The sequence below is a fragment of the Rhizobium sp. NZLR1 genome, from assembly GCF_017357385.1.
Classification (GTDB): domain Bacteria; phylum Pseudomonadota; class Alphaproteobacteria; order Rhizobiales; family Rhizobiaceae; genus Rhizobium.
The window spans coordinates 3677501-3734773 of record NZ_CP071632.1 but is presented as its reverse complement, the minus strand read 5'-3'; the positions used below and the strand labels follow the sequence as shown (position 1 = coordinate 3734773).

The 57273-nt window shown below is 61.0% G+C and carries 53 protein-coding genes, 1 tRNA gene, 5 pseudogenes and 1 riboswitch (2 of these 60 only partly in view); of the genes and pseudogenes, 27 read left to right on the top strand and 32 right to left on the bottom strand.

Annotated elements, in window-relative coordinates:
* From ftsH to serA, 5 genes are all read left to right on the top strand, one after another.
* Window positions 1-125, top strand: partial view of an ATP-dependent zinc metalloprotease FtsH gene (gene ftsH, locus J3O30_RS18445; RefSeq protein ID WP_207581661.1) — the final stretch only. 1804 nt of this gene lie to the left of the window's left edge; 125 of the gene's 1929 nt are visible here — the last part of the coding sequence; its start codon lies beyond the left edge, outside the window; its stop codon occupies window positions 123-125.
* Window positions 126-368: 243 nt separating this feature from the next.
* Entirely contained in the window at window positions 369-1721 is a 1353-nt protein-coding gene (gene glmM, locus J3O30_RS18440) for a phosphoglucosamine mutase (protein WP_003582103.1), read from the top strand.
* Window positions 1722-2004: 283 nt separating this feature from the next.
* Window positions 2005-2841, top strand: a complete 837-nt coding sequence (locus J3O30_RS18435) for an outer membrane protein (RefSeq protein WP_207581660.1) — start codon at window positions 2005-2007, stop codon at window positions 2839-2841.
* 183 nt (window positions 2842-3024) lie between these two features.
* Window positions 3025-4203: a phosphoserine transaminase gene (locus J3O30_RS18430; RefSeq protein ID WP_207581659.1), complete on the top strand. Its 1179-nt coding sequence runs from the start codon at window positions 3025-3027 to the stop codon at window positions 4201-4203.
* Window positions 4204-4286: 83 nt separating this feature from the next.
* Window positions 4287-5882 (top strand): phosphoglycerate dehydrogenase, encoded by a 1596-nt coding sequence (serA, locus tag J3O30_RS18425; RefSeq protein ID WP_207581658.1) that lies wholly within the window; start codon window positions 4287-4289, stop codon window positions 5880-5882.
* 79 nt (window positions 5883-5961) lie between these two features.
* On the opposite strand, the gene J3O30_RS18420 is transcribed toward serA, so the two are convergent.
* Entirely contained in the window at window positions 5962-6225 is a 264-nt protein-coding gene (locus J3O30_RS18420) for a hypothetical protein (RefSeq protein ID WP_207581657.1), read from the bottom strand.
* Window positions 6226-6456: 231 nt separating this feature from the next.
* Here J3O30_RS18420 and J3O30_RS18415 point away from each other — a divergent pair, with 231 nt between their 5' ends.
* From J3O30_RS18415 to J3O30_RS18395, 5 genes are all read left to right on the top strand, one after another.
* Window positions 6457-8541, top strand: a complete 2085-nt coding sequence (locus J3O30_RS18415) for a bifunctional diguanylate cyclase/phosphodiesterase (protein WP_207581656.1) — start codon at window positions 6457-6459, stop codon at window positions 8539-8541.
* 132 nt (window positions 8542-8673) lie between these two features.
* Entirely contained in the window at window positions 8674-9024 is a 351-nt protein-coding gene (locus tag J3O30_RS18410) for a metalloregulator ArsR/SmtB family transcription factor (protein ID WP_207584371.1), read from the top strand.
* On the top strand, window positions 9024-9515 hold the full coding sequence (locus J3O30_RS18405; RefSeq protein WP_207581655.1) for an SRPBCC family protein: 492 nt from the start codon (window positions 9024-9026) through the stop codon (window positions 9513-9515). Before J3O30_RS18410 ends, J3O30_RS18405 begins: the two co-directional genes overlap by 1 nt.
* Window positions 9516-9932: 417 nt before the next feature.
* The gene (mnmA, locus tag J3O30_RS18400; RefSeq protein WP_207581654.1) at window positions 9933-11132 is read left to right on the top strand and encodes a tRNA 2-thiouridine(34) synthase MnmA; all 1200 of its coding nucleotides are present in this window, start codon (window positions 9933-9935) and stop codon (window positions 11130-11132) included.
* A 135-nt stretch (window positions 11133-11267) separates the two neighbouring features.
* Window positions 11268-11344 (top strand) — tRNA-Met (locus J3O30_RS18395).
* Here J3O30_RS18395 and J3O30_RS33765 read toward each other — a convergent pair.
* Both J3O30_RS33765 and J3O30_RS33760 read right to left on the bottom strand, forming a co-directional pair.
* A complete protein-coding gene (locus tag J3O30_RS33765) occupies window positions 11301-11963 on the bottom strand; it encodes a hypothetical protein (RefSeq protein ID WP_348651597.1) in 663 nt (220 codons plus the stop codon). The two genes, J3O30_RS18395 and J3O30_RS33765, sit on opposite strands and share 44 nt — an antisense overlap.
* 147 nt (window positions 11964-12110) lie before the next feature.
* A pseudogene (locus J3O30_RS33760) lies at window positions 12111-12341 on the bottom strand (recombinase family protein); the annotation flags it as partial.
* Here J3O30_RS33760 and J3O30_RS33755 point away from each other — a divergent pair.
* Window positions 12228-12596, top strand: a complete 369-nt coding sequence (locus J3O30_RS33755; RefSeq protein ID WP_311043812.1) for a DUF1515 domain-containing protein — start codon at window positions 12228-12230, stop codon at window positions 12594-12596. The pseudogene J3O30_RS33760 and the gene J3O30_RS33755 sit on opposite strands and share 114 nt — an antisense overlap.
* A gap of 82 nt (window positions 12597-12678) precedes the next feature.
* On the opposite strand, the gene J3O30_RS18385 is transcribed toward J3O30_RS33755, so the two are convergent.
* Window positions 12679-13005 (bottom strand): hypothetical protein, encoded by a 327-nt coding sequence (locus tag J3O30_RS18385; protein WP_207581653.1) that lies wholly within the window; start codon window positions 13003-13005, stop codon window positions 12679-12681.
* Between the two features lie 107 nt (window positions 13006-13112).
* On the opposite strand from J3O30_RS18385, the pseudogene J3O30_RS33230 reads away from it, so the two are divergent.
* Window positions 13113-13211: pseudogene (locus tag J3O30_RS33230) on the top strand (DUF1515 domain-containing protein); the annotation flags it as partial.
* Between the two features lie 291 nt (window positions 13212-13502).
* Window positions 13503-14195 carry a phosphoribosyltransferase gene (locus J3O30_RS18380; RefSeq protein WP_207581652.1) on the top strand — a complete coding sequence of 231 codons (693 nt, stop codon included), beginning with the start codon at window positions 13503-13505 and terminating at the stop codon, window positions 14193-14195.
* Between the two features lie 406 nt (window positions 14196-14601).
* Here J3O30_RS18380 and J3O30_RS18375 read toward each other — a convergent pair whose 3' ends face one another.
* The 4 genes and pseudogenes from J3O30_RS18375 to J3O30_RS18360 form a co-directional block, all read right to left on the bottom strand.
* Window positions 14602-15423, bottom strand: a complete 822-nt coding sequence (locus J3O30_RS18375; RefSeq protein WP_207581651.1) for a hypothetical protein — start codon at window positions 15421-15423, stop codon at window positions 14602-14604.
* 149 nt (window positions 15424-15572) lie between these two features.
* Window positions 15573-15686: pseudogene (locus J3O30_RS18370) on the bottom strand (CopG family transcriptional regulator); the annotation flags it as partial.
* A gap of 3 nt (window positions 15687-15689) precedes the next feature.
* Window positions 15690-15995, bottom strand: coding sequence for a hypothetical protein (locus J3O30_RS18365; protein ID WP_207581650.1), 306 nt, complete (start codon window positions 15993-15995; stop codon window positions 15690-15692).
* Between the two features lie 3 nt (window positions 15996-15998).
* On the bottom strand, window positions 15999-16295 hold the full coding sequence (locus J3O30_RS18360; RefSeq protein WP_207581649.1) for a hypothetical protein: 297 nt from the start codon (window positions 16293-16295) through the stop codon (window positions 15999-16001).
* Window positions 16296-16486: 191 nt separating this feature from the next.
* Here J3O30_RS18360 and J3O30_RS18355 point away from each other — a divergent pair, with 191 nt between their 5' ends.
* A complete protein-coding gene (locus tag J3O30_RS18355; protein ID WP_207581648.1) occupies window positions 16487-17344 on the top strand; it encodes a hypothetical protein in 858 nt (285 codons plus the stop codon).
* Here J3O30_RS18355 and J3O30_RS18350 read toward each other — a convergent pair.
* The 3 genes from J3O30_RS18350 to pobA all read right to left on the bottom strand — a co-directional run bounded on the left by J3O30_RS18350 (window position 17341) and on the right by pobA (window position 20173).
* Window positions 17341-17526, bottom strand: a complete 186-nt coding sequence (locus J3O30_RS18350) for a hypothetical protein (protein WP_207581647.1) — start codon at window positions 17524-17526, stop codon at window positions 17341-17343. The genes J3O30_RS18355 and J3O30_RS18350 overlap by 4 nt on opposite strands.
* Window positions 17527-17620: 94 nt before the next feature.
* On the bottom strand, window positions 17621-18454 hold the full coding sequence (locus tag J3O30_RS18345) for a VCBS domain-containing protein (RefSeq protein WP_207581646.1): 834 nt from the start codon (window positions 18452-18454) through the stop codon (window positions 17621-17623).
* A 546-nt stretch (window positions 18455-19000) separates the two neighbouring features.
* Window positions 19001-20173 (bottom strand): 4-hydroxybenzoate 3-monooxygenase, encoded by a 1173-nt coding sequence (gene pobA, locus J3O30_RS18340; RefSeq protein ID WP_207581645.1) that lies wholly within the window; start codon window positions 20171-20173, stop codon window positions 19001-19003.
* Between the two features lie 116 nt (window positions 20174-20289).
* On the opposite strand from pobA, the gene J3O30_RS18335 reads away from it, so the two are divergent.
* Window positions 20290-21180, top strand: a complete 891-nt coding sequence (locus J3O30_RS18335; RefSeq protein WP_207581644.1) for a helix-turn-helix domain-containing protein — start codon at window positions 20290-20292, stop codon at window positions 21178-21180.
* 34 nt (window positions 21181-21214) lie between these two features.
* Here the strand turns inward: J3O30_RS18335 and J3O30_RS33225 are convergent.
* Window positions 21215-21532, bottom strand: a pseudogene (locus J3O30_RS33225) (acetate/propionate family kinase); the annotation flags it as partial.
* Between the two features lie 138 nt (window positions 21533-21670).
* On the opposite strand from J3O30_RS33225, the gene J3O30_RS18325 reads away from it, so the two are divergent.
* Window positions 21671-23272, top strand: a complete 1602-nt coding sequence (locus tag J3O30_RS18325; protein WP_207581642.1) for an inorganic phosphate transporter — start codon at window positions 21671-21673, stop codon at window positions 23270-23272.
* A gap of 67 nt (window positions 23273-23339) precedes the next feature.
* Here J3O30_RS18325 and J3O30_RS18320 read toward each other — a convergent pair whose 3' ends face one another.
* Complete coding sequence (locus J3O30_RS18320) at window positions 23340-24911, bottom strand: bifunctional diguanylate cyclase/phosphodiesterase (protein ID WP_207581641.1); 1572 nt, start codon at window positions 24909-24911, stop codon at window positions 23340-23342.
* Between the two features lie 452 nt (window positions 24912-25363).
* Window positions 25364-25918, bottom strand: coding sequence for a histidine phosphatase family protein (locus tag J3O30_RS18315; RefSeq protein ID WP_207581640.1), 555 nt, complete (start codon window positions 25916-25918; stop codon window positions 25364-25366).
* A gap of 77 nt (window positions 25919-25995) precedes the next feature.
* Window positions 25996-26138: riboswitch (adenosylcobalamin (AdoCbl) riboswitch) on the top strand.
* 13 nt (window positions 26139-26151) lie between these two features.
* Between J3O30_RS18315 and J3O30_RS18310 the strand changes: the two genes are divergently transcribed.
* Genes J3O30_RS18310 through J3O30_RS18300 form a run of 3 tightly spaced genes read left to right on the top strand, consistent with a single transcriptional unit; the run spans window position 26152 to window position 27805 of the window.
* On the top strand, window positions 26152-26361 hold the full coding sequence (locus J3O30_RS18310; protein WP_065692515.1) for a CbtB domain-containing protein: 210 nt from the start codon (window positions 26152-26154) through the stop codon (window positions 26359-26361).
* Between the two features lie 13 nt (window positions 26362-26374).
* Window positions 26375-27121, top strand: coding sequence for a CbtA family protein (locus J3O30_RS18305; RefSeq protein WP_207581639.1), 747 nt, complete (start codon window positions 26375-26377; stop codon window positions 27119-27121).
* A 51-nt stretch (window positions 27122-27172) separates the two neighbouring features.
* Window positions 27173-27805, top strand: a complete 633-nt coding sequence (locus J3O30_RS18300) for a hypothetical protein (RefSeq protein ID WP_207581638.1) — start codon at window positions 27173-27175, stop codon at window positions 27803-27805.
* Here the strand turns inward: J3O30_RS18300 and J3O30_RS18295 are convergent.
* Window positions 27790-28452, bottom strand: coding sequence for a sulfite oxidase-like oxidoreductase (locus J3O30_RS18295; protein WP_207581637.1), 663 nt, complete (start codon window positions 28450-28452; stop codon window positions 27790-27792). The two genes, J3O30_RS18300 and J3O30_RS18295, sit on opposite strands and share 16 nt — an antisense overlap.
* 191 nt (window positions 28453-28643) lie before the next feature.
* Between J3O30_RS18295 and J3O30_RS18290 the strand changes: the two genes are divergently transcribed.
* From J3O30_RS18290 to J3O30_RS18255, 8 genes are all read left to right on the top strand, one after another.
* A complete protein-coding gene (locus tag J3O30_RS18290; protein WP_259673865.1) occupies window positions 28644-30437 on the top strand; it encodes a sensor histidine kinase in 1794 nt (597 codons plus the stop codon).
* Window positions 30434-31792 (top strand): sigma-54 dependent transcriptional regulator, encoded by a 1359-nt coding sequence (locus tag J3O30_RS18285; RefSeq protein ID WP_207581636.1) that lies wholly within the window; start codon window positions 30434-30436, stop codon window positions 31790-31792. Before J3O30_RS18290 ends, J3O30_RS18285 begins: the two co-directional genes overlap by 4 nt.
* Before the next feature lie 156 nt (window positions 31793-31948).
* Window positions 31949-32272, top strand: a complete 324-nt coding sequence (locus J3O30_RS18280; protein WP_207584368.1) for a metalloregulator ArsR/SmtB family transcription factor — start codon at window positions 31949-31951, stop codon at window positions 32270-32272.
* A gap of 167 nt (window positions 32273-32439) precedes the next feature.
* A complete protein-coding gene (locus tag J3O30_RS18275; protein WP_207581635.1) occupies window positions 32440-32889 on the top strand; it encodes an SRPBCC family protein in 450 nt (149 codons plus the stop codon).
* Between the two features lie 211 nt (window positions 32890-33100).
* Complete coding sequence (locus J3O30_RS18270; protein WP_207581634.1) at window positions 33101-34084, top strand: tripartite tricarboxylate transporter substrate-binding protein; 984 nt, start codon at window positions 33101-33103, stop codon at window positions 34082-34084.
* A 212-nt stretch (window positions 34085-34296) separates the two neighbouring features.
* Window positions 34297-34758, top strand: coding sequence for a tripartite tricarboxylate transporter TctB family protein (locus J3O30_RS18265; protein ID WP_207581633.1), 462 nt, complete (start codon window positions 34297-34299; stop codon window positions 34756-34758).
* Window positions 34759-34767: 9 nt separating this feature from the next.
* On the top strand, window positions 34768-36273 hold the full coding sequence (locus J3O30_RS18260) for a tripartite tricarboxylate transporter permease (RefSeq protein WP_207581632.1): 1506 nt from the start codon (window positions 34768-34770) through the stop codon (window positions 36271-36273).
* A gap of 92 nt (window positions 36274-36365) precedes the next feature.
* The gene (locus J3O30_RS18255) at window positions 36366-37535 is read left to right on the top strand and encodes a M20 aminoacylase family protein (RefSeq protein WP_207581631.1); all 1170 of its coding nucleotides are present in this window, start codon (window positions 36366-36368) and stop codon (window positions 37533-37535) included.
* 149 nt (window positions 37536-37684) lie between these two features.
* Here the strand turns inward: J3O30_RS18255 and J3O30_RS18250 are convergent, their stop codons facing one another.
* The 17 genes and pseudogenes from J3O30_RS18250 to J3O30_RS18170 form a co-directional block, all read right to left on the bottom strand.
* A complete protein-coding gene (locus J3O30_RS18250; RefSeq protein WP_207581630.1) occupies window positions 37685-39472 on the bottom strand; it encodes an adenine deaminase in 1788 nt (595 codons plus the stop codon).
* The gene (locus J3O30_RS18245) at window positions 39469-40389 is read right to left on the bottom strand and encodes a nucleoside hydrolase (RefSeq protein ID WP_207581629.1); all 921 of its coding nucleotides are present in this window, start codon (window positions 40387-40389) and stop codon (window positions 39469-39471) included. Before J3O30_RS18245 ends, J3O30_RS18250 begins: the two co-directional genes overlap by 4 nt.
* Before the next feature lie 4 nt (window positions 40390-40393).
* Window positions 40394-41419, bottom strand: a complete 1026-nt coding sequence (locus J3O30_RS18240) for an ABC transporter ATP-binding protein (RefSeq protein ID WP_207581628.1) — start codon at window positions 41417-41419, stop codon at window positions 40394-40396.
* Window positions 41412-42191 carry an ABC transporter permease gene (locus J3O30_RS18235; RefSeq protein WP_207581627.1) on the bottom strand — a complete coding sequence of 260 codons (780 nt, stop codon included), beginning with the start codon at window positions 42189-42191 and terminating at the stop codon, window positions 41412-41414. Before J3O30_RS18235 ends, J3O30_RS18240 begins: the two co-directional genes overlap by 8 nt.
* Window positions 42188-43015 carry an ABC transporter permease gene (locus tag J3O30_RS18230; protein WP_207581626.1) on the bottom strand — a complete coding sequence of 276 codons (828 nt, stop codon included), beginning with the start codon at window positions 43013-43015 and terminating at the stop codon, window positions 42188-42190. The genes J3O30_RS18235 and J3O30_RS18230 overlap by 4 nt, the downstream gene beginning before the upstream one ends.
* Before the next feature lie 67 nt (window positions 43016-43082).
* Window positions 43083-44105: an ABC transporter substrate-binding protein gene (locus J3O30_RS18225; RefSeq protein ID WP_207581625.1), complete on the bottom strand. Its 1023-nt coding sequence runs from the start codon at window positions 44103-44105 to the stop codon at window positions 43083-43085.
* Window position 44106: 1 nt separating this feature from the next.
* On the bottom strand, window positions 44107-45150 hold the full coding sequence (locus J3O30_RS18220) for a LacI family DNA-binding transcriptional regulator (RefSeq protein ID WP_207581624.1): 1044 nt from the start codon (window positions 45148-45150) through the stop codon (window positions 44107-44109).
* 173 nt (window positions 45151-45323) lie between these two features.
* Window positions 45324-46763 (bottom strand): efflux transporter outer membrane subunit, encoded by a 1440-nt coding sequence (locus J3O30_RS18215; protein ID WP_207581623.1) that lies wholly within the window; start codon window positions 46761-46763, stop codon window positions 45324-45326.
* 151 nt (window positions 46764-46914) lie between these two features.
* The gene (locus tag J3O30_RS18210; RefSeq protein WP_207581622.1) at window positions 46915-50025 is read right to left on the bottom strand and encodes an efflux RND transporter permease subunit; all 3111 of its coding nucleotides are present in this window, start codon (window positions 50023-50025) and stop codon (window positions 46915-46917) included.
* A 47-nt stretch (window positions 50026-50072) separates the two neighbouring features.
* A complete protein-coding gene (locus J3O30_RS18205) occupies window positions 50073-51284 on the bottom strand; it encodes an efflux RND transporter periplasmic adaptor subunit (RefSeq protein ID WP_207581621.1) in 1212 nt (403 codons plus the stop codon).
* A gap of 155 nt (window positions 51285-51439) precedes the next feature.
* Entirely contained in the window at window positions 51440-52042 is a 603-nt protein-coding gene (locus J3O30_RS18200; protein ID WP_207581620.1) for a TetR family transcriptional regulator, read from the bottom strand.
* A 106-nt stretch (window positions 52043-52148) separates the two neighbouring features.
* The gene (locus tag J3O30_RS18195; protein WP_207584367.1) at window positions 52149-53093 is read right to left on the bottom strand and encodes a phosphoribosylaminoimidazolesuccinocarboxamide synthase; all 945 of its coding nucleotides are present in this window, start codon (window positions 53091-53093) and stop codon (window positions 52149-52151) included.
* 82 nt (window positions 53094-53175) lie between these two features.
* A pseudogene (locus J3O30_RS18190) lies at window positions 53176-54917 on the bottom strand (SLC13 family permease).
* A 102-nt stretch (window positions 54918-55019) separates the two neighbouring features.
* Window positions 55020-55706: a phosphoribosyltransferase gene (locus J3O30_RS18185; RefSeq protein ID WP_207584366.1), complete on the bottom strand. Its 687-nt coding sequence runs from the start codon at window positions 55704-55706 to the stop codon at window positions 55020-55022.
* A 14-nt stretch (window positions 55707-55720) separates the two neighbouring features.
* Window positions 55721-56527, bottom strand: a complete 807-nt coding sequence (locus J3O30_RS18180) for a pseudouridine synthase (protein WP_207581619.1) — start codon at window positions 56525-56527, stop codon at window positions 55721-55723.
* 152 nt (window positions 56528-56679) lie between these two features.
* On the bottom strand, window positions 56680-56886 hold the full coding sequence (locus J3O30_RS18175; protein ID WP_007631295.1) for a hypothetical protein: 207 nt from the start codon (window positions 56884-56886) through the stop codon (window positions 56680-56682).
* 139 nt (window positions 56887-57025) lie between these two features.
* Window positions 57026-57273: the 3' portion of a hypothetical protein gene (locus J3O30_RS18170; protein WP_164007994.1), read on the bottom strand. 91 nt of this gene lie beyond the right edge of the window; only the last 248 of its 339 coding nucleotides appear in the window; the start codon falls outside the window, past its right edge; the stop codon is at window positions 57026-57028.

Below are 57273 nucleotides of genomic sequence, written 5' to 3'. Positions count from 1 at the left end.
AGAAGCCGTCTCGCGATCTTGGCGATGATTCACCGCCAAGCCGCTCGGCTGTTCCGAAGGCCGGCGCACGGCCTGCCACCAAGGGTGATGAGCCCGAAGGCGGCCTTGAACCGCAGCCGCATTGAGCGGCTAGCACCATCTTGAACAAGGCCGGATTTCCCAAACGGGAGACCCGGCCTTTTCCATTGGTAACGGGATATAATCATTTTTCTTGCTAATTTACGTGCTGATAGCCTCATTTTGTGGCATTCCGCTGAATTGAGGCAAGCGTGAATCACGCTCCTGAATGAACGACATTCCATGGAAGCCGGATTCGCTTGGAACGGTGCGCTGCCTTGACTGGCGCGCGGAAAAACGCAGGAGTGCAGATGAAAAGACGCTATTTCGGTACGGACGGCATTCGTGGCCAATCCAACGTCTTCCCGATGACGCCAGATCTCGCTATGCGGGTCGGCATTGCCGCCGGCACGATCTTCCGCCGCGGCAACCATCGCCACCGTGTCGTCATCGGCAAGGATACGCGTCTTTCCGGTTATATGCTTGAGAACGCCATGGTCGCGGGCTTCACGGCTGCCGGTCTCGATGCCTTTATTCTCGGCCCGATTCCGACACCGGCCGTCGCCATGCTGACGCGCTCGCTGCGCTGCGATATCGGCGTGATGATCTCGGCCTCGCACAATCCTTACGAGGATAACGGCATCAAGCTCTTCGGTCCGGATGGTTACAAGCTTTCCGACGACCTCGAAGCCGAGATCGAGGACCTGCTGGAAAAGGACCTGAACGCCCAGCTCGCCAAATCCGACGATATCGGCCGCGCCAAGCGCGTCGACGGCGTGCATGACCGCTATATCGAACATGCCAAGCGCACGCTGCCACGCGACGTGACGCTGCAGGGCCTGAGGATCGCGATCGACTGTGCCAATGGTGCTGCCTACAAGGTGGCGCCCGCCGTGCTCTGGGAGCTCGGTGCCGAGGTCGTCACCATCGGCAACGAGCCGAACGGCACCAACATCAATCTCAATTGTGGCTCCACCAGCCCGGTCGCTCTGCAGAAGAAGGTCGACGAGGTGCGCGCCGATATCGGCATCGCGCTCGACGGCGATGCGGACCGCGTCATCATCGTCGACGAAAACGGTTCGATCGTCGACGGCGACCAACTGATGGCCGTCATCGCCGAGAGCTGGGCCGAGAGCCAGCAACTGCGCGGCAACGGCATCGTCGCCACGGTGATGTCCAATCTCGGCCTCGAGCGCTTCCTCGACGAGCGCGGTATGGCGCTTGCCCGCACGCGGGTCGGCGATCGTTACGTCGTCGAGCATATGCGCCAGCACAATTACAATGTCGGCGGCGAGCAGTCGGGCCACATCGTGCTTTCGGACTACGGTACGACGGGTGATGGTCTGGTCGCAGCGCTGCAGATCCTGGCCGCGGTCAAGCGCACCGGCCGGACCGTCAGCGAGGTCTGCCGCCGCTTCGAGCCGGTGCCGCAGCTCCTGCGCAATGTCCGCATCAGCGGCGGCAAGCCGCTGGAGGATATCCAGGTGCAGAAGGCGATCGCCGATGCCGAAGCCGAACTCGCCAAAAACGGCCGCCTCGTCATTCGCCCCTCGGGCACCGAGCCACTGATCCGCGTCATGGCCGAGGGCGACGACCGCGCTCAGATCGAGCGCATCGTCAACGAGCTGATCGGCACGATCTCGAACGTTCGAACCGCCGCCTGATTCTTTGTGGACATATCGGGCTCGACGGCAAGCTTGGCGACATGGTTGGGCCGATGCTCGGAGAATGGGCGACGAGTGCGCAACCCAGCCAAATCGTCTCGTCAGATCACTTCAGAGACTTTTACTGCGGCAATCCATGTTTCCTCTACCGGAAGCTTCAAGATCTCCGGTAAATAATCGTGGTTAAGTAGCTTTTAACGTTTCCCATTCATTATCCATCCGAAGCGTATCGGTTTGGCAGCGACTTGAGCCTGCCGACTCAACGAATTTTGGAGTGGGATCCATGAAAAGAAGCTTGTCCGGCATCTTCGCCGCATTATTGATCGCGACAAACGCCTATTCCGCCGACCTCGCCCCTGCCGAGCCTATCCCGGAACAGCCGCCCGAAGTGACGGTCAGCGAAGCGACCGGCTGGTATCTGCGCGGCGATGTCGGTTATGCCTTCACCGATCTGCGCGGCGCACGCTATTTCCAGGGCAGCAATGCCAGCGAGGTCGATTTCGACCGTGCCGACCTGGACGATGCATGGACGGTCGGCGGCGGTGTCGGTTATCAGATCAACAGCTATCTGCGCACCGATCTGACGTTCGACTATCTGACGCAGGCTGATTTCAAGGGCTCGACGGTCGGGCAGTGCGGCTTCCCCTTGGTGGATTGCACTTCCAGCGACCGCTCTTCGCTGACTGCCTACACGCTGCTCGCCAACGCTTACGTCGATCTTGGCACCTATGGTTACGTCACGCCTTATGTCGGTGCCGGTATCGGCGGTTCCTATGTGAAGTGGAAGAACCTGCGTAACGTCGCCTGCGCCGATGACGGCAGCTTCTGCGACGACCAGGTCACCCATGGCGGCAAGGGCAACTGGCGCTTCACCTACGCTCTCATGGCCGGCGCCTCGATCGACGTCACCTGCAACGTCAAGGCCGATGTCGGCTACCGCTACCTGCATATCGACGGCGGCAACATGTTCGGTTATGCCGAAAACGGCGGCCCCGGCCGCGACAAGGGTCTCAGCGTCCACGAAGCCCGCGTCGGCGCCCGCTATCTGTTCGGCGGCTGCGCCCAGGCGAGCTATGAACCTCCGCCGGAAATCCCGCTGCAGCCGGCGGTCTACAAGTAAGCGCAATTCGCCTAGATCAGAGAGCCGCCCATCCGGGCGGCTTTTTGCTGCGTCAAGCGTGTCTGCGTCAAAATATCCTCTCTCTGCGACACTTCTATCTTGACTATGACGCCTGCTACCCATAGACACGGCGGCGGGACACCCTTCCCCAACGAAGGGCTTTCTATCTGAGAGGATAGCATCATGGCGAAGACCGCAAAGCCGGACATCCGTCCGCACAATACTCATTTTTCGTCTGGCCCTTGCTCGAAGCGCCCCGGTTGGTCGCTCGACGCCCTTTCCGACGCGGCTCTTGGCCGTTCGCATCGCGCGAAGGTCGGCAAGGCCAAGCTCAAGCAGGCCATCGACCTTACCCGTGAAATTCTCGACGTGCCGGCGGATTACCGCATCGGCATCGTTCCGGCGTCCGATACGGGTGCCGTCGAAATGGCGCTCTGGTCGCTGCTCGGCGAACGCGGCGTCGACATGCTCACCTGGGAAAGCTTCGGCGCCGGCTGGGTCACCGATGTCGTCAAGCAGCTGAAGCTCAAGGACGTGCGCAAGCTCGAGGCTGGTTACGGCGAGCTTCCCGATCTCTCCGCCGTCGATTTCGATCGCGATGTGGTCTTCACCTGGAACGGCACTACTTCGGGCGTGCGCGTGCCTAACGCCGATTTCATCTCTGCCGACCGCAAGGGCCTGACGATCTGCGACGCCACTTCGGCCGCTTTCGCGCAGGAACTCGATTTCGCCAAGCTCGATGTCGTCACCTTCTCCTGGCAGAAGGTTCTGGGCGGCGAGGGCGCCCACGGCGTCATCATCCTTTCGCCGCGCGCCGTCGAGCGTCTGGTCGCCTATACGCCGGCATGGCCGCTGCCGAAGATCTTCCGCATGACCTCTGGCGGCAAGCTGACCGAAGGCATCTTCCGGGGCGAAACGATCAACACGCCGTCGATGCTCTGCGTCGAGGACTATATCGACGCGCTTGTCTGGGCCAAGGGCCTTGGCGGCCTCAAGGCACTGATTGCGCGCGCCGATGCCAATGCCAAGGTCATTCATGACTTCGTCGCGGCAAACGACTGGATTGCCAATCTCGCCGTCAAGGCGGAAACGGCCTCCAACACCTCGGTCTGCCTGAAGATCGTCGACAAGGATATCGCAGCGCTCGACGACGACGGTCAGGCGAATTTCGCCAAGGGGCTGGTCGGCCTGCTCGAAAAGGAAGGCGTCGCCTATGACGTCGGCCATTACCGCGACGCGCCGTCCGGCCTGCGTATCTGGGCCGGCGCTACGATCGAGGCATCCGACATGCAGAAGCTGATGCCCTGGCTTTCCTGGGCCTTCGAAACGCAGAAGGCGCAGCTCGGCCAGGCTGCCGCCTGACGTGATCGCATCCGGCTCCGCCCCAGGGCGGAGCCCAGCATTCTAATTTCATCCATCGCTGAACACTTTTGAAGGAGGCCACAATGGCACCTCGCGTTCTCGTATCCGACGAATTGTCGGAAACCGCCGTCCAGATCTTCCGCGACCGCGGCGTCGAAGTCGATTTCGAACCGCAGCTCGGCAAGGATAAGGACCGTCTGCTCGAAGTCATCGGCAAGTATGATGGTCTGGCCATCCGCTCCGCCACCAAGGTGACGGAAAAGATCATCCAGGGGGCGACGAACCTCAAGGTCGTCGGCCGCGCTGGCATCGGCGTCGACAATGTCGATATCCCGGCTGCCTCGCGCCGCGGCATCATCGTCATGAACACGCCCTTCGGCAACTCGATTACGACAGCCGAACACGCGATTGCGCTGATGTTTGCCGTCGCTCGCCAGCTTCCGGCAGCCGATACCTCGACGCAGGCCGGCAAATGGGAAAAGTCGAAGTTCATGGGCGTCGAGATCACCGGCAAGACGCTCGGCGTCATCGGTGCCGGCAATATCGGCTCGATCGTCTGCGCCCGTGCCATCGGCCTGAAGATGCATGTCGTCGCCTATGACCCGTTCCTCTCCAAGGAGCGCGCCGAGGAGATGGGCGTCACCAAGGTCGAGCTGGAGGAGCTTTTCGCCCGCGCCGACTTCATCACGCTGCATGTGCCGATGACCGACAAGACGCGCGGCATCCTCAACAAGGAAGCGCTGGCAAAGACTAAGCCGGGGGTGCGTATCATCAACTGCGCCCGTGGCGGCCTGGTCGATGAAGCAGCGCTTGCCGAAGCCATCAAGTCCGGCCATGTCGCCGGTGCCGCCTTCGACGTGTTCGAGGTCGAGCCCGCCAAGGAAAGCCCGCTCTTCGGCCTGCCGAACGTCGTCTGCACGCCACATCTCGGCGCCTCGACGACCGAGGCTCAGGAAAACGTCGCCCTGCAGGTGGCCGAACAGATGGCGGATTACCTCGTCAAGGGTGCGGTCTCCAACGCCATCAACATGCCGTCGATCACCGCTGAGGAAGCGCCGATCCTGAAGCCCTTCATCCGCCTTGCCGACGTTCTCGGCGCCTTCGTCGGGCAAGTCACCGAAGAGCCGATCAAGGAAATCGAGATCCTCTACGACGGCATCACCGCCAACATGAACACACGGGCGCTGACGAGTGCGGTGCTTGCCGGTCTCATCCGCCCACAGGTCGCCGACGTCAACATGGTTTCGGCGCCAATCATGGTCAAGGAAAAAGGCGTCGTGCTTTCCGAGGTCAAGCGCGACAAGACCGGTGTCTTCGATGGCTATATCAAGCTGACGGTGACGACCGAAAGCATGACGCGTTCGGTCGCCGGCACCGTGTTTTCGGATGGCAAGCCGCGGTTCATCCAGATCAAGGGCATCAACCTCGATGCCGATGTCGGCTCGCACATGATCTATATCACCAATACCGACGTCCCCGGCATGATCGGCTTCATCGGCACGACGCTTGGCGGTGCCGGCGTCAACATCGCAAACTTCCAGCTCGGGCGTGACAAGCAGGGCGGTGACGCCATCGCGCTGCTCTATGTCGATGGCAAGGTTGAAGACGCCGTGCTTGCGCAGTTGACGGCCAACCGGGCGATCCGCCAGGCAAAGCTGCTCACCTTCAACATCGACTGAGTTCGCCCTCCCAAGGCAAGACACGGAAAACCCGGCGCATAAATCGCGCCGGGTTTTCCTTATCAGGAACGGATGAGGCTTAGTGGTACCGGCGACGGCGGACGATCCTGCCGAGACGGGCGGCATCGTCTTCAGCCTTGGTGCGATGAAGGAAAGCGAGCCGGCTGCCGTCAAAACCCTGGAAGAATTCGTCCCAGGAAATTTCTTCCTGCGATTCCGAGGAAAAATCGACGCGGACGGTTTCGCTGTCCGGTGCGTTCTTGATACGGGCGGGATGGCCGCCGCGTTCTTCGATCCAATGTCTGATCCTGCTGTAATCCGTCGTTGCGCCCAACCTGCCCATGAAATCCTCCTCAGCAACGCAATTGCAACTTAGATCATCTGCAACGCACGATCGGCGGAATTGTTCCGGTTCATTCAAGTAAGTTTATCGAAGGCGGAAACCGCGATGGTAAACCCTCGGCTTTGCACATGCTGCAGGCGGAAGCCCAAAGTTTAAGTCTAGTATGATTCTGATTTTATTTAACTTTTCCTGGTATGCGCTTGGCATCGGCATCAACCGCGTGCGAATTCCATGGCCCCCTTGCAGAAGACCGAGCAGATCGAAGTACTGAACGACGACTTCCGGTCATTGTTTGCAACGCATCCGTCGCCGATGTGGGTCTACGATCCGATATCGCTGCATTTTCTCAGCGTCAACGAGGCGGCGGCAGCACTCTACGGCTACGGCGCAGACGAGTACCGGCACATGACGGTGCTCGATATCCGCCCCCAGCATGAGCGGGAGCGGATGATCGACGCCGTCAATGGCCGTACCGACATGGAAAAGGCAGAGCGTTGGGCTCACCTCAAGGCGAGCGGCGAGACCTTTGACGTGCTGACCTATGGCCGCGAAGTGCGTTTCGAGGGCCGAGCCGCGATCCTGGCGATCGTGCAGGACCGCACCGAGGTCAACGCAGCCAGACGTCAGATCAGCGATACGCGCTCGCTTCTCGACAGCATCGTCGACAACTTGCCGGTCGGCGTTTTTGTCAAGGACATGGAAGCGGACGGGCTTTACCTTCTTTTCAACGAGGCCTGCGGTGAAATTGTCGGCATGAGGGCGCAGGAGGTGGTCGGCCGAACCGACCGGGCGCTGTTTCCCGCCGGTCAGACAGATGCCTTTCGCGAGCAGGATCGCCGGGCCTTCGACGCCGATACGACGATCAGCTTCGAGGAGACTATGCTGCGCGCCGATGGCGTGCCACGCATCCTGCGCACCGTCAAACGCGCCTTGCCGACGCCGGAGGGCCGTGCACCGCGCTACCTGCTCGGCATCTCGCAGGACGTGACGGAGGAGCGCGCCGTCGAGGCAAAGCTTGCCCATCTTGCCATGCATGATTCCCTGACCGGCCTGCCGAACCGGGCAGCCTTTTCCAATCATATCAGCCAGCGCGCGGTCGAAGCGACCGCCGACAGCCCGATCGCGCTGCTCTATATCGACGTCGATCATTTCAAGCTTATCAACGACAGCAAGGGACATGCCGCCGGCGACGCGCTGCTTTGCCAAGTGTCGGAGCGGCTGCTGCGGCTGGCTGAGGAGGGCGATCTTGTCGCCCGTCTCGGCGGCGATGAATTCGCCATCGTGCTGGAGCTCGGCGAACCGGAGCGGGCCGGGCGTTTCGCGCAAGGGCTGTTGCAGACGCTTGCCGGCGCCTTCGATCTCGATGGCGTCCGGGAGCATGTCACCTGTAGCGTCGGTATCGCCCTGGCGCCCGCTCATGCCCGCGATGCAGACGTGCTGATGCGACACGCGGATCTGGCGCTCTATGCCGCCAAGGAGAACGGGCGTTCGACCTATCGTTTCTACGAGACGGAGATGCGGCTTGCCGCCGAGCGCCGGCATATGATGACCGCCGAGCTGTGGGAGGCGCTGGAGAAGCGCCAGTTCGAGCTGTACTACCAGCCGATCGTACAGCTCGACAATGACGACATCGCCGGCTTCGAGGCACTGATCCGCTGGCGCCACCCCAAGCGTGGGTTGGTTGCGCCGATGGAATTCATTCCGATCGCCGAGGAGACCGGCCTCATCGTGCCGATCGGCGACTGGGTGATCCGGGAAGCCTGCCACGCGGCAGCCGGCTGGCCGACCCATTTGAGGATCGCCGTCAATCTCTCCGTCAGCCAGTTTCGACATGCAAGCCTGCTTTCGACAGTGGTCGCGGCGCTCAACGAAACGGGCCTCAATGCCGACCGGCTTGAAATCGAAATCACCGAGTCCGTGTTCCTGGCTGATGCCGATCAAAGCCTGCCGCTGCTGCGCGCACTGAAAGAGCTTGGCGTACGCATCGCCATCGACGATTTCGGCACCGGTTATTCGTCGCTGAGCTATCTCAGGTCGTTTCCGTTCGACAAGATCAAGCTCGACCGCAGCTTCGTTTCGGGCATTGAGACGGATGCCGGTAATCTCGCCATCGTCCGCGCCGTCGTCGGTATCGGTTCCGGCTTCAACGCGACGACGCTGGCCGAAGGGATCGAGACGGAAGAGCAGTTGCAGAAACTGCGCGCCGAAGGTTTCAGTGAGGTGCAGGGTTATCTGTTGGGCCGGCCGATGCCGCAGCACGACGCCGAGGTGCTGATCCACGGCCGCGCGCTGAGGGCCGCTTCGTCACGTTCATGATTTCCAAGCAGGCTTCGATGACGCCGCGACATTTGCAAATCTCGCCGCGCTCGATAGGGCGTGGTTCAGCGTCTGCGTGAATAGTTAAGTGATGACTTGACAATTGAACGTCACGACGCAATACTCAAGCCCATGCTTAACTATTCGACCATTGACGATATTCTGAAAGCCCTCGTCGAGCCGACGCGGCGGCAGATCGTCGAGCGGCTGAGCCGTGGCCCGGCCAGTGTCAGCGAGCTGGCGCAACCCTTCGACATGTCGCTTGCGGCGATCGTCCAGCATTTACAGGTGCTGGAGGAAAGCGGCCTCATCCGCAGCGAGAAGATCGGACGGGTTCGCACCTGCCGCATCGAGCCATCCGGCCTCGATCGGATCGCCGGCTGGGTGGCCGAGCGCAGAAGCCTGATGGAGCGGCGGTTCGATCGCCTGGGCGACATGCTTTCACAGCCGGCCGTAAATAACCAACGAGAGGGAAAAGAGTGATGACCGAGCAGTCCACGCAATCGACGGCCGCCGAACCAGCCGTTTCCCACGCCACCTTCGCCGTGGAGCGTGCCTATCCCGTGCCACCTGAGCGCGTCTTCTTCGCATTTGCTGATCTTGACAGCAAGCGGCGCTGGTTCGCCGAAGGCGAAGGGTGGGAGGTGCTGGAATTCACCTCGGATTTCAGTGTCGGCGGCGCCGAGTTTTCGCGCTTCCGCTTCGGTGATGGACCGGAGATCACCAACGACACGCAATACCAGAATATCGTGCCGGACGAGCGCATCGTCATCTCCTACCGGATGGCAGTGGGCGGAGTGCCGATCTCGGTCTCGCTGGCGACCATCGAATTCAGTCCCTCCGGCAGGGGCACAGTCATGACCTATACGGAGCAAGGCGTCTATTTCGACGATGCCTCGGCGGGCGCCAACCGCGAAATCGGCTGCCGCGAGCTGATGGAGGCCCTAGCAAGGGAACTTGATGTGGCCGCCTGAGAAGCAGGCATGCGGCCGGATGCCATCAAGCATTCGTCATTTTGAGAAAGGCGGGCGAAGCCGCATAATTGTCGTGGGCTGGATAGGAGGATGTGTATGAAACACTTTTCATTCTCGACGATCGGACTGGCGTTCGTAACCGCCATCATCGCCAATCCGAGCATCGCATTCGCCTGCAACAAGCTGATCGGCACCTGAGCCGCACCCCCGCTCCAAGGCGCGGCTTCGGCTGCGCCTTCTCTTCAGGCGGGAATGCGAAATATCGGTACCCGAAGGCTGCCCCTTGCGTCCACGGACAATCCTTTCTATATCGGTCCTTCATCGAGAGACGGCGGCCGATCCCGCCGAATATCGGCAAATCCGCCGCAATTGCAGCGCAAGGGCGGATCGTGACCCAAGCAGAATTTGGCACCACCGTTGAACACACTGGATTTTGACAAGCAGCCGGAAGATACCCGTGTCGTCGTCGCCATGTCGGGCGGCGTCGATTCATCGGTCGTCGCCGGCCTTCTCAAACGCCAGGGTTACGACGTGCTCGGCATTACGCTGCAGCTTTATGATCATGGCGCCGCCGTTCACCGCGCCGGTTCCTGCTGCGCCGGCCAGGATATCGACGATGCGCGTCGCGTCTGCGAAACGCTCGGCATTCCGCATTACGTGCTCGATTACGAAAAGCGCTTTCGCGAGACGGTGATCAATCCCTTCGCCGAAAGCTATGTGGCGGGCGAAACGCCGATTCCTTGCGTTTCCTGCAACCAGACCGTCAAGTTTGCCGATCTTCTAGCAACCGCCAAGGAGCTTGGCGCCGATGCGCTAGCGACCGGCCACTATATCCGCTCGGGCCTGAACCCTTCGCCCGAAAATCCCGGCCGCCGCGCGCTTTTCCGCCCGGCCGACGCCGATCGTGACCAGAGCTATTTCCTGTTCGCCACGACCCAGGAACAGATCGACTACCTCCGCTTTCCCTTGGGCGGCCTGCCGAAGGCCGAGACCCGCAGGCTCGCCGAAGATATGGGCCTCGTCGTCGCCAAGAAGGCCGACAGCCAGGACATCTGCTTCGTGCCGCGGGGCAAATATTCCGACATCATCACCAAGCTGAAGCCGAACGCGGCGCTCGCCGGCGAGATCGTCCATCTCGACGGCCGCGTGCTCGGAAGCCATGAGGGCATCCTGCACTTCACGATCGGCCAACGCCGCGGCATCGGCATCGCCACCGGCGAGCCGCTCTACGTGGTCTTTCTCGACGCCCGTTCGCGCCGCGTCATCGTCGGGCCGAAAGAGGCGCTGGAAACGCACCGCGTCTACCTGCGCGACGTCAATTGGCTGGGCGACGAGACGCTTGCGCAAGCCGCCTCCGGTAAAGGCTTCGCCTGTTACGCCAAGGTTCGCTCGACACGGGCGCCGGCACCCGCCGTGCTGCATATCAATGCGAACGGCACTTATGTCGACCTCACAGTCGGTGAGGCGGGTATCGCCCCCGGCCAGGCCTGCGCGCTTTATTCCGCACCCGGCGACAACGCCCGCGTTTTCGGCGGGGGTTTCATCGAGCGCTCCGAACGCGAACCTTCGGCGGAAGCTTCGCTGAAGGCCCTCTTGACCAGCCCCGTCGCCGCCTGAAATCGATAGGGAACAACAGGTGGTAAACCCACCGTTTTTCTCGATCATGCGCTTGACACAAAGCCGAAGCGCACCTTATAAGCCGCTCATCCCACGAGCCCGCTGCGCTTCGCGAGCAGGTGTCGTTTGGCCAGTGGCGGAGTAGCTCAGTAGGTCAGAGCAGAGGAATCATAATCCTTGTGTCGGGGGTTCAAATCCCTCCTCCGCTACCACTACAACAGCCGACAGATCCGGTCCGGCGATCCCAGACAGCCATCCCTTGATTTCATACTGATAAGGGTCACCGGGAGCCCGCGGGTAAACGATCACGCCCGAAACTACCTCACGGAATGCCTTCGCCATCTCGACTGTCGGCTCAGCGCCACGATCTTTCAGGATCTCAGCCAGGCTTTCCACATCCTCTCTGAATTTCGTAACTGCTCTCGGCTTGATCTCGATGACGTTTGACACCGGCGCCTGGGCGGCAAGGTCTGCCTTCAGCTTCTCTCGCTCCGCTTTCAGCGGTGGCAGCACGGCCGCAACATCGTCGTCATCGATCGTTCCCCTCGATACCTGATCGATGATGCGCGCGATCCGCTCCAGCACTTGTGCCAGCGCGCGTTCCCTATCCCCGCGGCTGTTGCGACGCTCAGCGGCGATCCGCTTGCTCTCGGCTTTATATTCTTCGACATAGGCGTCTATGATTGACGTGTCGGCGAACATTTCGCGCAGGCGGTCGATTACGTCACGCTCAATCTTCTCGACATAGTAGCGAGCATTGTTCGAGCAGCTGCCGGATTCTTTGTGAGTGCTGCAGATCACGCGCGGGCCGTTCCGATCGGCGCCGTAGATTACAAGGCTGCCACCACACTCGCTGCATTTCAGAAGCCCAGATAGGAGGCGCTTGTTTTTCGGAACGTGTCTGGCGTGCGCGCCGCCGCGCTCAGCCTTCAGATTCGCAGCTGCCTGAAATAGCCCTTCATCGACAATGCGAAGATGGGGTGCGTCGATCGTCTCGACCTTGTCATCGTCGTTGATGCGCGAAACCCGCTTCCCCGTGGAAGGATCTTTGACCATGTGGACGCGGTTCCAGACGATCTTGCCGGCATAGAGCGGATTTTTCAGTATGCCGTTGCCGCGCTGCCCGTTGCCGTTGATGGTCGAAGCGTTCCATTGCTTGCCGCGAGGCGCGGGAACACCGCCATTGTTCAGCGCTGCCGCTATCGATCGCGGCGCCACCCCGGCGACATACATGTCGAAGATCCGGCGCACGACGGCAGCCTCCTCCTCGACGATCTCCAGTTCGCCTTTCCGACCAGCGATCGGTCGGTCCAGCCGGCGATCGAGGAATGGAAGCGCATGAAAGTTCTCGGGGTCGGGATTTCAGGGCTGATCGCGTTCGCCGGCCTCACGGTCGGCGGCATCATGGCCTATGTGAGTGATGGTGCCGTGGCTTGGTTCCGACACTGGCTCAAGATCAATTAGGCAGATGCGAGGATGCTCAGAATGCCCGCGGTCAAGCCCAGGCGGCTTTCGTGCCGCCTGGTGAGGAAAACCAAAACAGGCGCTATTCCACCGTAAACGTTCCGGCCCCCTTGGAGTATTTCTTACCTCCAAGCGACTTGATCGTTGCACATTTTTCCTTATCGAACTTCTCGCACATCTTGTTGCCTTTGATGCTCCATGTGCCATTGTAGGTGGCCTTGTCCCCGTCGACAGTCGCTTCAATCGTTCCGTCTGGTTTGTAAGTTGTGACGCCCGATTGCGTCTTTGACTTCCAGTGAATGGGGTGGCCCACCAACTCGCTATTCAACTGCTCCGCCGTCATGGATGCGGCATATGCACCAGACGCGAAGGCTAGCATAATGAGGCCAGAAACCGTGATCGCTTTCATCGTTCACTCCCTTCTTCGAAAGCGAAGATTGTAATCGCTTTAGAACACGGCGAATATCTACCCATAAGGGTGACCGGCCACACCAGGCATCGTCATCGGCATTTCAGGGCCCTATCGCCTTCGCCGGCCTGACGATCGGAGGGATGGTTGCCCACGCCAGCGACGGGGCTGTTGCGGCCTTGAGGCACTGGCTGAAGATCAATTGATCGGTGAGCAGACGCACCAGGCGAAGCTGGACGACACTATTACTGCGTGGCAGGGGCCTGCCGGCTCCCCCGCGCCGTTTTTTTGTTGCCTGACGCCATATCTAGTTTTGACTTCACGCGCATGCAAACCCCTTACTAAACCAGTGCTTGAGTGTTTCAATCGGCGGGTGGTATACGGATTCAGTTTGGTCGCGGCGATTCGGTTCCATGGATAGAGTACCCTGGGAGGGTGACTTCCCTGATGTGTTTGTAAACTGTAGGTGGAAAGCGCCAGACCCCAAAAAGGTCTGCTTGAGCAGCCATGGTCTCTACAGCGCCGCCAAAGGCCAGCGGGATATGGACGCTGCGTTGAAGGTTGTAGATGACCTGGTGGTTGAAGACACCATCAAAAAACTCCGGGCACTGGAGATGAAAACCGGCATTAAGCCAAAGCTTATCGCGCCGGCGGCTCAAATTGGCGAATCCAACAATGCCCTAGCGGTGGGCTACGCAAACTGGTTGGCTCACGAACTTGACTGGGAGGTGGATGAATCTATCTTCCAAATGAAAGACTTCTCAAAAGACAAACTAGATCGCTGGGTCAGAATAGCGCACCGCAGCACCTTTTATGGGGAAATTGACAAGAAGACCCCATATGTCATAGTGGATGACGTGATCACTCAGGGGGGAACAATGGCCGACCTCCGGTCGTTCATCCTCGGTAAAGGTGGCCGTGTTATTGGAATGAGCGCGATTGCCTCGAGGGAGGGAAATGATGTTCAGATCCGACTTGACGCTGACACACAAACAAAGCTGGAGAAAATGTATGGCGGCGACCTTGCAAAGTTTTGCGGCGAGCATCTCGGCTTTCATTACCGGGGGTTCACGTGTCCCGAAGCAGCCGGAGTCCTCAGTTGTGCGAGTTATGTCCACCTCGGAGAGAAAATCATGCGAGGCCGTAACACGGGCAATGCATCGCGAGGCAAGAAACAAGCTGCGCGATAAGCCCAAGAAGTTCGGCTAAGCATTTTCTTCCCTACCGACCCACACCAGCCGCTCTCCTTAATCGGAAGGCGGCTTTTTGTTATTTCTAGAGAAAGAGCCCCGCCGAACGGGGCAGGTTCTGGAAAGGACGGACCGCACAGGAAGGAAGGGAAGCGGACACCCCCAGTATGGGGCGCCTGTGCGATCCTCGTGGCCGAACCTCAGATCATCGGAAAAGTTCCCAACGTTGAAAAGGAGCCCCGGTTAAGCGGGGCTAGTTATGGGGTGTTACAGGGAGTGGACCGCGCAGAATTTTTCCTGGTCGCATATATGCGAAGACGCAGATTTTTGAAGCAGCTCTTTGAGCTTGTAGTCCTCGGTGTCAGCTGGGTCATGTGGAGGAACGTCCGAGCCTGCGTTGGCAGCGTCAAAAGTCGCTCTCGCTGTCCGTCGCAGGTGCAGGAAAGACTGCGTCATCACTAAGTGCCATGAATTCATCGAACGCCGCCAACTGTTCGGCGCTGGGGATAGGCCCTTGTGGTATCGCGCGGATTTCATCTGCGATATCCCGTCGGCTGATATCACCCAAGATGACGCGACCTGTGGTCATCTGAAAATCGAGTGCTCCACAGTACATGTTGATGCGACCATATCCAGGCGCGTAAGCGATTGCCTTAGGCTTTCCGCTGACCTCGTGTTTTGCAAGGGAAACGCGGATGAACTCCATCCGTTTAAAAGGGATATGCGCTCGTTTGAGATCGTCCTCAATCACTTGAATCAGGCTTGGGTTTGCAATAATTTCTCTCAACTCCCTCGCGCGCGCCTCGCGACCCATGTGCATAAAACCCTGGCCCACTTCCAGCGCCTTGGCCTTCATCTCAAGGCCTCCATTGCGAGCAAGTTTAACTGTGTCTTTTGCTCGCGACCGCCATGTCCTCATCAACTCATACGCGGCAAAAATCCACATTTGCGATTGAGCAGAAACGAACATGGCCAAATCCATTGGCGTCCGATCTCTGGCCCTATACGTCTGAAGCAATTCGGTCTCTTGAGTCATTATGAATTGGTCGACGATCGCTAGGTTTGTGATCTGCATAGTGAGAAACATGTCACCGCCGAGCAGGTGCAGCCCTTTCAAGGCTTGCGTGATCTCGTGCATACCGATCTCGTCTGGATTCCTGTACGGAATATGTCCGTAGAAATCCTCGTCATCGTGATCGTCCATTCCCTCGCTGTCGTCATTTGTCATTGATGCTCACCAGGTCATAGATCGTTGCTGCGTCTTCAAAGATTCAGAGACGCCCATCCCACTCAAGATATTCTTTTTGCCTGCCCAAGCTCGCCGAGCAGTTGCTGGACTTCCCTATAGTGCATGGAGTTTGTCGAGGCATAACGCTCTCAGGCACTCCCATCCACCTCACCATCTTCATCGAGATCATGCACCGGTAGATAGGTGTTCTTCTCCATCCACTCCCAGACGATGTACCTGATCATAACGTTGCGCGTCTTGCCGGGTCACCGCCAAGCCTGCCAGGCTGGCGCGAAGCAAAAAGCTGGTGATGCGACTAAATTCAACGAGGCGCAGCCCGTGAGTCTCTTATATCCCATCGATGCCATACAAGTGTCGTGATAGGCGCCTGTAGATTCATCGGCGATGTGATGATCCATGCGGCGCAACACACATTCGTAAGATGCGCGCTCGGTATTGGAAGCAGACCACCCAGATAAAACTATCACGATCACGCTGAGGGCTATTAAGCCAACAAGGATTGCGCCAAGCGCCTTCAGCAAAAGGCCAAATGTCTTAGAAAGCTTTTCCACGGGTTAATTCGGCTTCTGATCGACCGGCTTCAACGCCGAGGCGATTAGCTCTCCAAGGACTCCGTGCAGGATTTGAGCGAACCCCAGATCCATGCGGAGACGAGTTGAAACATCAATGACCGGTTCGTTCGCGGCATCGAGGTGCAGCGCCCCAAGGGACATGCAGACTGTGCTATTGCTCAGGCGGTTTTCGGTGAAGAAGTCAACGTACACTGTGCGCGCATCGGCATCCCGTACTTCAGCGTCATGCTCGCCTACCCGTACCGTATTCCCAGACCTGACAACAACGTCATTGCTCACGCCAGTATCCTCCAAAAAGAAAGCACGTTCTGCGAGCAACGGCGAATAGTCAAGCCCAACGAGTTATCCACAATGTGCTCCGAAACGGTGCTGAGTCCTGTGGACGTTAGAGCCGCGTAAACGGTGCTTGGCGAGGATCGTTCTTTTCTCTGCCTCACTCTCCCAAGGTAGGGCAACAGAAGCGAGGAACCATGATGCAGGAAAACGTTCGACCAATCGCCCCCGTGGGGATATCCGGGCTAGAGCCACAGGCGCCGCCGACCGGGATGCCCATTTTCGAACTGGTCAAGCCCACGGACTTATTCGTGGATCCCGCCTATCAGCGGAACATCAGTGAAAAAGGAAGCCGGCAGATCAGGCGCATTATCGAGGGATTTGATTGGGTCAAGTTCAAGCCGCCCATTTGCGCTTACGCGGACTGCGACGGGCAGACCATTTTAAAAGTTCTCGACGGGCAGCACACGGCAATCGCCGCGGCATCAAACCCGCACATTGACCTGATTCCGGTGATGATCGTCGAGGCGGATAGTACGATCGCTCAGGCAAAAGCGTTTATCGGACAAAATACCGATCGATTGGGTGTAACGACTTTGCAGCTCCACCAGGCGGCCCTCGCGGCAGCCGATGAAGATGCTCAGACGTTGGAACTTGTTTGCTCAAGGGCCGGCGTGAAGGTGTTGAAGACGACGAACGCATACACCGGGACCGGCGTCCGCCAGACTATCGCCATCAAGCAGATCGAGGCGTTGATCAGCAGAAGAGGCCCGAAGCTCGCTCGGGAAATCCTCGAGGTGTTGGCAAGTGCCGAGCGCGGACCTCTGACGGCGCCCCAGATCAAGGCGGTGGAACTGCTCCTGACCGACGCCGAGTATTGCGAAAAGATTGCGGTCGAGGATCTCACCGAGGCGATTGTGGATCTGCTATTCACCGCGGAAGACGAAGCCAAAATCTTCGCGGCCACACATAAGGTTCAGTTCTGGAAAGCGCTGGCGATTACCTGGTTCCGGAAGTGCAAGAAGCGCAGACAACTGACGAAGCAGGCGGCCTAGCCTTCAATCTCGATACGACCAGTCGCGGCCACGTCGTTCGCCGCGACAACGTCCCTGTCTTTTTCGAGATATTGCTTGATGGCTTGCTTAAGCGCGATCTGCCATGTTCCCAAGCTGATCTCGATCCGTTCAGGCTGTCGGCTGTCGTGACCAGAACGGACCTCCGCTACCAGTCTTATCACGGACATTTCGACAGGCTGGACAGGAGCGCTTTGCTCGGTCTCGTTTTGGTCTCAGCTTTCCGGCGCGGGAAACCCCGCGCCGTCCAGGCACCAGTCAAACGATGAAATGAAAATCGTCGTATCGCGCACCATAATAATCCGGACCGCTCGTTTCTGTAATGACGGGCTCGGTGTCGAGCACAAGATAGTCGATTTTGCCCCAGGCGCTGAGATCGATCACTTGTGGTGCGTCCATGCTGTCGGCGGTCACGTTAACCGTGGTCGAGAACACGATATTGCCATTGAGATGACCTTCGATCGTCAGAACGTTGTCATAGTCCGACGTGCCGTTTGCGACGCTGAATTGCTCGATCTGGAAGGTTCCGCCATCGGCGGATAGAATGGGTGTCCAGAACACGCCGCCCGACAGAGCATGGTTGCCGTCGGCTTCTTTCTGAACCGTGGCGTCGTCACCATCTCGCCAGGCGCCCCAATCGAAGCCTTTATAGCCGGTCGGGAAGTCGTATTTGCCGACATCCTCAAAATTGACGAATACGTCGCCACGTTCCGGCAAGTCGACAGCGATATTGAGCAAGCCGAAGTCCGTGGCGCCTTTGCCATCGGAAATCTTGAAATTGAACTGGTCGACGAGTTGATCCCCTGGGCCGAGCGCTGATACCACCGGGTTGGAATGATCGAGCGCATAAGTGTAACCACCGTCGGAATAGACAGTCAGCGTGCCGTATTTCCCCTCGATCGTCGTGCTCGTGGCGGGCCCGTTCGGATCGGCGGGTTGGGGAATTCGTTGTCCATTGACGAAGTTCAGGCGCACCCGATCTCCATCGACATCGGTGGAACTGGTATTTTCGAGGATGTCGCCACTGATCGGATCGTTGATATCGAAAACAGGCAAGTATACGTCAACTGCGACCGGCTTGTGGTTTGCCATTTCTACCTCCCTTGTGATGTTGTGTTCGACTATGCAACCCTGTCGGGTGGCTTGGCAATGTAAATTGCCGGAGCATGAGATTAATTCGTCTACTCCAGCCGGCAAATTCGACTGGCTGCAGCTCCCGGCACCAAATAAAGAAGGCGGCGATGACGTCGGTCCTGCTCGTAATTCAAGTGTTGGTGCTGCTGCGGTCTCGTCGGCCGCGGCAGAAGCATTCCTGGCAGGAAATAATGACCGGCCAACAATGACGTCGTCATGACGATATACCGAATGAGTTGCTGACGTACGAAGCGCAACCTTTGTGACGGAACGAGGGAATAACCGGGAGGGCCTACGGTTCTGCGATCGTCTCATTAGTGCAGCCCGCCGACCACGAGCAATGTCTCGACAGCATCATGAGCGCTGAAGAGACTTTCCAATGTTCCCGTCCAGGCCAGTCTGCCTCGCTCGAGAATGACGACCTGATCGGCGAAATCGAGCGCGCTCCGGATGCCTTCAAAACGCAGACCTCTATGGCTCGCGCACCAGTCTCAAATCTTCATATCAGAATGGCAATCCCACATAGTTCTCCGCGAGCGCCGTCGAGGCGGCGCGGGAATGAGTGAGATAATCGAGTTCCGCCTCCTGGATCTTCTGGTCGAAATCGCCGGTATCGGGAAAACGATGCATCATCGTCGTCATCCACCAGGAAAACCGCACGGCTTTCCACACACGGGCGAGTGCTTTCTGCGAGTAGGTGTCGATGCCGTCATCCGAGCCTTCGCGATAATGCTCGATCAGCCCGGAGAATAGATAATGGACGTCGCTGGCTGCAAGGTTCAGCCCCTTGGCGCCGGTCGGCGGAACGATATGGGCGGCGTCGCCGACCAGGAAAAGCCGGCCGAAACGCATCGGCTCGGCAACGAAAGAGCGTAAAGGAGCGATTGATTTCTCGAAGGACGGCGCAGTCGTCAACGCCTCGGCGTGATGCGCCGGCAGGCGCCGTCTCAACTCGTCCCAGAAGCGGTCGTCGCTCCAGTCTTCCGCCTTCTCGTCGCGCGAGCATTGGATATAATAGCGGCTGCGCGTGGCCGAGCGCATCGAACAGAGCGCGAAGCCCCTTGGATGGTTGGCGTAGATCAGCTCATGGCTGACAGGCGCCACGTCGGCAAGAACGCCCAACCAGCCGAAGGGATAGACCTTCTCGAAACGCCGGATCGCCCGTTCGGGGACGGCCTTGCGGCTGGCGCCGTGAAAGCCGTCACAGCCGGCGATGAAGTCGCAATCGATGCGCCCGGCAGCGCCGTCCTTTGTGTAGGTGAGGAAGGGAGCGCGGCCGTCGAAATCATGCGGCGCGACATCGGCGGCATCGTAGATCGACAGGGCGCCGCTTGCTTCGCGCCGCTCCATGAGATCGCGCGTCACCTCGGTCTGACCGTAGACCGTCACGCGCCGGCCGCCTGTCAGTTCATGCAGGTCGATGCGATGGTCGCGTCCGTCGAAGGCGAGTGAGAAACCGTCATGCGGCAGGCCTTCGGCATGCAGCCTCGCTGCCGCTTTGGCTTGATCCAGCAGTCCGACGGTGCCTTCCTCCAGAACGCCGGCGCGAACCCGGCCGAGGATGTAATCCTTGTTCACGCGATCGAGAATGACATTGTCGATGCCGGCCTCGGTCAGAAGCTGACCGAGCAGCAGGCCGGATGGCCCCGAGCCGATGATGGCGACCTTGGTTCGCAAATGCGTCCTCCCTGCATTTTTGCGTTTTGCCAGATTCTGCCCCGTCGCCCTTGCTGCAGCAATGGACATCCCGGCCTTAAAATTGCACTAATCGAACATTAGTGCGGGAGAGCCCGATGAGCAGACATGTCCCGACCTACGAGCTCTACGGTGAGAATACTGGGCGAGAGCCGGATTTTTGGTTGCATTGCGAAACAGTTCGCTCCCGCAGCAGCTTGCATCAATGGGAAATACGCCCGCACCGTCACGAGAGTTTCTTTCAGATATTGTACATCAAAGCGGGTTCCGGCGATGCGATCTTCGGCGAGGAGAGGCATGCCATCCGGCCGCCGGCAATCGTCACCGTACCGCCCGGGCTCAATCACGGCTTTCGGTTTTCACGCGATATCGACGGCATTGTGATCACCCTATTGCGATCCCATCTCAGCCATCTGCCCGGCGAGCGGAGCCAGCTCGGCGAATGGCTGGCGACGCCGCATCTGACGCCCCTCGATCCTGATAATGCCGAAGCTGTGTATGTCATGCAGACGGTGCGGCGACTGGGCGACGAATTCGAAAATCGCCGCAGCGGCCGCAACGAGACGCTGGGCGCCTACGTGGCTCTGGTGCTGCGGCTGACGGCGAGGATTTCACAGGAGGGAAACAGTGACGAACTTGCGTCGAATGAGAACGAGCGGCGCATGGAAAAGCTAAACGAGCTTCTTCAGCAGCATTTTCGATCGCACAAGCCCGCTTCCTTCTACGCCAGAGAACTCGGAGTTTCGCCGACACATCTCACCCGGATCGTCCGGTCGATGACTGGCAGCACCCCGCACGCTTTGATCGCCGGCAAACTCGTCGACGAGGCGAAACGCCAGCTCGTTTTCACGCTTGGCAGCGTTCAGGAAATCGGATTTCGGCTCGGCTTTGCCGACCCCGCCTATTTCTCGCGCTTCTTCCTGAAATATACGGGAGAAACGCCGCGGGTCTGGCGCATGAGGGAGAAGGTTCGGCTTGAACGCGCGTAGGGTTTCGGCATTCGGCTACGCAATCGCAGGTCTCGGAATCATTGACGGCATCGTCGAGGGTGATTGCGCGGGTGAAACAGTTGCCGCCGTGCACGACGCGGTGGCCGGCGGCGCGGGTGGCGGCCATGTCGAAATGATCGCCGAGATGCGCAAAGGTCTCATCGATGACGCCGTGCAGGTCTTTCATCACCTCGGCCTTCAACGGCATGTCGAATGTCTGCGATCCCCGGTTTAGTCCGAGTAAGAGCGGCTCGGCGCGGAAATCGATCACGCCCTTGCCGAGGCGCCCCGCTTTGGCGCCATCAATCGCGAAGATATCGATCTTGCTGGGATTGTGACGCCGCATGTTCATGGACGCGCCGGCCGGATATCGGTGACGGTCTATCGTCCGATGTCAGTGGCTCACGGGCCAGACAGGCGTCATGAGAGCTTCACGCGGCGGAATTATTAACAAAAGGCAAATTTGCAAAACGGAATAAGGAACTATGCCATGGCCGATATTGCCCCCAGCCAGGTTCATAGCGACGCTTCCCACCCGCTCCACAGTTCGAATTCGGCCGGCAAATGGTTCTTGCCGGTATTCGGGCTGGTTCTGGTCTGCGGCCTCGGATATGTCGCCTATGCACTCGGACGCGACCTGACAACCGCAGTTGCCGTTCCCTGGATTCTCTTGGGCCTTGCACTGCTGATTGCGCTCGGCTTCGAATTTGTCAACGGTTTCCACGATACGGCCAATGCCGTCGCCACTGTCATCTACACCCGTTCCATGCCGGCGGAATTCGCCGTCATCTGGTCCGGCTTCTTCAACTTTCTCGGCGTACTGACCTCGAGCGGCGCCGTCGCCTTCGGCATTCTGGCGCTGCTGCCGGTGGAACTGATCCTGCAGGTGGGCTCCGGCTCTGGCCTTGCCATGGTGTTTGCGCTGCTGATCGCCGCGATCGTCTGGAATCTCGGCACTTGGTATCTCGGCCTGCCGTCGTCGAGTTCGCATACGCTGGTGGGATCGATCATCGGCGTCGGCCTAGCAAACCAGTTCCTGGCACCAGCCGGCACTGCGACCAGCGGCGTCGACTGGTCGCAGGCGACCAATATCGGCCTGTCGCTGCTGATCTCGCCGCTGATCGGCTTCGGTCTCTCCGCGGTGCTTCTGCTGGTCATGAAGCTTCTGGTGCGCAACAAGGCGCTCTATGCCGAACCGAAGGGCAACCAGGCGCCGCCGCTCTGGATCCGTGCGATCCTGATCTTCACCTGCACCGGCGTCAGCTTCGCCCACGGTTCCAATGACGGCCAGAAGGGCATGGGCCTCATCATGCTCATCCTGATCGGCCTCGTGCCGACAGCTTTCGCACTAAACCGCACGCCCGATGTCAACTATCTTGAAGCCTACAAGTCGGCATCGGTCCAGGTGGAAGCCGCGCTCGGCAAATATGTGAAGCCAGGCGTGACCGTCACCGACTACAAGGCCGAAGTCAGCAACGCCGTCAAGAACAAGACCTGGACGGATGCGACGACGCCGGCCCTGCAGCAATATATTCATCAGACGAGCGCCGAAGTCGCTGGCTTCCCGACGCTCGAAGCGGTGCCGACCAATCTCGTCGGCAACGTCCGCAATGACATCTACTTGATTGGCGAGGCGCTGAAGCTGATTGACAAGCAGAAGCTGTTGCCGATGGATGCCGGCGATCTCCTCGCGGTGACGAACTATCACAAGGCGGTCGACAACGCGACGAAGTTCATCCCGCTCTGGGTAAAGGTGGCGGTGGCGATCGCGCTTGGCCTCGGCACGATGGTGGGCTGGAAGCGTATCGTCGTCACCGTCGGCGAGAAGATCGGCAAGACGCATCTGACCTACGGGCAGGGAGCGGCAGCCGAAGTCGTCGCGATGATCACCATCGCCTCGGCCGATCAACTCGGCCTGCCGGTCTCGACCACGCATGTGCTGTCGTCGGGCGTCGCCGGCACCATGGCGGCGAACGGTTCCGGCCTGCAATGGTCGACCGTGCGCAACATGCTGATGGCCTGGGTGCTGACGCTGCCGGCCTCGATCGCAATCGCCTTCGTGCTCTTCGTAATCCTGCGTCAGGTCTTTTAGAGCAAATTCCAGGAAAAGTGCGAAGCAGTTTTCCGTCCGGAATTGCGTCAAAACGGTAGGCATAACGTCAGGCCGTTGAGGCTAGACTGGCATTACGATCGCTGATGAAGATGCCCGCCTCGGCGGCGGGCATCGCCTTACCGAAAAGATAGCCTTGGCCGATGTCGCAGCCGAGCTGCAGCAGGAAGGCGAGCTGGCCGTGCTCCTCGACGCCCTCAGCGGTCGTCTTGATGTTGAGGCTCCTGCCGAGTCCGAGCATGGCGCGGACGATTTTTTCCTGACGTTCGTCGTCGCGATAGGTGGCGATGAAGCTTTTGTCGATCTTGATCTTGTCGAAACGATAGCGGGCGAGCTGGGCCAGGCTCGAATAGCCCGTGCCGAAATCGTCGAGTGCGATCTGGATGCCGGCGGCGTGCAGTTCGTCGAGAATCACGGCGGCGATGGCCGGATCCTGGATCAGCGCGTTCTCGGTGATCTCGACTTCCAGGCGCTGCGGCGGCAGCCGGCTTGCCGAAAGCACCTTGAGAATGCGCGAGGTCAACAGCCTGTCTTCCATCTGGACCGGCGAGACGTTGAAAGACAATGTCACATGCTCGGGCCAGGTGAGTGCATCGCTGCAGGCCTGAGCAAGGAGATCCTCGAACAGCGCAGTGATCATGCCGGTTTCCTCGGCGATATCGATGAAGACCGGAGGCGGAATGTTGACGCCATCGTCGCCGATCCAACGCGCCAACGCCTCGAAGCCGCAGAGCTGACCGGTCTTCAGGTCGATCAGCGGCTGATAGAAGGGTTTGATCGCCTTATTGGCGATTGCCGCGCGCAGCCGGGTTTCCAGTGCAGCGCGTTCCGTTACCTTGTCCTGCATTGCAGGTTCGAAAACGAAATAGTGGTTGGGTCCTCGAGATTTCGCCTCGTACATGGCGAGGTCGGCACGATGAGCGGCATCTTCCAGCGGTTCGGCTCGCTCGGCCCAACGGTCATAGCCGACGCTGGCGCCGACTTCGACGGCAAAACCATCGATATGGATCGGCCGGGTGACGGCTTGGATCAGCAGCCTGGCAAAACGCTCCTCGCGCTGCGCCGTCAGAGCAAAGGCGACAATGATGAATTCGTCGCCGCCGAAGCGATAGACGCAATCGGCGTTGCCGAGCGCGCAGATCCGTCTGGCAACCTCGATCAACAGAACGTCGCCGCCCTTGTGACCGACGAGATCGTTGACCTTCTTGAAGCCGTCGAGATCGACGGAGAAGATGGTGACGTTGCGGCTCCACTCTTCGACCTCGTACTCGTCGTCCTTGACTGGCCGTGAGAGAATCTTGCGCTCGAAGGCGTAGCGGTTCGGCAGTTTGGTCAGATGGTCGTGGGTGGCGGTCCAATCGGCCTTCGCCTGAGCGGCGGCGCGCAGTTCGGTTTCCTTGCGCAGGTCGGCGATGCGCAGCACCGAATAGATGAAGCTCATGGCGCCGGCGATACCGAGCGCCAGAACGAGCTTGTCGGCGCCGTATTCGCCGAAACCGGTCATGAAGAAGACAAGGCTGTCGTCAAGCTGCAACAGCGCGCCGAGGAGCCAGAGGGTTATCCCAAGCCCGACAATCGACACGCATTGCCTTCCGGCCTTGCTTTGGAAAAACACCGGCATATGGTCTTCTCCGACTCCACCCGCGCCGAAGTAATCATGAAAGTCTGAAATGTTCGTTGAAACCAGAAGGCGAATTATCAGAGGGGCAGCCTATGGCTGTGCCGTGGAGGGACTGAGGGCGCTTTCGCGGAACCGGGTAAAACGCTGAGCGCGATCGTCGTCGTGGTTGCAGACCGGCAGGCGGGGGAAAGAACGAAGGCGAGCGTGCCGTGGCACCGCTCGCCCTTTTCGTGCTTCAGGCGGTAACGATCAGCAGCGGTACGCTGACGATGAGACCGACCAGAACCGCAATTGTGGCGACACGCACCAAACGCAGGCGCCGCGTGCGCTCCCCACTCCAGTCATATGTCATGTCTTCCATCTCCTTGGGACAAGGAAGTAGTCCCGGTAGAACCGGGTTCAATAGAGATGACGCGATTTGCTTGTGTAAGGCTGGATAAAATGAGGGATCGCTAATGCTGGAATCGCAGAGACCAGCGCCGTCCATTGCTGGTCATGCGAACAATGCCAAGCGGCTCGACGTCGACGAGCCAGAAGGAGGAGAGCGGCGCCTGAAGTACGTACGCGATCGCCGCTCGGATGACGGCCGCGTGGCTGACGGCGATCACATGGCCGCCGAGAGCGGATTCATTGTCCATCCAACCGCCGACACGTGTTCTGAGATCAACAAGGCTCTCGCCCCCGTGCGGAGCCGCTTCAGGATCGCACATCCAGGCCATGAGGTTCTCCGGCTCTTCTGCCTCGATCGCGGCGATCGACCTGCCGGCCCAGCGCCTGTGATCGCAGTCGCGAAGCGCCTGATCTATCCGGGCGTCGAGGCCGAGGGCTTCGGCCGTCTGGCGGGCGCGCAAAGCCGGGCTGGTGACAATACGATCGGCGCGGGGCAGGGCGGTCATCCTGGCCGCTTCTTCCGCGGCCTTGTTGTCCAGCGGTTCATCGAGCGGGAACAGGGCCTTGCGGCTCGCTGCCGTCGCGCCGTGGCAGATCCAGATAAGACGCGTATTCACGGTCGTTGCGATCTCCGGATAGCGGTGGGAACAGCCCTTCGCCGCTTCATGAAGTTTCGTTGACAGGCTCTTCGGCCTGCAGATATAACCGTGCTGTTGCGGGTTTGGAAGCCGGTGTAAATCCGGCACGGTCGCGCCGCTGTGACCAGCGTGTCGAAGGTTCTTCGCGCTGGAAGTCAGACCCTGCCGCATAAGCACTCTTTCGACTGAACGCGTCATTCCCGGAGGAATACATGTCTGACACCACTTTTGCGCCCGTCGCGGCACCGGCGCCAATCCCGGTAGGAGAAATCCTGCCTTGGGCGATCTTCGGCGGCCTGTTGATGCTGATCGCCATCTATTTCGTCGGCACCGAGGAAGGCGCGATGGCGCTGTTCAACGGCATGTATGTGCACGAATTCGTGCATGACGGCCGTCATCTCCTCGGCTTTCCCTGCCACTAAGGGGGATCCTGACATGGTCGGAAATCTTCTACTTCGCGGCATGCTCGCGGGGTTGATCGCTGGCATTCTGGTTTTTGCTTTCGCGCATATCTTCGGCGAGCCGCTGGTCGATGCGGCGATCGCCTTCGAGGAGGCGAGCGCCCAGGCGGCGGGCGAAGCTGCCGAACCTGAGATCGTCAGCCGTGCCACGCAGGCCGGTCTTGGCCTCTTCACCGGCGTCATGGCCTACAGCATTGCCGTCGGCGGGCTTTTCGCGCTCGCTTTCGCTTTCGTGCACGGCCGCATCAGCAGGCTTTCGGCACGCGGCACCTCGGCGGTCATCGCCCTTGCCGCCTTCGTGGCGATCGTCGTCGTTCCCGGCATCAAGTATCCGGCCAATCCGCCGGCGGTCGGCAATCCCGATACGATCGGCGTCAGGACCGAGCTGTTCTTCCTGATGATCGTCGTCTCGATCGCTGCTTTGATTGCCGCGGTGGCGCTGTCGCGGCGCCTTTCCGAGCGTTTCGGTCTGTGGAACGGGGCGATCATCGCCGGCATCACCTATCTCGTCTTCATGGGCCTGGTGCTCTATTTGCTGCCGTCGATCAACGAAGTGCCGGAGAAGTTCTCGGCGATGGTGCTCTGGCGTTTCCGCACGACCTCGCTCGGCATGCAGGTGATCCTCTGGGCAACGCTCGGTCTTGGCTTCGGAGCGCTGGCGGAAAAGCTGCTTGCCGTGAAGGGCGGGCAGCGGGCTCGACCGGCACCGGCATTTCACTGAACGCATCGAGGGGCGCCGCCTTGCCGGCGCCCTCAAGTTTTTCGAGCGAGTATGAAAAGCAGCAAAACCATATCGATTCTGTCGACGGCGTTTGCCGCCGCCGCTTGGTTTTGTGCGGTTGGCGAAAACGCGCTTGCCCATAGCCGCAGCGTCGGCGGCAGCGATACCGGCCTCGATATCCCGGAAATCTCGCATGGCGAGATGGCGGTGATTTCAGACTACCGCGGCGAAATTATCGGGTTGGCGTCACGCGCGACTGATACAAACGAGCTGTTCCGGCGCGTTCTGAACTATGCCGAAATCCAATATTCCTATTGTCTCTGGGGGCGGATGCCGGGCAGCGTGAGCGACGAGGAGAGCCCGTTCAACGAATGTGCTCATGCTTATCTCGCGGCGGCCAAGGCGGTATTGCTTGAGATGCGTGAGATGCCGCGGGAGGCCGTTGCGGCTAATGAAATCATTTCCGCGGTCGATGCCGACATGGTGCGGCGCAGCCTGGCGCTCATCACTTGCAGGTTCAGCGGCGAGGCCTTCAACACAGCCGATGTCGTCAAGCCGCGCTGGAGCAAAGTGCCGTTTCATCCCGCCAGCATGGCGTCGCTGACGGGGCTCGCCGCTCTGTTCGCCCTTGTGACGTTTGCGCTGGGCCGCTTTCTGCGGCCGAAGGCTCAATCGTCGGAATAGCGCTGCTCGCGCCACGGATCGCCATAGATGTGGTAACCGTTCTTTTCCCAAAAGCCGGCCTGGTCGGCGGGCATCAGCTCGATGCGGCGCAGCCATTTGGCGCTTTTCCAGAAATAGAGATGCGGTACGACGAGGCGCATCGGGCCGCCGTGATCCGGCGTCAGCGGCAGGCATTCCCACGATGTCGCAAGGATCGCATCCTCGGCGGCGAAATCGGCAAGCGGCAGGTTGGTGGTATAGCCGTCATAACTCGTCAGCATGACGTAACCGGCTTCGGGCTTTGGCATGGCGCGATCGAGCAGATCGCGGGTCGAAACGCCTTTCCATTTGTTGTCGTAGCGCGACCAGGTGGTGACGCAGTGGATATCGCTGACCTTGGTGCTCTGCTCGATCGCCTGGAAGTCGGTCCAGGTTAGGGTGAGCGGCGTTTCGACGAGGCCGCGCAGCTCGAGACGCCAGCTATTCGTGGAGATGACGGGCTGCTGGCCGAGATCGAGCACCGGCCAGTTTTTGACGAGGTGCTGGCCGGGCGGCAGGCGCTCAGCTTCGGGACGGCTGATGCGGCCGGTCAGGAATTTACCTTCAGCCGCCCATCGACGCTTGGAGCTGGTGAGCTTGCTGTCGGCGGGCGTCTGGTCGTCGCTCATGATCGGGTTCCCTACGATGCCGCAATAGGACATCGGCCTTTGCCGGGTGTCAAGTTTCGACGGGCCCTTGGAAATCACTGTGGGTATTATTAGACTTGTGCCGTCGGGTATGCCTCACTGGGGAGTGGAGGCAGAAAGGGGAGGAGCAGGATCTGTCTTCGAGATATCGTGCGATAGCGGCGCTGCTGGTGATGCCGCTGATCATCTTCGTCTTCTTCACCTATGGAGGCGCGATCGCGACGCGCGCCTATATGGGGGAAGCTTCGGCGCAGGCGAGAACGGCGCTGCGCCTTGCCGTCTCGGCGCTCAGCGGTCATCTCAACCGCTACGAGGCGCTTCCGGCGCTGATCGCCGATCACGACGATATCAAGGAACTGGTGAGTGCGCCTGAAGATGCAGCACTGCGCGGCGCGGCCAATCTCTATCTCAAGGAGATCAACGGGCTGCTGAAATCCTCCGACATTTATGTGGTCAAGCCGGACGGAGAGACGATCGCGGCGAGCAATTACGATGGACCGGGAAGCTTCGTCGGACAGAATTTCAGCTATCGGCCCTATTTCCAGGAGGCGATCGAAGGCTGGCAGGCGCGGTTCTATGCGCTCGGCACCACCTCGCTGAAGCGGGGCTATTATTTCGCTGCGCCGATCCGGGCCGGCGCGGATATTCGCGGCGTCATCGTCTTCAAGGTCGATATCGACATGATCGAATCCTCCTGGGGCGGCGGCGAATACAAGATCTTCGTCTCCGATCCGGAGGGCATCATCTTCATGTCCGGCAGCCCGGAATGGCTCTACGGTGCAATCCTGCCGCTGACGGCCGACCGCATAGCGCGAACGGAAGCGTCGCGGCGTTATGCCAATGCCAGGCTGACGGCACTGCCAGTGACCCGCCAGCGCCTTGAGCCGCACGAGCTGATGACGCTCACTGGCGAGCGCGGTTCGAGCGAATATCTGGTGCTGTCGCACTACATGCCGGCCGAGGACTGGACGGTGAACGTGCTGATGGAGACGAGTTCCATCCGCACCCAGGCGCGCACCGCGCTTGCGGCGGTTTTTCTCGTCCTCTGCATTGCCGGGCTCGCGGTTGCTGTTCTGCGGCAGCGGAGGGCGCGCTTGGCCGAGCGCATGCAGATGCAGGCTGAAGCTCGCAACGAGCTGGAGCGGCGCGTCGAGGAACGCACGGCCGATCTTGCCCGCGTCAACAGCCGCATAGAAGAAGAGATTGCCGAACGGCGTCTGACCGAGCAGCAGCTCCGTCAGACACAAGCCGATCTCATCCAGGCGGGCAAGCTTGCCGGCCTCGGGCAGATGTCAGCTGCGCTGTCGCACGAGTTCAACCAGCCGCTCGCCGCCGCCAAGACCTATACGGACAGCGCCTCCGTTCTCATCGATCGCGGTCGGACGGAGGAGGCGGGGGACAATATCCGGCGGATCGGCGGGTTGATCGACCGCATGGCCGCAATCAGCCGGCACCTGCGCAATTTTGCGCGCAAACCGAACGAGAAGCTCGGGTCGGTTTCTCTCGACGAGGCGATGCATGATACGCTCGAGATCATCGCCTGGCGGCTGAAGGCGGCCGATGCCGAACTCAGGCTTGATTTGGGTAGCCGACCGCCGATCGTGCGCGCCGGTTCGGTGCGGCTGCAGCAGGTGCTGGTGAATGTGATTTCCAACGCGGCCGATGCGGTCGAAGGGCTGGATGACAGACGCATCGAGGTTTCGGCCTTCGAGGCGGCCGGCAAAGTGGTACTGACCGTGCGGGACCATGGGCCAGGTGTACCGGCGGCCATCGCCGAGCGCATCTTCGATCCCTTCTTCACGACGAAGGGCGTTGGCAAAGGGCTCGGTCTCGGGCTTTCGATCTCCTACAACATCATCAAGGATTTCGGCGGCAGCCTTACTGCTGCCGATCATCCCGAAGGAGGCGCGGTATTCCGCATCGAGCTACAATCGGCGGCACGGCTGATGCCGGAGGCGGCGGAATGAACGATGCGAAGATCCTTTTGGTCGACGATGAGGAGGAACTGCGCCGCTCGACAGCGCAGGCGCTGGAGCTTTCCGGCTTTAGTGTCGAGACCTTTTCGAACGGCGATCATGTGCTGGAGCTGATCGGCTACAGCTTTCCCGGCGTCGTCGTCAGCGATATCCGCATGCCCGGCATGGACGGCATGACGCTGATGCAGAAGATCCGCGAACTCGACCCAGAGGTGCCGGTCATTCTCGTCACCGGCCACGGCGACGTTCAGCTTGCGGTGAAAGCGATGCGCGAAGGCGCCTATGATTTCATCGAGAAGCCGTTCACCCCCGAGATGCTCGCCGGCGTCATCCGCCGGGCGATGGAGCGGCGCGGCCTCGTGCTCGAAAACCGGCTGCTGAAGGCGGTCGCCGGCAAGCGCGACGATATCGAGGCGCGGCTGCCGGGGCGCACGCAGGTGATCGTGGATCTGCGCTACCGCATTCGCGCGATCGGGGCGACCGATGCCGATACCCTTATCGTCGGCGAGACCGGGGCCGGCAAGGAGGTGGTGGCGCGGGCGCTCCATGATATCAGCGCCAGGGCGAGCCGGCCGTTCATCGCTATCAATTGTGCCGCGCTGCCGGCGAACCTGATCGAGAGTGAGCTTTTCGGCCATGAGGTGGGGGCCTTTCCGGGCGCGGTGAGGCCGCGTTACGGAAAATTCGAACACGGGCGCGGTGGCACGATCCTGCTTGACGAGATCGGCTCGATGCCCATCGACCTGCAGGCGAAGTTCCTGCGGGTGCTGCAGGAGCGGGTGATTTCGCGGCTGGGCTCGAACGAGGTCGTGGCGCTTGACGTACGCTTCATCGCCACGAGCAAGGTCGACTTGGAGGCGGAGGTGGCGGCCGGACGCTTCCGGGCCGACCTCTTCTATCGGCTGAATGTCGCGACGCTGCATGTGCCATCACTGTCGCAGCGGCGGGCGGATGTTCCGCTGCTCTTCCTGCAGCTGGTGCGGGAGGCAGCTGCTCGCTACGGCCGCGACGAGATGGTCGTGCTGCCTGATGTGATCGCCGACATCGCCCAGCGCGACTGGCCGGGCAATGTGCGCGAATTGAGAAATGCCGCCGATCGTCTGGTGCTCGGCCTCGATGGCGGTGGGCGGCAGGCGGGCGAGGCGGTGGGGCTGGCCGAGCGCGTCGCCGAATTCGAGCGCGGCGTGATCGCCAGCGCTCTCGTTGCTCATGGCGGAAGCCTGAGACCTGTTTATGAATCGCTCAGCATCTCGCGGAAGACTCTCTACGAGAAGATGCAGAAATACGGGCTCGACAAGAAGCTGTTGGCGACGGAGATATCCGGCGAAGTCCAGCGCGAGCCTTGAGCCGAGCGCGGCGTGGTTGCCGGACGAGGTTTCCCGATTTCAATTTCACTGTCCAGCGTCGGCGGGTGGTTCGCAATCGATAAATCGCCGCTTGACAGGCAACTGTTTGGTTGCCTATAAACAATAACAGGCAACCAGATGGTTCCGTATAAAGACATGGATGACGATGCGGTTTTTCGGGCTCTGGCGGATGCGAGCCGGCGGCAATTGCTCGACCGGCTGCATGCCAGAAGCGGCCAGACGCTGGCCGAGCTCTGCCAAGGGCTCGCCATGACGCGCCAGGCAGTGGCCAAACATGTCGCGATCCTGGAGGAGGCGAGCCTCGTTTCGTCGCAGCGCCAAGGTCGGGAGAAGCTGCATTTCATTAATCCCGTGCCGATCAACGAGATCGCGCAACGCTGGATCAACAAATTCGAGCGGCAGCAGCTGAATGCGCTCGCCGATCTGAAGAAGACCCTCGAAGGCAAGGGCGGCAACTAGATCCGCGGCCTGGCCATCGGGAGTACTTAGACCACGATGCCGAAAAGTGTGAGCGGTTTTCGGACGACATCATGCTCTAACTATCTAATTGAGAGCAGGATTCAGATTTTAGGCCGACCCGGCCTAGAATCATCCTGTTCTTGTCCTGGCCACAAGGGAGTATCATCATGGCTGGCAGTACATACAACTATGTCACCTTTATCCGCACGACGCCCGAGCAGCTTTGGGCGGCGTTGACGACAGCCGAATTCATGAAGAAATTCTGGCTCGGCGCACATTTCGACACCGAGTGGAGGGCAGGCGCTGCCTGGAAGCTTCTGTTTGAGGACGGATCGGTCGCCGACACCGGCGAGATCCTGGAATGCGATCCGCCGAAACGGCTCGTATTGAAGTGGCGGAACGAGTTCATGCCCGAGCTGAAGGCCGAGGGCTATTCGCAATGCGTGATGGAGATCGAGCCGGTCAATGATACGGCCACCAAGTTGACGGTCACCCATTCCATCGCAGTCGAGAACTCCAAGCTCATCGATGCCGTTTCCGGCGGCTGGCCACGCATTCTCTCCAACCTCAAGTCGCTGATCGAGACCGGTGAAGTCGTGCTGCCTCCCAAAAAATAAGCCGGTGGTCATGGTGCAATGGGTGGATTTCCACCCATTGCGCAGGCCGTTTGTTTCCAAATGGACCCATGCCGCATCGCACTATCGCAAAATCGTCTTTCGAAAGCGTTGGCGATGATTGCAGGTCGATTTTTCCTGGCGGCAAATGAGTGATCCGAACCGGCGCGGAGGATGCGGCGGCGGGCTTGCTTATTTCATCAGGGAGGAAACGATGAAAATCCAGAAGGCCATGCTCGGCCTGACCGCGGCTGCCGCGGTCTCTCTTCTCGTCAGCGTCGCTTCGGCGCAGACCTATCCCGAGCGCACCATCACCATGGTCGTGCCGTTTGCGGCCGGCGGCCCGACGGACACCGTGGCGCGCCTCGTCGCCGAATCCATGTCGAAGGATCTCGGCCAGCAGATCGTCGTCGAAAATGTCGGCGGCGCCGGCGGCACGCTCGGCGCCGGCCGCGTGGCGAGTGCCGATCCCGACGGTTACACCGTCCTGCTGCACCATATCGGCATGGCGACCAGCGCCACGCTCTACCGCAAGCTCGCCTATGACCCGCTCGGCGCCTTCGATTATGTGGGCCTCGTCACCGAGGTGCCGATGACGATCGTCGCACGCAAGGACTTGGAGCCGACAGACCTCAAGGGGTTGATCGATTACATCAAGGCCAACAAGGACAAGGTGACGGTCGCCAATGCCGGCATCGGTGCGGCCTCGCATCTCTGCGGTATGATGCTGATGAGCGCCATCCAGACACCGCTGACGACCGTGCCCTACAAAGGCACCGGCCCTGCCATGACCGATCTGCTCGGCGGCCAGGTCGACGTCATGTGCGACCAGACGACCAACACGACGAAGCAGATCCAGGGCGGCACCATCAAGGCCTATGCCGTGACCTCGCCCAACCGCCTCGACGTGCTGAAGGACGTTCCGACTGCAGTCGAAGCCGGCCTTCCGGGTTTTGAAGTCGGCATCTGGCACGGCATCTACACGCCGAAGGGCACGCCGGCCGCGATCAACGAACGTCTGTCGAAGTCGCTGCAGGTCGCGCTGAAGAACGCGAATGTCGCCGCACGCTTCGCCGAACTCGGCACGGCGCCATCCTCGGATGCCGATGCGACGCCGGCTGCGCTGAAGGCCAAGCTCGAAAGCGAGATTGCCCGCTGGAAGCCGGTGATCGAGGCTGCCGGCGAATATGCGGACTGAGACTTGTCTCGTCCAGGACATGCCGGATGAGCCCCTCACCCTAATCCTCTGCCCGCACGCGGGGAGAGGGGACTTGCCCATTACAATGGTGGCAAAGCTGAGAGGTTTGCGGCATATCCCCTTCTCTCCGCTTGCGGGGAGAAGGTGTCGGAAGGCGGATGAGCGGTAATTGCTGCAGTAACGACGCCCCATCTCCAACTCCAGGAGACACCATGAAATCCATCAGTTTCGATACCACCAATGCGATCTGCGGAGCGCTCTTCGTCGCGACCGGCGCCTTCTTCGCCCTCCAGTCGCTGGGGCTCGACCTCGGCACGGCAGTGCGAATGGGGCCGGGTTATTTTCCGCTGGTGCTTGCCTGCGTGCTCGTGCTTCTCGGCGCCGTCATCTTCATTCAGGCCCTCCGGGTCGAGGGTGAGCCGATCGATCCCTTCGCCTGGCGCGGCATGCTTTTCATCCTGCCGGCGCCGGTGTTCTTCGGGTTGACGGTGCGCGGGCTCGGATTTGCGCCGGCGCTGTTCTTCACCGCATTCGTCGCCTGCTTCGCATCGCAAAAGATGAATGTGTTGCTCGCTATCATTCTTTCGCTGCTGCTGACGGTTTTTTCGGTGGCGGTCTTCAGCTACGAGCTCGGGCTGCCGTTCGAGCGCTTCGGCCCCTGGGTCCGGTTCTAGGAGGCGATGATGGATCTTTTCAGCAATCTCGCGCTCGGTTTTGCGACAGCCGGCACTCCGGAAAACCTGCTCTTCTGCCTGATCGGCGTGCTGCTCGGCACGCTGATCGGCGTGCTGCCCGGCATCGGCGCAACGGCGACGATCGCCATGCTCTTGCCTATCACCTTCCAGCTCGAACCGGTCTCCTCGCTGATCATGCTCGCCGGCATCTATTACGGCGCGCAGTATGGCGGCTCAACCACGGCGATCCTCATCAACATGCCGGGTGAATCCTCCTCCGCCGTCACCGCGATCGACGGTTACCAGATGGCGCGCAAGGGACGGGCGGGGGCAGCGCTTGCGATCGCGGCGCTCGGTTCGTTCTTCGCTGGCACGGTCTCGACCTTCCTCGTTGCGATCTTCGCGCCGCCGCTGACCGCGATCGCGCTGCAATTCGGCTCGGCGGAATATTTCTCGCTGATGATCGTCGGCCTCGTTTCATCGATTGCTCTCGCGCATGGCTCGGTCGTCAAGGCGCTGGCGATGGTGGCACTCGGGCTGCTGCTCGGTCTCGTCGGCACCGACATCTATACCGGCACGCCGCGCTTCACGCTCGGCATCCGTGAATATGCGGACGGGTTGAACTTTGTGGCGCTCGCGGTCGGGGTCTTCGGGGTGGCGGAAATCCTGCGCAACCTCGAGGGCGAGTCGACACGCACGGTACTGATGGCCAAGGTGTCCAGCCTTTTGCCCTCTCGCCAGGAATTCAAGGAGATGATCGCGCCGATTATTCGCGGCACGGTGATCGGCTCGGCGCTCGGCATTCTGCCGGGCGGCGGCGCGATCCTAGCCTCCTTCGCCTCCTATACGGTGGAAAAGCGGATTTCGAAGACGCCGGCGGAATTCGGCAAGGGCGCGGTTGCCGGTGTCGCCGGACCGGAATCGGCGAATAATGCCGGGGCGCAGACCTCATTCATTCCGCTGCTGACGCTCGGCATTCCCGCCAATCCCGTCATGGCGCTGATGGTCGGCGCGATGATCATCCAGGGCATCGTGCCAGGCCCGAACGTCGCCACCGAGCAGCCGGCGCTGTTCTGGGGCATCATCGCCTCGATGTGGATCGGCAACCTGATGCTGGTCATCCTCAACCTGCCACTGATCGGGCTCTGGGTGAAACTCCTGACCGTGCCTTATTACGTGCTCTTCCCAATCATCATGGCCTTCTGCTCGATCGGGGTCTACAGCGTCAACGCCAATGTTTATGACCTCTATGCCGTCGCCTTCTTCGGGCTCATCGGTTATGTGCTGGCAAAGCTTCGCTGTGAGCCGGCGCCGCTTTTGCTCGGCTTCGTGCTCGGACCGCTGCTCGAGGAGAATTTGCGACGTGCGATGATTCTGTCGCGCGGCGATCCAACGACCTTCGTCACACGGCCGATCAGCGCCACTCTTCTGGCCATCGCGCTTGCCGTGCTTATCATCGTCTTCCTGCCAAGCGTGAAGAAGAAGCGCGAAGAGGTGTTCGTCGAAGAGACTTGATGATTGAATTTGCGAACCGTTTGATAAACAAGGGATGATCTGACGCGGGCGCCGGTTGGGCGCCCGTTTCGCATGAAGGGATTTCCAGGCCCATGAGCATTCCCGCCCGGATCAAGGACGATCTGCCGTTCCTCACGGCCTTGCGCCGCGATCTGCATGCCCATCCCGAACTCGGTTTCGAGGAGGAGCGCACTGCCGGTATCGTCGCGCGACTTCTCGAAGAGGCTGGCATCGGCGTGCATCGCGGGCTGGCCGGTACCGGTGTGGTCGGCACGTTGCAGGTCGGCAACGGCACGCGCCGGATCGGGCTCAGGGCCGATATGGATGCGCTCGCCATGCCTGAAACGGCGGAGCGGCCCTATAGATCGACGGTGCCCGGCAAGATGCATGCCTGCGGCCATGACGGTCATACGGCGATGCTGCTCGGTGCCGCGCGGCATCTTGCGGCGACGCGAGGCTTCTCCGGCACGGTGCATTTCATCTTCCAGCCGGCGGAAGAAGGGCGAGGCGGGGCAAGGCGCATGGTCGAGGAGGGGCTGTTCAAACTTTTCCCCTGCGATGCCGTCTACGGGCTGCATAACATGCCTGGACTTGCGATTGACCAGATCGCCGTGGTCGAGGGGCCGCAGCTCGCCTCTTCCGACAGCTGGCGCATCTCTTTTCGCGGCATCGGCACCCACGGCGCCAAGCCGCATCTCGGCCGCGATCCGATCACGGCCGCCGGCACCTTCCTGTCATCGCTGCAGACCATCGTCGGACGGGTGGTCGATCCGCTGCAGCCGGCCGTCGTCAGCGCGTGTTCCCTGCAGGCCGGTGACCCGAAGGCGCTGAATGTCATTCCCGATATCGTGGAGATCGGCGGGACGGCGCGGGCCTATTCACCCGAGGTACGCGATCAGCTGGAGACCGAGATCGGTCGGTTGGCGCATGGCACTGCGGCTATGTACGCGGTTGCCGTCGACTACGTATTCGAGCGGCGGATTCCGCCTGTTATCAACGATGCGAATGCAACCGCGCGGGCGCTCGCCGCGGCCGGCTCGGTATTCGGCGGGAAGGTGCGGACAAGCTTTCCGCCGTCCACGGCAGGCGACGACTTTGCCTTCTTCGCGCAGAATGCGCCGGGCTGTTACGCCTGGCTCGGCAACGGGCCAGCAGTGGATGGGGCGCTGCATCACAACACAGCTTATGATTTCAACGATGGGGCGCTTGGATATGGGGCGGCTTACTGGGTGGCGTTAGTGGAGCGGGAGTTGAGGATTTAACGCATGTCGCCCGGAAGTGTGCAGCGGTTTCGGGATAACGACATGCATAAAAACAAAGAGCTAAAGCGCGTCACATGAATCAAGTCTAATCCGACGCGCTTTAGACCCGCGTTTGCGGTGGCACGGCACACCGTGCAATCGCTGGAGCCCTACAAAACCTCCAGCACCGGATTTTCCAGCAGCTCGCCCGTCACCACATCGGCAATTCCCCGGTCCGTCTGGTGCGGGCCGACATTGCAGGCGAGCGTTGCGCCGAAGCAGGCCTTGAAGACCCGATAGGGCGGTTTCCAGTCGACGATTTTTTCCATGGCCTTGCGGATGCCGGCAAAGGCCGAAGCGGTGTCCTTTAGCGATGCGTCGGTCACTAGGCCGGAGAGCGGCAGCGGCAGTAGCGCCTCGATCTTTCCGTCTTTGGCGACGGCCATTCCGCCTCCGGCTGATATGACGGCGTTGGCGGCAAGCGCCATGTCGCGCGCATTGCCGCCGAAGACGGTGAGGTTGTGGCTGTCATGCGAGACGGTGGTGCAGAAGGCGCCGCGCCATTCACCCCAGCCGGTGAGGAAGCCGATGCGCGGGGTGCCGTCGGTTTTGCCGTGGCGATGGGCGACGGCGATCATGGCGCTGCCGGCCGGCGGTACGACGAACCCGTCTCTGACCTCTGTCTCCGCCTCACCCCATTGCGTGAAACGCGGGCGGTCGATGGTGGCGACACGGACGCGCTCGCAGCTCGACGGAATGCGGAAATCATCTTCGGCAAATTGCGGGAGCTTCACCGAATTTTCAAGCGGCGCCGGATCGAGCTGCTGGATGTCAACCTGCATGCTGCCGTTGCGGGCGACGACGCGACCGCTTGAGATGACCAGCCGCGACCGGAATTCCGTAAGGTCCTCGAAGAGCACGATATCGGCGCGGCGGCCGGGGGCGATGAGGCCGAGATCGGATCGCTTCAGCCGCTGTGCGGCGTTGAAGGTTGCGGCACGGATCGCCCACTCCGGCTTCATTCCGTAGCGCACCATCCGGCGGGCGACGTCGTCAAGGCCGCCGCCTTCGTAGAGTTCATCGGGAAAGACGTCGTCTGTGCAGAGTGTCACGGTCGGGGGCAGGTGGCCGAGACCATTCAGCACCTCGACGAATTCCTGGAGCAGATGGTCGTGCGATCCGCGCAGCTCGATCGTCAGGCCGGCGGCAAGCTTGGCCGCGAGGTCGCCGCCGGAAGTGAGTTCGTGGTCGGACGTGATGCCCGAGGCCATGAAGGCGTTGAGGTCGGGGCCTTCGAGGCCGCGGGCATGACCGCAGACGAGCTTGCCGGAGGCAAGGCCGGTATTGACGATGGCCATCATGCGCGGATCGCCGTCGATGACGCCACGCATGTTCATCACCTCGGCGACGCCGCCGACGGCGGAGGAGCGCAGTATCTCGGCGATGACGGAGGCATCGAAATCGGCACCGGCAAGTTCCAGGCCGGGCGCCGACGGCACGCAGGAGGGAGCGAGCAGGATCATGCGCAGCGGCAGGCAGCGTGCCGCCTCGATCGCCCAGCGCACACCGTCAAGGCCATGGACATTGGCGAATTCATGCGGATCCCAAACGACCGTGGTGACGCCGCGCGCCAGCACGGCGCTCGCATATTCCGCCGGTGTCACCATCGAACTTTCGACATGCATGTGGGTGTCGATCAGACCGGGTGTTGCGATGCCGCCTGCCGCATCGATGATCTCGACCGCATCCGTGCGGCTTGCCGAGGTGTGGACGCTCGCAATCAGGGCGCCAACGAGGCCGATATCGGCCTCGCGGATCAGGCCCGTCACCGCGTCGAGCAGCCGGCCGCCGGTAATTAGCATATCGAAGGGAGCATCACCGCGTGCGGCGGCGACGGCCCGCGCGCGCATGGCGGGATCGTTGAGATCGCCAGGTTCCTGGCGAGGGATGGCGTTCACTTCCGGGCCTCGTTGACCAGGGCTTCAAGGATAATGACACGCGCCCTGTCGGCATCGATGTCGGCGGCAAACTGGGCATTGAAGGCTGCATGCGTGGCGCGGGTCTCGACGACGGTGCGGCCACGGGTCAAGGCGCCCTGCAGTTCGACGTCGATACGCGCGGGCCGGAAGCTGACGACATCGGCAGCGACGAAGGCGACGGCGGCTGTGGGATCGTAGATCGCCATGCCCGGGCGGCCGCGGCTGGTGCCGATGCGGATATAACCCGAAAACATATCGGCGATCAGATCGGCATTGGCGCCGCCGGCATCGCGCACCGGCTCGGCATCCTCCGGCCTTGCCAGCACCTTGCGGCAGAGATCGAGATCGACCATGCGCAGCGGCAGGCCATGGGCGATGACGATCGACAGGGCCTCGGGATCGGCGAGCGCGTTGAACTCGGCAGACGCCGTATGGTTGCCTGAGGTGACGCCGCCGCCCATCCAGACGAGTTCGCTGATACGGGCGGCAAGATCGGGGCGAGCGAGCGCCACGGCGGCGATATTGGTGAGGGGCCCGAGCGCCAGCATACGGTGCTGGCCCTGATCTTCCAACCACCGGCAAAGCGCTGCAAAGGCATCGCTTTCAGCAAGAGCGGGGGCCTCCGGCAGGCTCCTGCCGATGGTCGGGATGCCGGTTTCGCCGAGGATCGCCTGAGCGGTTTCGAGCTTGCCGAGAACAGGCATGGCGCGACCGGTGTGGATCGGGAATTTCCAGCCGAAGGCAATGGCAGCGGAGGCGGCATTGGTTTTCACCTGCGGCAGTGGCGTATTGCCGAAGACCAGCGATACGCCGTCGATGTCAAATTCCGATTGACCCACCACCAGAATGGCGGCGATGTCGTCGAAGCCCATGTCGGTGTCGATCCAGACGCCCATGATCTCACCCGAACCGCTTGAGGCTGGCCGCGCCGGCAACCGGCAGGTCGAAGGCGAGCGCGCTGCCGATCTCATGCGGCGGCAGACCGGCATCAATCTCGGCCTTGATCGGGCCGAGCGCGGTATCGAGGAGATATTCGCGTGTGTTGCCTGCGAAAGACGTGCCGCGCACGGTGCCTTGAAAGGTGCCCGAGCCGAGGATCACTTTGCGTGGCCGCCAGGCGAGGCCCGCCGCAGCTTGCGGTGCGGGGCCGGAAAGGGCGATCGGGCCGTTCGTTGTCACAAGCTTTCCATCCTTCAGCGGGAAGACATTCTCGAAGCCGACGAAATCGGCGACGAAGGCAGAGGCCGGATTGTTGTAGATCTCTTCCGGCGTGCCGATTTGTTCGATGCCCCCGTTCAACATCACGACGATGCGGTCGGCAAGCGCCAAGGCCTCCACCTGGTCGTGGGTGACGAAGATCATGGTGACGCCGGTCTCCTTCTGTACCCGCTGCAATTCGGCGCGCATCTCAAGGCGAAGGCGGGCGTCGAGATTGGAAAGCGGCTCGTCGAGCAGCAGAACTTTCGGCTCCATCACCATCGAGCGGGCGAGCGCCACGCGCTGCTGCTGGCCGCCGGAGAGTTCGGCGGGCTTGCGGCGGGCGAAAGCCGACAGGCCGACCGATTTCAAGCCGGAGGCGACACGGGCGTCGAGATCTGCGCCCGAGATACCCTTGAGGCGCAAACCGAAGGCGACGTTCTCATAAACCGTCAGATGCGGGAAAAGCGCGTAGGACTGGAAGACGAGCCCGACGGCGCGCTTGTTGGCCGAGACGCGGGTGATATCGGCTCCATCGAGGCTGATACGGCCGGAGGTAGGCCTCAGCAGACCGGCGATCGCCCGCATCGTCGTCGTCTTGCCGCAGCCTGAGGGGCCGAGAAGGGCAACGAGCTCGCCCTTGCCGATCGTAAGGTCGAGATTGCTGACCGCGACCGTGTCGCCATAGGTAAGCGTCAGCTTGTCGAGTTGAAGATAGGCATCAGACATAGCGCGAGAATCCCAGGAAACGTTCGGCGAGGAAGACGATGCCCATCGAGAGAAAGGCGAGGAGGGCGGAAAGCGCCGCGATCGACGGGTCGTAGGTGGTTTCCATGTAACCCAGCATGTCGATCGGCAGCGTGTGGACGCCGGGACCGGAAAGGAAGAGCGAGACGGGCACCTGATTGAAGCTGGTGACGAAGCCGAGGATGAAGGCGGCAAGGATGCCGCCGCGGATATTCGGCATCACCACGCGGAAAAAAGCGCCGAGTCTGGAGGAGCCGAGCAGGACGGCGGCCTCCTCGATGTCCGAGCGCAGATTGTCGAGGCTCGCCGAGACGACGCGCACGGCATAGGGCAGTACGAGGGCCGTATGGGCGAAGAAGAGTGCCAGCGTGATGTCGAAACCGAAGGGCACGACGAGATAACGCAGCAGCGACAGGCCGACGATGATGCCCGGCACGATAATCGGCAGCGAGACGATGGTGCGGACGGTCTCGGCCGCGGGCAGCCGGTAGCGGGAGAGCGCGTAGGCGGCCGGGATGCCGAGGACGAGGGCGGCGAGCGTTCCGAACACGGCGAGGAACATCGACATGGCGAAGCTGTCGCGGAAACTCTCGACGGTGAACACCTTCATGACCCACCGCAGCGACAGGCCTTGTGGCGGAAAGGCCAGCGTATCGCCGGCCGATAACGAAGCGGCAATGATGATCAGGAACGGACCGATCAGAAAGACCAGCAGCAGGAAAAGCACGATGGGCGAAAACAGGCGGAGGCTCATCGGCGGTTCCTCGCCGTCGCAAGACGTTTCAGCAGGATGTTGGCCGCAAAGCTCATGATGATCAGAATGAAGGCAATGACGCTTGCCGAGACGAAATCATTGGCGACGGAAACCTGCTGATACAGCAGCGTTTCCAGCATCAGCACCTTTGAACCGCCAAGCACGGCCGGGGTGATGTAGGCGGTCAGCGATCCGGTGAAGACAAGCGTGCCGCCGACGACGAGGCCTTCCGTGGTCAGCGGCAGGATGACCTTCCAGAAGACCTGGAACCAGTTGGCGCCAAGCACGCGGGCGGCGGGGATCGCATCCTTCGGCATGTTCTCGAGGGAGCTGATCAGCGACAGGATCATCAAAGGCAGAAAGAGTTGCAAGAGACCGATGAAGACGGCGGTTTCGGTGAACAGCAGCCGCAGCGGCTCGGCGCTGAGACCCAGGCGCGCTATCGCCTGGTTGACGATCCCGGTGCGGCCGAGAATGACGATCCAGGCATAGGTGCGCGCCACCGGAGAGATCATCAGCGGCAAGGTGACTAGGCCGATCATACGGCCCTTGCCATTCGGCGGCAGGTGGACGATGGCGAAGGCTGCGGCATAACCGATGACCGCCGAGACAGCTGTGACTTCGAGGCCGAGCCGGAAGCTGCGCAGGAAAACGGTGCGGTTCAGCGCCTCAGAGAAGAAACCGGCATAGGCCGACAGCGTCCAGCCGCCGCCGGCATGGAAGCCCTCCGACAGCAGGATCGCGACGGGCAGCAGGAAGACCAGGGTCGCAAAGACGGCTGCCGGCAGGGCAAGCGCCAGGGCTTCTGCGCGGTTCTGGAACATGAGGCGCCTTTCGAGCGGACAGAGGATTGTCCCGGCAGAGGAGCCGGGACCGGTTCTCAGACAGGCCTTATTGGCCGACCTTTTCGTTCCATGTCTTCAGCCAGCCGGCGCGGTTGTCGAGGGCGACGGCGGAGGGGATCAGCTTGAGGCTCTTGGCGGTTTCCTCGCCATAGGTAAGGTTGTTGGCTGCTGCCTCGGAAAGCTTGACCTCGCGGTTGGCGGGGCTGTCGATCAGCTTTTCGGCGAGCTTGGTCTGGATATCGGTCGAGAGCCAGAAATCCATGAACTGCAAAGCGAGGTCCTGGTTCTTCGAACCCTTGGTCAGCACCAACACATTCATGCCGCCGGTCTGGCCCTCCTTCGGTGTCGCCCAGGCGACCGGCACGTCGAGCTTGGTGAAGCCGGCCCAGGAGAAACGGCCGATCGGGGCTGCCCAGATCTCCTCCTGCTGCATCAGCTGCACCAGTTGCGAGGATTTTTCATAGAAGGTGACGACCTCGTCCTTCTTTTCGCCCAGCGCCTCGATGGGTCCCTTCAGATCGGGCGTATCCTTACCAAGGGCCAAGCCCAGCATGTAGAGCGCCGGCGGGCCCTGATTGGTGGTCACGTTCGGAAAGGCTACGTGCCCGACATATTCCGGCTTCAAGAGATCGTTCCAGGAATCGATCTTCATCTTGTCGGACCGATAGGCGATCGAGGTGGCATAGAAGGTATAACCGACGCTCATGCCGTCGCCATTCGGGTCCTTGGCGACGTCGTAGAGTTTGGCAAAATTGGGGAGCTTGGCGGTGTCGATCTTGTCGATCAGGCCGGCGCGCGAGGCGGCCAGCGCATCGGCCATGGAAACGGCGGCAAGATCTATGACGGGATTGGCCTTGTTGGCTTCCAGCTTGGCCAGACGCTCGACGCTGTTGCCGGTCTCGACCACCAGCTTGCAGCCGCATTTGGCCTCGAAGGGATCGTAGACCAGCGTCTTGAAATCGTCTTGTGCAAAGGCATAGACGGAAATGGTCAGCGTGCGATCGGCTGCGGCCGCTCCAAGCGGAGACAGGGCAGCGAGCGCTGCCGAGGCAATGAGAGCTTTTTTCATCTTACGTGTTCTCCATCTCTGAGGTTTTTGGTGCCGGGTGCGCAGGCCCGGATGATTGGCGGACGATCAGCTGCATCGCGACGCGATTGATCTCGGCGGTAACCAGCATGCCTTGCCGCATGCTGCTTTTTCTTATGGTATCCACCAGCGCCGACACGGCAATCCCGGCAATAGCGTCCATATCCATACGAACCGTCGTCAGCGACGGCGTGACGACCGGCGACCAAATGAGGTCGTCGAAGCCGGTGACGCTGACGTCGGCCGGAATGTTGATGCCGGCCTGCTGCAGCTCCGTCAGCGCGCGCAGCGCCTGCAGGTCGGAGAGTGCTGCGAAGGCGGTGAACCCCTGCCTGACTTTTTCGGCGAGACCGAGCGGGCAGCCGCTGCCGCCATCCTGCTCCAGTCTCTCGATCCACAGTGTTTCCGAATGCATGCCCGGGCGCATGCCGGAGCGGATGCCGCCGGCGCGGTCATTCTGGACGTTGGATTCCTGATTGTTGCCGATGATGAGGATGCGGCGATGGCCGAGGCTGGCGAGATGGCCGGCGATTTCGCACCCGCCCTGCCAATGGTCGGCGGCAACGGTATTGCCTGGCGTCGACGCGGTGTCGATAACGGCGACCGGGCAGGCGGCGGCGGAAATGCGAGTGGCGCGGCGGGGAATGATGACCATGCCGTCGACGCCGCGCTCGACCAGCCGATTGATCGCCTCGGTCTGCTTGGCGACATCGCCGCGGGAATCGGCGATCAGCACGCCGTAACCGGCGGCGGAAGCGGCGAATTCGATCGCCTGGGCAATTTTCGGGAACAGCGGATTGGCGATATCGGGCAGCACCAGGCCGAGAACGCCGCTGCGGCCGGTCCTCAGGGCCCGCCCGGCCTGGCTCGGGACATAACCGAGTTCGGCCGCATGCTCGCGGATCCTTTCAACCAGTTGGCCGGATACCCGACCCTTGCCGGACAACGCATTGGAGACCGTGGCGACGGAAACGCCGAGCGACGTTGCTATCCTGCTGAGGTTCGGTCCCGAACGCGATGAAGCCATGATCGACGGCGCTCTTGATTAATCGTTTAATCAAGCTCTACCTCAGCTCTTTTCGCTTGTCGATTCCCAATTCATCTTATGTGAGTTATCCGGATACAAAATTTGGTCGACATGAAAAAAGCCCCGCGAGACGATCGCGGGGCTCTGTACGTCAGACGGCACAAGGCGGCCGATCAGGTTTTCGCGGGCTTCACCACGACAGTGGTGTTGGCTACGGTCGTCTTGCCGCCGGGGGCAAAGCCGCCGCCGACCGCGACGTTCAGCGAGACATAGTCCTTGGCCATCTGCTGGACGGCTGCGGCAAGGCTTGCTTGGGCAAGCGAAACCTGGCGCTGGGCGTCGAGAACGTCGAGCAGCGAGGAAGCGCCGTCCTTGTAGGATGCTGTGGAAAGTTCGAGCGTCTCTTGCGTGGTCTTTACCTGTGCCTGGAGTGCCGAGACCGTGCGGGCGTCACGCCGGACGGCCGAAAGCGCGTTCTCGACCTGTTCGATCGCGGTCAGCACGGTCGATTTCCAGTTGAGATAGGCCGTAGCAGCATCCGACTGTGCCGATTTGACGTTGGCGCGCAGGCGGCCGCCATCGAGAATCGGCAGGTTGAGGGTCGGGCCGAAGGACCAGGGCGACAGGCCGCCATGGATGCCGCGCTGATTAATATAGGCCGGCGAAATCGAGCCGCTGAGCGAGATGCTTGGATAAAGCTGCGCCTGGGCAACGCCGATATTGGCCGTTGCGGCAGCGAGGTCACGTTCCGCTACGCGAATATCAGGACGGTTACGGATCAGGTCCGCGGGGATGCCGGAGGTGATGCTGCCGCGGAACACAGGCTGACCGGCGCCCCTTAGCAGCTCATCGACGAGAGCTGATGCCGGCAGGCCGAGCAACGTGGCGATGTGATGGGCGGAAATGCGGATATTGGTTTCGAGGCCGGGAATTTCGGCGAGCGTCGACTGTACCAAGCCTTCCGCCTGAACGACGTCGAGACGCGAGGCGGCACCAGCTTCAAGCTGGAATTTGGTGAGTTCGTAGGTCTCCTGGCGAGACTTCAGGTTAGCCTTGGAAAGCGCCAGGCGCTGCTGGAAATAGCGGACGTCGATATAACTCGAGACCATGTCCTGCACGAGAGTGAGCTTGGCAACGTCCGCGGATGCGTAAGCGGAATCGAGCGAAGCGAGAGCGCCTTCCGTGCTGCGTTTGTAGAGGCCGAAGATATCGAGCAGCCAGCTCAGCTGTGCTTCGCCGCCGCTGGTGTTGCGTGTGTCAAACTGCGTGCGCAGCTCACCGCTCTGGCCGCTGACCGTGTGCGAGGCGTCGACTGTCAGGTTCGGCAAGCCGCCGGCTCCTGCTACGGTGACGTTGGCGGAAGCCGCATTGATACGTTCGATCGCCTGCTGGATTGACAGGTTCTGGTCGAGGCCGCTCTGGACATAGCCGTCCAGCTTGCGGTCGTTGAACGCATTCCACCAGGCCACAGTGGTGACATCGCCATCGCTCTTGGTGTTGCCCTCTCCGAATTTGGCGGGCAGTGGCATCTCAGGAGGAACATGATCCGGGCCAACAACGCAGCCCGACAACAATAACAATAATGCCGGTGTGGCAATACGAAGAGATACCATTCATTTCTTCCTGTACTCGAGCAAGTCAATTCTTGTCCGAAGCTTCATGCTTCACTAACGGCCGTCGCGCCTCGCCCTACCAAAAAACACCATGCCGAAGCAGTCGGCCGCAATGTAGCAACGAGAACCGCATTATCACAGTGCATTTATATCACACTCCCGCCGCATTTTTTCCGCGTGTGGCAAAGATGCGTCGAATGACGACAAAGAAGGACGGTACGAAGAAGATTCCGAGCATCGTCGCCGCGAGCATGCCGCCGAGAACGCCGATACCGATGGCGTTTTGTGCCGCCGAACCCGCGCCTGTCGCGATCGCCAGCGGCACGACGCCCAGAATGAAGGCAAGCGAGGTCATGATGATCGGCCGCAGGCGCAATCTCGCTGCTTCCAGCGTCGCTTCGTAGAGGCCCATGCCGCTTTCCATGCGGTCCTTGGCGAATTCGACGATCAGGATCGCGTTTTTTGCCGCCAGGCCGATGGTTGTGAGCAGGCCGACCTTGAAATAGACGTCGTTGGCCTGACCGAACAAGGTTGCTGCCGTCAGCGCCCCGAGAATACCGACAGGCACCGCCATGATCACCGAGAAGGGGATCGACCAGCTTTCGTAGAGTGCTGCAAGGCAGAGGAAGACGACGAGAACGGAGATCGCATAGAGCATCGGCGCCTGCGAACCGGAAAGGCGCTCTTGATAGGAAATGCCCTGCCAGGCGACGGTATAACCGCCGCCAAGCTGTTCGGTCAGCGCTTCCATTTCGTTCATTGCATCGCCGGAAGAAATCCCGGGTGCGGAAGCTCCGTCGAGCGGAATGGCGCTGACGGCGTTGAAGCGGGCAAGCGAGGGCGCACCTTTCACCCACTCAGTCCGGGTAAAGGCGGAGAATGGCACCATTTCGCCGTCATTGTTGCGTGCGTACCAGTGGTCGAGATCACTCGGCTGCATGCGGAAGGGCGCATCGCCCTCAACGTAGACGGGCTTGATCTCGCCGTTCAGGGTGAAATCGTTGACGTCGCGGCCGGTGAAGATGATCGACAGCATCGAATTGACCGCAGCGATGTCGACGCCCATCGCACCGATCTTTTCCTGATCGAGCACGATTCGCATCTGCGGCTCGACTTCCTTGTTGCTGCTGCGCAGCGCCACGATCTTGCCCGAGGTGTTGCCCATCTGGATCAGCCGCTTGGAGGCGGCCGTCAGGGCGTCATTGCCGTGGCCGCCGGTATCGACGAGATACATGGAGAAGCCGCTCGACACGCCGAGGCCCTGGATCGCCGGCGGCAGAAGCGCGAAAACCTGCGCCTCGCGGATCTTGAAGAAACTGCCAAGCGCACGGTTGACGACTGACTGGGCGCTCAGCACCGGATCGGTACGCTGCGAGAAATCCTTGAGCTTGGTGAAGACGATGGCGCTGTTCTGGCCGGAGCCGTTAAAGCCGAAGCCGAGCGCGCCGAACACGGATTCGACCGCATCCTTCTCATTTTCCCGATAGTACTTCTCGACCTTTTCGACAACCGCCTGGGTCTGCTGAGTGGTCGAGCCCGGCGGCGTGGTGACGATGGTCAGCAGCACGCCCTGGTCCTCCTGCGGCAAGAACGAGCTCGGCAGGCGGGTGAAGAGATAGGCGCAGCCGGCGCCGACGAGCAGGAAGACCAGCATGACGCGTATCGGCCGCTTCAAGAGATAGCCGATGGTGCTGACATAGCCGTTGGTCGAGCGCGTGAAGTTGCGGTTGAACCAGTCGCCGACGCGGTGTTTCCTGTGTTCGCCGACCGGCTTCAGCATCGTGGCGCAAAGTGCGGGCGTCAGCACGAGGGCGACGAGCGCCGACAGCAGCATGGCCGAGACGATGGTGATCGAGAACTGACGATAGATGATGCCGGTCGAACCACCAAAGAAAGCCATCGGAATGAAGACGGCGGTGAGGACGAGGGCGATGCCAACAATGGCGCCGGTGATTTCGCCCATCGACTTTTCCGTCGCCTCGAGCGGCGAAAGCTTCTCTTCGGACATGATGCGTTCGACGTTTTCGACGACGACGATGGCGTCGTCGACGAGAAGGCCGATCGCCAGCACCATCGCGAACATCGTCAACGTATTGATCGAATAGCCGGTGACCGCCAGCACCCCGAAGGTGCCGAGCAGGACGACGGGAACGGCAATCGTCGGGATCAGCGTAGCCCGCAGGTTCTGCAAGAAGATAAGAAGGACCACGAAAACGAGCACGATCGCCTCGATCAGCGTGTGCACCACCTTTTCGATAGACAGCTCGACAAAGGGCGTCGTGTCGTAGGGATAGGTGATTTCCACACCGGCGGGCAGGCCGCGGCCGATGACAGCGAGGGCAGAGCGCACGCGGGCGGCGGTATCGATGGCGTTGGCGCCGATCGCCAGATTGACGGCAAAACCGGTCGAGGGCTGGCCATTGTAGCGCGAATTGCCGCCGTAGCTTTCCTGGCCGATCTCGATGCGCGAGACATCGCCTAAGCGCACCGTCGCGCCATCCTTTTCGACCTTCAGGATGATGTGCTCAAAATCGGCGACGGTGGTCAGCTGACTTTGCGCAGTGATGGTAACGTTGATCTGCTGGCCGGGGATCGCCGGCTGGGCACCGAGCGAACCGACCGAGACCTGGGTGTTCTGCGCCTGGATGGCTGCGGTGACGTCGCTCGGCGTCAACTGGTATTTCAGCAGCTTGAAGGGGTCGAGCCAGACGCGCATGGCGTATCCTGAGCCGAAGACGTTGATGCTGCCGACGCCTTCCAGGCGCTGGATCTGGTCCTCGATCGAGGTCGACACGATGTTGCCGAGGTCGACCGAATTGCGCTTGCCGTCGGTGGAAACGAGCGAGCCGACGAGAAGAATGCTCGAGGTCGAGCGGGTGACGCTGATCCCGGCATCGATGACGTCGCTCGGAAGCTGCGACTGAACCAGCTGCAGCTTGTTCTGCACCTGTACCTGGGCGATATCAGGGTCGGCACTCGTCCCGAAGGTCAGCTGGATGCTGGCCGAACCCGTCGACGAGGTTGAGGTCATATAGGTGAGATCGTCGAGGCCGGTCATGCCGTCCTCGATAATCGTCGTCACCGATTTCTCGACGGTCTCAGCACTCGCGCCCCGATAGGTGGCATTGATACGGACCGTCGTCGGCGCGATGTCGGGATATTGCGAGATCGACAGGGTGGAGATCGCCAGCAGGCCGGCGAGCATGATGGTGATCGCAATGACCCAGGCGAAAATCGGACGTCGGATGAAAAACTTGGCCATCGGTTGTTCCTGTGCGGCTGAGACGGTGACGTAGGGGCTCGAAGCGATTACTTCGCTGCGGGCTTCTGTGCGTCACCGGCCGCGGGCTGCTCGGCAGCCACGACCACGCCGTTGTCGGTGATCTTCATCGGAACCGGCTTCACCGGCATGCCTGAGGTGATCGATTGCAGGCCACTGACGATCAGCTGATCGCCGTCCTTGATGCCTTCGGTCACGAGCCAGGAATTGTTGGAGGGCGAGCTGTTCTCGAAAGCGCGGGTTTCGACCTTGCCATCGGCGGAAACGAACTGTGCCGTCAGCCGGCCATTGGCATCACGGCTCGTCGCCAGCTGCGGCAGCGCATAACCCGCCTCGGCGCCGAGTTCGACGGTTGCCCGGACATACATACCGGGCAGCACGATACGGTCGGGATTTGGAAAGAGTACGCGGATAATGAAGGTGCCTGTGGTCTCACTGACCACCTGCTTCGACATGTCGAGCTTGCCCTGCTGATTGTATTCCTTGCCGTCTTCGAGGATCAGGTGGAAGACGACATTGGCGGCGCCCTTGATGTCGCCGGCGGCCACCGCATCGCGCAGCTTCAGCAGGTTGGTGCTCGATTCCGTCAGCGAGATATAGATCGGGTCAAGTTGGCGGATCGTCGTCAGCGCCGTCGTCTGATTGGCTGAAACGACGTTGCCGACATTATAGGCCGTCTGGTCGCTGATGCCGTCGAAGGGCGCGATGATTCTGGTGTGGTCGAGATCGATCTGTGCGGCGGACAGCGCTGCCTTTGCCGACTCGACTTCGGCCTTGGCCTGGAGAAGTGTCGTCTTGGCTGTTTCGAATTCGATCTGGGTGGCGCCGCTGCCGACGAGGCGCTGGTAGCGGTCGAGATTGCTTTCAGCGCTCGGCACACTCGCCTCGGCTTTGGAGATTGCTGCCTTCGCCTGCTCGACGGCAGCGATATAGGGCGCATCCTCGATCTGGTAGAGAAGATCGCCCTTCTTGATCTCGCCGCCTTCTTTAAAGGCGATCTCGCGGATGAGACCGCTCACCTGCGGCCGGATATCGGCCGTCTGGAAGGTCTCGGCGCGGCCGGGAAGGATCGTGGTAATCGGGAAACTACCCTTTTTCAGCGTGATCACACCGACGGGCGAGGCCTGCTGGGCCGCGCCGGCACCTGCATTGCCGGCGGGCTTGCTGGCGTTATCGCTGCAGGCTGCGAGCAATGCGCCGAACGCCAGCGCCGAGGAGATGAGGAGGGCACGCCGTATCATTCTGAATTCCCTGTGCGGTGGCAATGGCCGTTCGATCCACGGGCTCGGCTCAGCCGAGCGCAGGCTTATAAGCGTCAGGACTGGTTCGGCATTCAAATGCCATCATCCGAATTTAACAAAAGCTTTACGAAGTGACGTAAGTCAGCAATCGTCACTTAGCAAGCGTTATTTTGCAGTGCGGCATCGACGAAGCCCACGATGTGCTCGGCGCGGTGTACGAGTGTTTCCTTGTCGTCGCGGGCGATCAGGATAGGGTGCAGCACGCAGGCGAGCACGTCTGCGACGGTGCGTGCCGCGCTCTCGGGATCGCGGCAATGATAACGTCCCTCCGCCATTCCTTCGCGGATGATCTCACCGAGCTTTTCTTCGATACGGGCGCGATAACGGTTGCCGGCCTCGAGTTTGGCTTCGATTGTCGAAAGCACCATTTCGAAGATGTAAGGGTTCTTCTGGATGTCCTGCAGATGGCCTTCCAGCAGGCGAAGGACGAAGCGAAGCAGTTGCTCCTTCGGCGGCAGGTCCTGGTCGAAGGCTGCGAAACGCTCGGTCGCATTGTCGAGATGGCGCCCGGCGATCGCATCGATCAGCGCGACCTTGGAACGGAAATGCTTGAAGACATTGGCCGGCGACATGTGGAGCGCGCCGGCGATGTCGGCAATCGACACCGCGACATAGCCGCGCTCGCGAAACAGCATCTCCGCCATGGAGAGGATGTCTTCTCGCGTTTCCTCGGCCTTGCGTCTCGGCCTTCTTGCCATCCGTCCCCCGCCGGGCGAGCCCGATCCTTCTTTCGGCTGATGTTAGCGCGATTGCACGAAATGCAGCAAGCCGGTGATTAGCCAGCCGCTTTCGCACGCCGCCATCTCAGAGGAAGTAGGGGGCGAGGTTCTTTCGGACACGGGCAAGCGGCGTCTCGCCACTATCGTCGGGCACAAAGCGCTGGCCGGTGATCGCCTCATACGCCTTGATATAGACGGCCGAGGTCTGCTCAATCAGTTCAGCAGGGATTTCAGGGATCTCATCCTTATAGGGATCGCAGCGCTCGGCCACCCAGGCGCGGACGAAATCCTTGTCGAAACTTTCCGGACGTTTTCCGGCGGAGAAGCTTGCCGGATAGCTTTCGGCAAGCCAGTAGCGGCTGCTGTCGGGCGTGTGGATCTCGTCGGCGAGGATGATATTGCCGTCGCCATCGGTGCCGAATTCATATTTGGTGTCGACCAGAATCAGACCGCGTTTCGCGGCCATCTCCTGGCCGCGGGCGAAGAGCGCAAGCGCGTATCGCGATAGGGTCTGCCACTGCTCCTTGGTCAGAAGGCTACGCGTGACGATTTCGTCAGGGGTCAGCGGCTCATCATGGCCGCCATCGAATTCCTTGCTGGTCGGGGTGATGACGGGTTCGGGCAGGATCTGGTTGTCGCGCATGCCGTCGGGCAGGCGCATGCCGTACATCTCGCGCTCACCCTTCTTATAGAGTGTCAGGATCGACGTGCCGGTGGTGCCAGCGAGATAACCGCGCACGACGATTTCGACCGGCAGGATGTCGAGCCGCGTGCCGATGACGACATTCGCATCGGGATAGTCGAGAACGTGGTTCGGGCAGATATCCCTTGTCGCCTCGAACCAGTAGCGCGCCGTCTGCGTGAGCACCTGGCCCTTATAGGGAATGCAGGTGAGAATGCGGTCGAAAGCGCTCAACCGGTCGGTGCTGATGATAATCCGGCGTCCGTCCGGAAGATCATAATTCTCTCGCACCTTGCCGCGATAATAGTTCGGCAGTTCCGGGAAATGGGCTTCGGAGAGGATTCGCACGGCGCTCGACTGTCCTTGTGATTGGGTGAAGGCTTCCTGTCGTTTCATTGCCGGGAAGTCAAGGTGGCGCCCAAGTATCGCATCACAGCCAGAACAGAGCCAGGAGAAACAAAGCGAGGCCGTAACTTGTAACGGCAAGTGGCCAGCCGGCGCGCAGGAAGTCGCTGAAACGGTAGCCGCCAATGCCCATTGCCAACGTATTGTTATGATGGCCGAAGGGCGTCAGGAAATCGAGCGAGGCGCCGGCTGCGACAGCGATCAGATAGGCGTGCGGCGCATGGTTGCCGGCTTTCGCGAATTCCAATGCGATCGGGGCCAGGACGATTGCGACCGTCGCGTTGTTGACGAAGGGCGTCAGCGCCATCGCGAGGAAGAGGATCAGAGCAATGCCGAAGAGCGGATGGGTGATCGGCACGACGAGGCTCAGCCAGCCGGCGATGGTTTCGGCCGCTCCGGTGGTTGCCACCGCCTGACCGATCGGGATCATTGCCGCCAGCATGATAATGATCGGCCAATTGAGATCGGCCATCGCCTGGCGGATGTTCAGATGATTGAGCAGGGCAAGCACTAGCACGACGCCGGCAAAGGAAACATCAGGACGCAAGCCGGCCGCGGAGGCGGCGATGCCGCAGGCAAAGAGCGCGAAGGGCCGCCAGGAGAGCGAAGCGGGTTCGCTCGAAGCAGCCGAAGCGAGCGGCAGGCACTCGCTTTCTTCAAGCGCTTCGGCGATCGCTATGCGCGGCCCCTCTAACGTCAGTATATCGCCAATCGACAGCTGCAGGTCGAGGAATCGGCCCTCTATGCGCGGCGCGCGCATGGAAAGAGCGGTGACTGCGACGCCGCGACTGTGAAAGATTTCGAGCGAACGGATCCGCGATCCGACCAGCGTGCTTTCCGGCATGACGACGGCTTCGACACGGGTAAAATCCGGCTGCAGGCCGTGCGGATGGGCATCAGCCATCAGCGCCTGCGCGGCGGCAAGGCCGACAAAGACCGTATCGCCGCCTTCGGCAAGCAGCACGTCGCCGGCTTCGATCACCGATTGGTCGAGCGGTCCGAAGACGAAATTGTCGCCACGGATCAGCGCATGCGGCTTGATGCCGAAACGCGGGGGCAATCGGAAAGCCGCACGCCGATCAGCGGCGAAACATCGGGGATGCGACGCTCGACGACGATACGGCGCGTGGCCGGAAAGGTCGTCGCCGGCGCCTCGTCGAGATATGGAAACAGCCGTTGCACGCGAAAGGCGATGATAAAAATGCCGGCGATTGCGACCGGCAGGCCAACATAGGCGAAATCGAAAAAGCGAAAGCTCACGCCGGTCGCTTTAGTGAGCGCATCGCTGACGAGCAGGTTGGCCGGCGTGCCGATCAGCGAAACGAGACCGCCGAGCAGGGCTGCGAATGAGACCGGCATGACGAGCTGGCGGCGGGGGATGGCCAGAGCCGTGCCGAGCCGCAGCGCCACCGGCAGGGTGATCGCAAAGGCACCGATATTGTTCATAAAGATGGAGATGACGCCGGTAAGAGAAGAAATGCCTGATATGACCTGGAAACCCGAGGGGCCCGCGGCCGCGAAACGGGCAGCAAGACCGTCGAAGAGCCTGGCGCGCGCCAGCACCTGGACGATCAGCAGGATCTCGACGACGGTGACGACGACGGGGCTGGCGAAGCCCGTGAAGATCTGATCGGCGGGATAAAGGCCGAGTGCATGGCCGGCAAGCAGACCGGCGATCGAGACCACCTCGATGCGGAAGCGATCGAGTGAGAAGAGAACGAGCATCGCCAGCAGAAGGATCAGCAGGGATGCTTGCTCGAACGTCATGCATGGATCCGGTGTTTCATCGACGAGGCGGACTGTAATCGTTCCTCATGCGCTGTACAGAGGTGCCTTCAGGCAAAGATTGGACAATTCCCATATCTCGCATCAAGCTGGCGAAGCCTGCCACCGGCCCGCTGCGTTCCGCTCCAGAATGGGCGTTGCGAAAACGCCGACGGTGCGCGCGATCCATTGCGGTGCGACGGCCGCAAGGCTCTCGCGCCAGCGCTCCGATTGCAGCATCGCCGCACCGATGGCGGCGGGTTCGATGCCGCAGGCCGTCAGCAGGTGAAGACCGGCGGCGATCGAGGCGCCGCTGGAAATGACGTCATCAATCAGAGCGACGCGCCGTCCGGTCAGCAGCGGCAGCATTCGCGGATCGATATAGAGCCGTTTCGGTTGCGTCGGCGTGGTGATCGAGGACAAGGCAACGGAGAGCTCGTCGCGGTACCAGAATTTGCGCGAGGTACCGAGCGGAACGTACCTGCTATGACCGAGCTTCTGGGCCACGGCGGCGGCAAGCGTCAGGCCAAGCGTCGGCAGGCCGGCGACAACATCGATGCGCATGGGCCTGATCTTTTCGACGAGGCTTTCGGCGAGCGCATCGAGCACGGCGAAGCTCGCCTGGTTGACGATCAGCGAGGCGAGGGCGTGATCGCCATCTGCCAGTATGCGGATCGGCAGGCGAAGTTGGCGGCCATCCTCCAGCGCGGCGACATAAAAGGAGGTGAATTCCTGGTCGTCGGGAAAGGTGCCGGGAAGATGAATCTCCTGCCAGAAATCATGCGGCGCCATCGCCATCACATCGGTCAATTGCGTCTCGACCTTTCCACACCGGTTCTACGACGCAGCACCTGCAGTTCCGCCTCGCTCAGCGGACGCACGGCGCCTTTCGCCAGTTCGCCGAGTTCGAGCCCGCCGATTGCGACGCGCACCAGGCGCAGGCATTCGGTTCCGAGTGCCTCCAGCATGCGGCGGATCTGGCGATTGCGGCCCTCGTCGAGCTCGACCTCGATCCATGAATTCCTGTCACCCTGGCGCAAGCGCCGCGCGGCGGTCGCCGTCAGCAATTCGCCGTTGTCGCGGATGCCCGATGTCATGGCGGCGATACCCTCATCGTCCATGACGCCGCCGATCTGGACATGGTAGGTCTTCGTGACATGGGTGATCGGATCGAGCAGGATCTGGGCGAATTCGGTGTCGTTGGTGAACAGCAGCAGCCCCTCGCTTGCCTTGTCGAGCCGGCCGACGGGGGAGAGATGCGGGATGTCAAAATCCCGGAGGCAATCATAGACCGTCGGCCTGCCTTCGGGATCATGGCGGGTCGTGACGAGACCGCGGGGCTTGTTGAGCATCAGATAGATTTTCGCCTCTGCAGCGACAACGAGCCCGTCGACGCTGATCCGCGCAGTTGCAAGATCAACCCATGCGGCGATATCGGTGATGGTGCGGCCGTCGACGGCGACGCGGTTTTCGGCAATCAGCCGTTCGGCCTGCGTTCGGGAGCAATAACCGAGCTTGGAGAGGGCGCGGGGAAGAGTGACCCGTTTACCTGCAGCGCTATCGGCGGGCTTTGTCCGCTCACGCGTCTTATGCGGTGGGCGCCGCTCCCTCATCTGACGTCCTTGTCTTGCCTCGTGCCCTCTCTTGGCATGAACGGCGCACGGATACCAGCGACGCAAAGAAAAACGGAGGGAATGAAATGCCGCAAAAGGCCTCAGCGCTTAAGGGCAAAGCGCCGTGGGGGGCTTGCTGGGATCTGACCGCCTCAGCGGCAGACCATGAAGCCGGCCAGTTCCTTGCGGCTGACGACGATGCCGGCGGCGGCCTTGACCGGGTCCGGATGTGTGTATGACAGGCTTGGCATTTCCGGCAGGTCGAGTGCCTGGCGCATATTCATGATGCCGACGGCGTGACGACCATTGGCGCCGTCGACGCTGACTTCGATGATGCAGTTGGCCCTCTTGTTTTCCATGGTAGTCCTCCCTTCGTTTTTTATGTTCCCATAGCTGGCATTAAAAATTGGTTTTTGTAAGACATAAGCGTTTACGCACCCGACCGAAAGACAGATCGGCGGGTGCGTAAAGAACCGGTTGATGCGTGGATGTGGCGACTTAGCGCCACCATTGCCGAGGTTGCGGCTGTTGACTGCCGGACAGCAGATATCCGGCGAGGAATCCGATGGCGCCTGCAAGCGCCAGCGCGGTGGTCGTTGCGGCCGGATGCTCGCGGGCGGCGTCGGCGGCAGCGACGCCTTCAGCCTTGATTTGTGCGACGGCGTTCTTTGCCCGGGGCAGGGCTTCTTCATAAGCCTTGCCGGCGCGGCCGCGCACTTCGTAATAGGCTTCGGCGCCTTGAGCGG

Coding starts and splice junctions, on each gene's coding strand:
- J3O30_RS18300 (WP_207581638.1), top strand. CDS start 27,173: ATGAAAAGCAGCAAAACCATATCGATTCTGTCGACGGCGTTTGCCGCC.
- J3O30_RS18410 (WP_207584371.1), top strand. CDS start 8,674: ATGCTTAACTATTCGACCATTGACGATATTCTGAAAGCCCTCGTCGAG.
- J3O30_RS18355 (WP_207581648.1), top strand. CDS start 16,487: ATGATGCAGGAAAACGTTCGACCAATCGCCCCCGTGGGGATATCCGGG.
- J3O30_RS18200 (WP_207581620.1), bottom strand. CDS start 52,042: ATGGCAAGAAGGCCGAGACGCAAGGCCGAGGAAACGCGAGAAGACATC.
- J3O30_RS18210 (WP_207581622.1), bottom strand. CDS start 50,025: ATGGCCAAGTTTTTCATCCGACGTCCGATTTTCGCCTGGGTCATTGCG.
- J3O30_RS18185 (WP_207584366.1), bottom strand. CDS start 55,706: ATGGCGCCGCATGATTTCTGGCAGGAGATTCATCTTCCCGGCACCTTT.
- J3O30_RS18285 (WP_207581636.1), top strand. CDS start 30,434: ATGAACGATGCGAAGATCCTTTTGGTCGACGATGAGGAGGAACTGCGC.
- J3O30_RS18435 (WP_207581660.1), top strand. CDS start 2,005: ATGAAAAGAAGCTTGTCCGGCATCTTCGCCGCATTATTGATCGCGACA.
- J3O30_RS18335 (WP_207581644.1), top strand. CDS start 20,290: ATGAGCAGACATGTCCCGACCTACGAGCTCTACGGTGAGAATACTGGG.
- J3O30_RS18180 (WP_207581619.1), bottom strand. CDS start 56,527: ATGAGGGAGCGGCGCCCACCGCATAAGACGCGTGAGCGGACAAAGCCC.
- J3O30_RS18245 (WP_207581629.1), bottom strand. CDS start 40,389: ATGGGCGTCTGGATCGACACCGACATGGGCTTCGACGACATCGCCGCC.
- J3O30_RS18280 (WP_207584368.1), top strand. CDS start 31,949: ATGGATGACGATGCGGTTTTTCGGGCTCTGGCGGATGCGAGCCGGCGG.
- serA (WP_207581658.1), top strand. CDS start 4,287: ATGGCACCTCGCGTTCTCGTATCCGACGAATTGTCGGAAACCGCCGTC.
- J3O30_RS18345 (WP_207581646.1), bottom strand. CDS start 18,454: ATGGCAAACCACAAGCCGGTCGCAGTTGACGTATACTTGCCTGTTTTC.
- J3O30_RS18325 (WP_207581642.1), top strand. CDS start 21,671: ATGGCCGATATTGCCCCCAGCCAGGTTCATAGCGACGCTTCCCACCCG.
- J3O30_RS18225 (WP_207581625.1), bottom strand. CDS start 44,105: ATGAAAAAAGCTCTCATTGCCTCGGCAGCGCTCGCTGCCCTGTCTCCG.
- J3O30_RS18405 (WP_207581655.1), top strand. CDS start 9,024: ATGACCGAGCAGTCCACGCAATCGACGGCCGCCGAACCAGCCGTTTCC.
- J3O30_RS18260 (WP_207581632.1), top strand. CDS start 34,768: ATGGATCTTTTCAGCAATCTCGCGCTCGGTTTTGCGACAGCCGGCACT.
- J3O30_RS18240 (WP_207581628.1), bottom strand. CDS start 41,419: ATGTCTGATGCCTATCTTCAACTCGACAAGCTGACGCTTACCTATGGC.
- J3O30_RS18415 (WP_207581656.1), top strand. CDS start 6,457: ATGGCCCCCTTGCAGAAGACCGAGCAGATCGAAGTACTGAACGACGAC.
- J3O30_RS18175 (WP_007631295.1), bottom strand. CDS start 56,886: ATGGAAAACAAGAGGGCCAACTGCATCATCGAAGTCAGCGTCGACGGC.
- J3O30_RS18235 (WP_207581627.1), bottom strand. CDS start 42,191: ATGAGCCTCCGCCTGTTTTCGCCCATCGTGCTTTTCCTGCTGCTGGTC.
- J3O30_RS18230 (WP_207581626.1), bottom strand. CDS start 43,015: ATGTTCCAGAACCGCGCAGAAGCCCTGGCGCTTGCCCTGCCGGCAGCC.
- J3O30_RS18295 (WP_207581637.1), bottom strand. CDS start 28,452: ATGAGCGACGACCAGACGCCCGCCGACAGCAAGCTCACCAGCTCCAAG.
- J3O30_RS18305 (WP_207581639.1), top strand. CDS start 26,375: ATGGTCGGAAATCTTCTACTTCGCGGCATGCTCGCGGGGTTGATCGCT.
- glmM (WP_003582103.1), top strand. CDS start 369: ATGAAAAGACGCTATTTCGGTACGGACGGCATTCGTGGCCAATCCAAC.
- J3O30_RS18220 (WP_207581624.1), bottom strand. CDS start 45,150: ATGGCTTCATCGCGTTCGGGACCGAACCTCAGCAGGATAGCAACGTCG.
- J3O30_RS18310 (WP_065692515.1), top strand. CDS start 26,152: ATGTCTGACACCACTTTTGCGCCCGTCGCGGCACCGGCGCCAATCCCG.
- J3O30_RS18430 (WP_207581659.1), top strand. CDS start 3,025: ATGGCGAAGACCGCAAAGCCGGACATCCGTCCGCACAATACTCATTTT.
- J3O30_RS18375 (WP_207581651.1), bottom strand. CDS start 15,423: ATGACAAATGACGACAGCGAGGGAATGGACGATCACGATGACGAGGAT.
- J3O30_RS18320 (WP_207581641.1), bottom strand. CDS start 24,911: ATGCCGGTGTTTTTCCAAAGCAAGGCCGGAAGGCAATGCGTGTCGATT.
- J3O30_RS18270 (WP_207581634.1), top strand. CDS start 33,101: ATGAAAATCCAGAAGGCCATGCTCGGCCTGACCGCGGCTGCCGCGGTC.
- J3O30_RS18275 (WP_207581635.1), top strand. CDS start 32,440: ATGGCTGGCAGTACATACAACTATGTCACCTTTATCCGCACGACGCCC.
- J3O30_RS18205 (WP_207581621.1), bottom strand. CDS start 51,284: ATGATACGGCGTGCCCTCCTCATCTCCTCGGCGCTGGCGTTCGGCGCA.
- J3O30_RS18385 (WP_207581653.1), bottom strand. CDS start 13,005: ATGAAAGCGATCACGGTTTCTGGCCTCATTATGCTAGCCTTCGCGTCT.
- J3O30_RS18290 (WP_259673865.1), top strand. CDS start 28,644: ATGCCGCTGATCATCTTCGTCTTCTTCACCTATGGAGGCGCGATCGCG.
- J3O30_RS18420 (WP_207581657.1), bottom strand. CDS start 6,225: ATGGGCAGGTTGGGCGCAACGACGGATTACAGCAGGATCAGACATTGG.
- J3O30_RS18255 (WP_207581631.1), top strand. CDS start 36,366: ATGAGCATTCCCGCCCGGATCAAGGACGATCTGCCGTTCCTCACGGCC.
- J3O30_RS18265 (WP_207581633.1), top strand. CDS start 34,297: ATGAAATCCATCAGTTTCGATACCACCAATGCGATCTGCGGAGCGCTC.
- J3O30_RS18215 (WP_207581623.1), bottom strand. CDS start 46,763: ATGGTATCTCTTCGTATTGCCACACCGGCATTATTGTTATTGTTGTCG.